The sequence below is a fragment of the Streptosporangium nanhuense genome (genome assembly GCF_059358815.1).
In genome coordinates, this window is sequence record NZ_JCADBG010000010.1 from 229,738 (window position 1) to 286,446 (window position 56,709).

The 56,709-nt window shown below is 72.1% G+C and carries 49 protein-coding genes (2 of these 49 cut by a window edge); 23 read left to right on the forward strand and 26 right to left on the reverse strand.

The annotated features are described in order from the left end of the window. Window positions 1-161, reverse strand: partial view of a hypothetical protein gene (locus AC5L38_RS20915; protein ID WP_495244489.1) — the 5' portion only. It extends 1,021 nt beyond the left edge of the window; the window shows 161 of its 1,182 coding nt (coding positions 1-161); its start codon is at window positions 159-161; its stop codon lies off the left edge, out of view. A gap of 55 nt (window positions 162-216) precedes the next feature. After that, window positions 217-693: an RrF2 family transcriptional regulator gene (locus tag AC5L38_RS20920; RefSeq protein WP_495244568.1), complete on the reverse strand. Its 477-nt coding sequence runs from the start codon at window positions 691-693 to the stop codon at window positions 217-219. Window positions 694-812: 119 nt separating this feature from the next. Between AC5L38_RS20920 and AC5L38_RS20925 the strand changes: the two genes are divergently transcribed. After that, window positions 813-1,541: an SDR family oxidoreductase gene (locus tag AC5L38_RS20925; protein ID WP_495244490.1), complete on the forward strand. Its 729-nt coding sequence runs from the start codon at window positions 813-815 to the stop codon at window positions 1,539-1,541. Between the two features lie 163 nt (window positions 1,542-1,704). Here the strand turns inward: AC5L38_RS20925 and AC5L38_RS20930 are convergent, their stop codons facing one another. Beyond that, complete coding sequence (locus AC5L38_RS20930; protein ID WP_495244491.1) at window positions 1,705-2,469, reverse strand: SDR family NAD(P)-dependent oxidoreductase; 765 nt, start codon at window positions 2,467-2,469, stop codon at window positions 1,705-1,707. 56 nt (window positions 2,470-2,525) lie between these two features. Here AC5L38_RS20930 and AC5L38_RS20935 point away from each other — a divergent pair, with 56 nt between their 5' ends. The 3 genes from AC5L38_RS20935 (at window position 2,526) to AC5L38_RS20945 (ending at window position 4,831) form a co-directional block, all read left to right on the forward strand. Next, entirely contained in the window at window positions 2,526-2,879 is a 354-nt protein-coding gene (locus AC5L38_RS20935; RefSeq protein WP_495244492.1) for an ArsR/SmtB family transcription factor, read from the forward strand. Between the two features lie 290 nt (window positions 2,880-3,169). Continuing rightward, window positions 3,170-4,213 (forward strand): trypsin-like serine peptidase, encoded by a 1,044-nt coding sequence (locus tag AC5L38_RS20940; protein ID WP_495244493.1) that lies wholly within the window; start codon window positions 3,170-3,172, stop codon window positions 4,211-4,213. Between the two features lie 159 nt (window positions 4,214-4,372). Further along, complete coding sequence (locus AC5L38_RS20945) at window positions 4,373-4,831, forward strand: MarR family winged helix-turn-helix transcriptional regulator (protein WP_495244494.1); 459 nt, start codon at window positions 4,373-4,375, stop codon at window positions 4,829-4,831. Between the two features lie 22 nt (window positions 4,832-4,853). Here the strand turns inward: AC5L38_RS20945 and AC5L38_RS20950 are convergent, their stop codons facing one another. Then, on the reverse strand, window positions 4,854-6,017 hold the full coding sequence (locus AC5L38_RS20950) for a ThuA domain-containing protein (protein ID WP_495244495.1): 1,164 nt from the start codon (window positions 6,015-6,017) through the stop codon (window positions 4,854-4,856). Window positions 6,018-6,142: 125 nt separating this feature from the next. Beyond that, complete coding sequence (locus AC5L38_RS20955; RefSeq protein WP_495244496.1) at window positions 6,143-9,025, reverse strand: carbohydrate-binding protein; 2,883 nt, start codon at window positions 9,023-9,025, stop codon at window positions 6,143-6,145. Between the two features lie 434 nt (window positions 9,026-9,459). On the opposite strand from AC5L38_RS20955, the gene AC5L38_RS20960 reads away from it, so the two are divergent. After that, on the forward strand, window positions 9,460-11,082 hold the full coding sequence (locus tag AC5L38_RS20960; protein WP_495244497.1) for a phospholipase D family protein: 1,623 nt from the start codon (window positions 9,460-9,462) through the stop codon (window positions 11,080-11,082). A gap of 204 nt (window positions 11,083-11,286) precedes the next feature. On the opposite strand, the gene AC5L38_RS20965 is transcribed toward AC5L38_RS20960, so the two are convergent. Together AC5L38_RS20965 and AC5L38_RS20970 are read right to left on the reverse strand one after the other, a co-directional pair. Beyond that, complete coding sequence (locus AC5L38_RS20965) at window positions 11,287-12,339, reverse strand: hypothetical protein (RefSeq protein ID WP_495244498.1); 1,053 nt, start codon at window positions 12,337-12,339, stop codon at window positions 11,287-11,289. Between the two features lie 545 nt (window positions 12,340-12,884). After that, window positions 12,885-13,556 (reverse strand): TetR/AcrR family transcriptional regulator, encoded by a 672-nt coding sequence (locus AC5L38_RS20970; protein ID WP_495244499.1) that lies wholly within the window; start codon window positions 13,554-13,556, stop codon window positions 12,885-12,887. A 96-nt stretch (window positions 13,557-13,652) separates the two neighbouring features. On the opposite strand from AC5L38_RS20970, the gene AC5L38_RS20975 reads away from it, so the two are divergent. The 3 genes from AC5L38_RS20975 to AC5L38_RS20985 all read left to right on the forward strand — a co-directional run bounded on the left by AC5L38_RS20975 (window position 13,653) and on the right by AC5L38_RS20985 (window position 16,401). Further along, window positions 13,653-14,015, forward strand: coding sequence for a hypothetical protein (locus AC5L38_RS20975; protein WP_495244500.1), 363 nt, complete (start codon window positions 13,653-13,655; stop codon window positions 14,013-14,015). A 384-nt stretch (window positions 14,016-14,399) separates the two neighbouring features. Continuing rightward, window positions 14,400-14,960, forward strand: a complete 561-nt coding sequence (locus AC5L38_RS20980) for a hypothetical protein (RefSeq protein WP_495244501.1) — start codon at window positions 14,400-14,402, stop codon at window positions 14,958-14,960. Window position 14,961: 1 nt separating this feature from the next. Further along, window positions 14,962-16,401, forward strand: coding sequence for a dihydrolipoyl dehydrogenase family protein (locus AC5L38_RS20985; protein WP_495244502.1), 1,440 nt, complete (start codon window positions 14,962-14,964; stop codon window positions 16,399-16,401). A 143-nt stretch (window positions 16,402-16,544) separates the two neighbouring features. On the opposite strand, the gene AC5L38_RS20990 is transcribed toward AC5L38_RS20985, so the two are convergent. Next, window positions 16,545-17,519 (reverse strand): aldo/keto reductase, encoded by a 975-nt coding sequence (locus AC5L38_RS20990; protein WP_495244503.1) that lies wholly within the window; start codon window positions 17,517-17,519, stop codon window positions 16,545-16,547. Window positions 17,520-17,650: 131 nt separating this feature from the next. Between AC5L38_RS20990 and AC5L38_RS20995 the strand changes: the two genes are divergently transcribed. After that, window positions 17,651-18,295: a TetR/AcrR family transcriptional regulator gene (locus AC5L38_RS20995; RefSeq protein ID WP_495244504.1), complete on the forward strand. Its 645-nt coding sequence runs from the start codon at window positions 17,651-17,653 to the stop codon at window positions 18,293-18,295. A 92-nt stretch (window positions 18,296-18,387) separates the two neighbouring features. Here AC5L38_RS20995 and AC5L38_RS21000 read toward each other — a convergent pair whose 3' ends face one another. Further along, the gene (locus AC5L38_RS21000) at window positions 18,388-19,491 is read right to left on the reverse strand and encodes a hypothetical protein (protein ID WP_495244505.1); all 1,104 of its coding nucleotides are present in this window, start codon (window positions 19,489-19,491) and stop codon (window positions 18,388-18,390) included. 119 nt (window positions 19,492-19,610) lie between these two features. Between AC5L38_RS21000 and AC5L38_RS21005 the strand changes: the two genes are divergently transcribed. The 3 genes from AC5L38_RS21005 (at window position 19,611) to AC5L38_RS21015 (ending at window position 22,651) form a co-directional block, all read left to right on the forward strand. Beyond that, window positions 19,611-20,387: an IclR family transcriptional regulator gene (locus AC5L38_RS21005; protein ID WP_495244506.1), complete on the forward strand. Its 777-nt coding sequence runs from the start codon at window positions 19,611-19,613 to the stop codon at window positions 20,385-20,387. 1 nt (window position 20,388) lies between these two features. Continuing rightward, complete coding sequence (locus AC5L38_RS21010) at window positions 20,389-21,174, forward strand: NAD-dependent epimerase/dehydratase family protein (RefSeq protein WP_495244507.1); 786 nt, start codon at window positions 20,389-20,391, stop codon at window positions 21,172-21,174. 232 nt (window positions 21,175-21,406) lie between these two features. Next, window positions 21,407-22,651 carry an ROK family transcriptional regulator gene (locus AC5L38_RS21015; protein WP_495244508.1) on the forward strand — a complete coding sequence of 415 codons (1,245 nt, stop codon included), beginning with the start codon at window positions 21,407-21,409 and terminating at the stop codon, window positions 22,649-22,651. A gap of 7 nt (window positions 22,652-22,658) precedes the next feature. Here AC5L38_RS21015 and AC5L38_RS21020 read toward each other — a convergent pair whose 3' ends face one another. Then, entirely contained in the window at window positions 22,659-23,288 is a 630-nt protein-coding gene (locus AC5L38_RS21020) for a TetR/AcrR family transcriptional regulator (protein ID WP_495244509.1), read from the reverse strand. 45 nt (window positions 23,289-23,333) lie between these two features. On the opposite strand from AC5L38_RS21020, the gene AC5L38_RS21025 reads away from it, so the two are divergent. Next, a complete protein-coding gene (locus AC5L38_RS21025) occupies window positions 23,334-24,245 on the forward strand; it encodes a CPBP family intramembrane glutamic endopeptidase (RefSeq protein WP_495244510.1) in 912 nt (303 codons plus the stop codon). 89 nt (window positions 24,246-24,334) lie between these two features. On the opposite strand, the gene AC5L38_RS21030 is transcribed toward AC5L38_RS21025, so the two are convergent. The 5 genes from AC5L38_RS21030 to AC5L38_RS21050 form a co-directional block, all read right to left on the reverse strand. Then, window positions 24,335-24,949 (reverse strand): nucleotidyltransferase domain-containing protein, encoded by a 615-nt coding sequence (locus tag AC5L38_RS21030; RefSeq protein ID WP_495244511.1) that lies wholly within the window; start codon window positions 24,947-24,949, stop codon window positions 24,335-24,337. A 44-nt stretch (window positions 24,950-24,993) separates the two neighbouring features. Beyond that, window positions 24,994-27,198: a S9 family peptidase gene (locus tag AC5L38_RS21035; protein ID WP_495244512.1), complete on the reverse strand. Its 2,205-nt coding sequence runs from the start codon at window positions 27,196-27,198 to the stop codon at window positions 24,994-24,996. Then, entirely contained in the window at window positions 27,198-28,985 is a 1,788-nt protein-coding gene (locus tag AC5L38_RS21040; protein ID WP_495244513.1) for an N-acetylglutaminylglutamine amidotransferase, read from the reverse strand. Before AC5L38_RS21040 ends, AC5L38_RS21035 begins: the two co-directional genes overlap by 1 nt. 103 nt (window positions 28,986-29,088) lie before the next feature. Continuing rightward, window positions 29,089-31,626, reverse strand: a complete 2,538-nt coding sequence (locus tag AC5L38_RS21045; protein WP_495244514.1) for a glutamate--cysteine ligase — start codon at window positions 31,624-31,626, stop codon at window positions 29,089-29,091. A 338-nt stretch (window positions 31,627-31,964) separates the two neighbouring features. Further along, window positions 31,965-32,534, reverse strand: coding sequence for a hypothetical protein (locus AC5L38_RS21050; protein ID WP_495244515.1), 570 nt, complete (start codon window positions 32,532-32,534; stop codon window positions 31,965-31,967). Between the two features lie 296 nt (window positions 32,535-32,830). Here AC5L38_RS21050 and AC5L38_RS21055 point away from each other — a divergent pair, with 296 nt between their 5' ends. Beyond that, a complete protein-coding gene (locus AC5L38_RS21055; protein ID WP_495244516.1) occupies window positions 32,831-33,454 on the forward strand; it encodes a class I SAM-dependent methyltransferase in 624 nt (207 codons plus the stop codon). Window positions 33,455-33,653: 199 nt separating this feature from the next. On the opposite strand, the gene AC5L38_RS21060 is transcribed toward AC5L38_RS21055, so the two are convergent. Then, the gene (locus AC5L38_RS21060) at window positions 33,654-34,115 is read right to left on the reverse strand and encodes a cupin domain-containing protein (protein ID WP_495244517.1); all 462 of its coding nucleotides are present in this window, start codon (window positions 34,113-34,115) and stop codon (window positions 33,654-33,656) included. A 211-nt stretch (window positions 34,116-34,326) separates the two neighbouring features. On the opposite strand from AC5L38_RS21060, the gene AC5L38_RS21065 reads away from it, so the two are divergent. Together AC5L38_RS21065 and AC5L38_RS21070 are read left to right on the forward strand one after the other, a co-directional pair. Further along, window positions 34,327-35,382, forward strand: a complete 1,056-nt coding sequence (locus AC5L38_RS21065) for an LLM class flavin-dependent oxidoreductase (protein WP_495244518.1) — start codon at window positions 34,327-34,329, stop codon at window positions 35,380-35,382. A 96-nt stretch (window positions 35,383-35,478) separates the two neighbouring features. After that, window positions 35,479-36,441, forward strand: a complete 963-nt coding sequence (locus AC5L38_RS21070; RefSeq protein ID WP_495244519.1) for an endonuclease/exonuclease/phosphatase family protein — start codon at window positions 35,479-35,481, stop codon at window positions 36,439-36,441. Window positions 36,442-36,456: 15 nt separating this feature from the next. On the opposite strand, the gene AC5L38_RS21075 is transcribed toward AC5L38_RS21070, so the two are convergent. Further along, the gene (locus AC5L38_RS21075) at window positions 36,457-37,683 is read right to left on the reverse strand and encodes an MFS transporter (RefSeq protein WP_495244520.1); all 1,227 of its coding nucleotides are present in this window, start codon (window positions 37,681-37,683) and stop codon (window positions 36,457-36,459) included. A gap of 342 nt (window positions 37,684-38,025) precedes the next feature. Further along, window positions 38,026-38,880, reverse strand: a complete 855-nt coding sequence (locus tag AC5L38_RS21080) for a UTRA domain-containing protein (RefSeq protein ID WP_495244521.1) — start codon at window positions 38,878-38,880, stop codon at window positions 38,026-38,028. 367 nt (window positions 38,881-39,247) lie between these two features. Here AC5L38_RS21080 and AC5L38_RS21085 point away from each other — a divergent pair, with 367 nt between their 5' ends. Further along, window positions 39,248-41,098 carry an ABC transporter ATP-binding protein gene (locus AC5L38_RS21085; protein WP_495244522.1) on the forward strand — a complete coding sequence of 617 codons (1,851 nt, stop codon included), beginning with the start codon at window positions 39,248-39,250 and terminating at the stop codon, window positions 41,096-41,098. A gap of 2 nt (window positions 41,099-41,100) precedes the next feature. After that, window positions 41,101-43,056 carry an ABC transporter ATP-binding protein gene (locus AC5L38_RS21090; RefSeq protein ID WP_495244523.1) on the forward strand — a complete coding sequence of 652 codons (1,956 nt, stop codon included), beginning with the start codon at window positions 41,101-41,103 and terminating at the stop codon, window positions 43,054-43,056. A gap of 170 nt (window positions 43,057-43,226) precedes the next feature. Here the strand turns inward: AC5L38_RS21090 and AC5L38_RS21095 are convergent, their stop codons facing one another. After that, window positions 43,227-43,991, reverse strand: coding sequence for an SDR family NAD(P)-dependent oxidoreductase (locus tag AC5L38_RS21095; protein ID WP_495244524.1), 765 nt, complete (start codon window positions 43,989-43,991; stop codon window positions 43,227-43,229). Between the two features lie 62 nt (window positions 43,992-44,053). Further along, entirely contained in the window at window positions 44,054-44,614 is a 561-nt protein-coding gene (locus AC5L38_RS21100) for an NADPH-dependent FMN reductase (protein WP_495244525.1), read from the reverse strand. 91 nt (window positions 44,615-44,705) lie between these two features. On the opposite strand from AC5L38_RS21100, the gene AC5L38_RS21105 reads away from it, so the two are divergent. Then, a complete protein-coding gene (locus tag AC5L38_RS21105) occupies window positions 44,706-45,164 on the forward strand; it encodes a MarR family winged helix-turn-helix transcriptional regulator (RefSeq protein WP_495244526.1) in 459 nt (152 codons plus the stop codon). Between the two features lie 110 nt (window positions 45,165-45,274). On the opposite strand, the gene AC5L38_RS21110 is transcribed toward AC5L38_RS21105, so the two are convergent. Beyond that, complete coding sequence (locus AC5L38_RS21110) at window positions 45,275-45,403, reverse strand: hypothetical protein (RefSeq protein ID WP_495244527.1); 129 nt, start codon at window positions 45,401-45,403, stop codon at window positions 45,275-45,277. Here AC5L38_RS21110 and AC5L38_RS21115 point away from each other — a divergent pair. Further along, on the forward strand, window positions 45,393-45,917 hold the full coding sequence (locus tag AC5L38_RS21115) for a DUF305 domain-containing protein (RefSeq protein WP_495244528.1): 525 nt from the start codon (window positions 45,393-45,395) through the stop codon (window positions 45,915-45,917). The two genes, AC5L38_RS21110 and AC5L38_RS21115, sit on opposite strands and share 11 nt — an antisense overlap. Before the next feature lie 165 nt (window positions 45,918-46,082). After that, complete coding sequence (locus AC5L38_RS21120) at window positions 46,083-47,153, forward strand: translation initiation factor eIF-2B alpha/beta/delta subunit family protein (protein ID WP_495244529.1); 1,071 nt, start codon at window positions 46,083-46,085, stop codon at window positions 47,151-47,153. A 170-nt stretch (window positions 47,154-47,323) separates the two neighbouring features. Here AC5L38_RS21120 and AC5L38_RS21125 read toward each other — a convergent pair whose 3' ends face one another. The 5 genes from AC5L38_RS21125 to AC5L38_RS21145 all read right to left on the reverse strand — a co-directional run bounded on the left by AC5L38_RS21125 (window position 47,324) and on the right by AC5L38_RS21145 (window position 55,606). Further along, a complete protein-coding gene (locus AC5L38_RS21125; RefSeq protein ID WP_495244569.1) occupies window positions 47,324-51,055 on the reverse strand; it encodes a S8 family serine peptidase in 3,732 nt (1,243 codons plus the stop codon). 573 nt (window positions 51,056-51,628) lie between these two features. Then, on the reverse strand, window positions 51,629-52,573 hold the full coding sequence (locus tag AC5L38_RS21130; RefSeq protein WP_495244530.1) for a sulfite exporter TauE/SafE family protein: 945 nt from the start codon (window positions 52,571-52,573) through the stop codon (window positions 51,629-51,631). A gap of 127 nt (window positions 52,574-52,700) precedes the next feature. Then, a complete protein-coding gene (locus AC5L38_RS21135) occupies window positions 52,701-53,129 on the reverse strand; it encodes an RrF2 family transcriptional regulator (RefSeq protein ID WP_495244531.1) in 429 nt (142 codons plus the stop codon). Between the two features lie 367 nt (window positions 53,130-53,496). Next, on the reverse strand, window positions 53,497-54,333 hold the full coding sequence (locus tag AC5L38_RS21140; protein ID WP_495244532.1) for an aldo/keto reductase: 837 nt from the start codon (window positions 54,331-54,333) through the stop codon (window positions 53,497-53,499). Between the two features lie 49 nt (window positions 54,334-54,382). After that, window positions 54,383-55,606 (reverse strand): MFS transporter, encoded by a 1,224-nt coding sequence (locus AC5L38_RS21145; RefSeq protein WP_495244533.1) that lies wholly within the window; start codon window positions 55,604-55,606, stop codon window positions 54,383-54,385. A 95-nt stretch (window positions 55,607-55,701) separates the two neighbouring features. Here AC5L38_RS21145 and AC5L38_RS21150 point away from each other — a divergent pair, with 95 nt between their 5' ends. Continuing rightward, window positions 55,702-56,268, forward strand: a complete 567-nt coding sequence (locus AC5L38_RS21150) for a TetR/AcrR family transcriptional regulator (RefSeq protein ID WP_495244534.1) — start codon at window positions 55,702-55,704, stop codon at window positions 56,266-56,268. Between the two features lie 383 nt (window positions 56,269-56,651). Further along, window positions 56,652-56,709, forward strand: the 5' portion of a protein-coding gene (locus tag AC5L38_RS21155) for a cation:proton antiporter (protein ID WP_495244535.1). Its footprint extends 1,295 nt past the window's final position; only the first 58 of its 1,353 coding nucleotides appear in the window; its start codon is at window positions 56,652-56,654; its stop codon lies beyond the right edge, outside the window.

Sequence of the window (56,709 nt, forward strand, 5' to 3'; positions counted from 1 at the left end):
CAGTAGTACCAGGAGGCACCCTGGTCGGGCAGCAGCCGGATGCCCTGCAGCCGCTGGCCGAGCAGCCAGACCAACCCGGTGAGAACCGCGCTGGCCACGATCCCCAGCGCGAGGGTACGACCGGCACTCGGGCGGCGAATATCGTTCAGCACACTGAGCATTATGCATTTACTCAGCTTGCTGAACAAACAGGTGTTCCGGCCCGCCGGGAGAGGTCTAGGGCTCGCCCGCTCCCAGCCACGCGCTGATCCCGGCCAGCACGCCGGAGCCGTAATCGGAGGTGACGTCGCGGGCCAGGTCGGCCACCGAGACGGCCCGCAGGGCGTCCCGCCAGACCGCCTCGGCGGTGGCCATGGCGCGCCTGATGGCGCAGGGGGCGGTGCAGGACTCCGGCGAGGCGGCCATCGGGCCGCGCTGACGGATCTCGGTGCAGACGAAGGCCGGGCCGGGACCGTCGACGGCCTCGACGACGTCGAGCACGGTGATCAGCTCCGGAGAGCGGGTGAGGACGTAGCCGCCCGCCTTGCCCTGGACCGACTGGACGAGCCCGGCGCGCGAGAGGGCCTGGAGCTGTTTGGCCAGGTAGCTGGGCGAGACGTCGTGCAGCTGCGCCAGCCTCGCGGCCGGCGCCGGCTCCTTCACCGAGGTCAGCACGACACAGCAGTGCAGAGCCCACTCGACCCCACCGGACATCTTCACCTCTTCACCCTAACCTCCTCCCGTTTACTCGGATAAAAAATGTCCGTGTAGCATCCCGGATAGCAAATGTCCGAGTTAGCGGGCATGGCTCATCAAGGGAAGCAGGACGTGTCATGAAGTTCGCAGTCATCGGCGGAACCGGGCTGATCGGATCCAAGGTCGTGAAGATCCTGAACGAGGCCGGGCACGAGGCGGTGCCGCACTCGCTGTCCACCGGGGTCGACGTGCTCACCGGCCAGGGGGTGGACGCGGCACTGGCCGGCGCCGACGTGGTCGTCAACCTGACCAACTCCCCGACCTTCGACGAGGCCTCCCCCGCGTTCTTCCAGACCTCGATGGACACCCTGCTGGCCGCGGCCGGGCGGGCGGGCGCCGGGCACTTCGTCATCCTGTCCATCATCGGCGTCGACCAGGTCCCCACCGACTACTACCGCGCCAAGACCCTCCAGGAGGACCTGCTCAAGGCCGGTCCCATCCCCTACTCCATCGTGCGCGCCGCACAGTTCATGGAGTTCGTCGACGCCATCCTGTCCTGGACCGCCGACGAGGAGACCATCCGCCTGCCCCGCACCCCCCTCCAGCCGGTCGCCGCGGCGGACGTCGCCGCCACCGTCGCCGACGTCGCGGCCGGGGCGCCCCTGAACGGCGTCCTCGACCTGGCCGGCCCCGACGTGTACCCGCTGGACGAGCTGGGCCGGATCACCCTCGCCGCCAAGGACGACAAGCGCTCGGTGACCACCGACGACAACGGCGGCATGTTCGCCGTCGTCCCCGGCGACGTCCTCACCGCCAAGGACGGCGCCCGCATCGCCCCCACCCACTACGCCGACTGGCTGAAGTAGGCCGCGCGCCGCGTACGCGACGCTCGACGAGAACCGGCGAGGACCGGCAAGGACCGGCGAGGACCGGCGAGGACCGGCGAGGACCGGCGAGGACCGGCGAGGAGCCGCGCGGGAGCGGCCCCCGCACGGCGGGCGCCTGGAACGCGCCATCCCGCGTGCGGCCTCAGGCGAGTTCCAGGCCGCCGTCGACGGTGAGGACCTGGCCGGTGATCCAGGTGGCCGCGGGGTCGGCCAGGTGCACGATCCAGGCGGCCACCTCCTCGGGGGTCCCACGGCGGCCGAGCGGGATGCTCGCGGCCTCGTCCCGCTTGATCTGCTCGACCGCCACCTCGGACAACCCGGCGGCGGCCAGGGCCTCGCTCTCCGTGGGGCCGGGGGCCAGCGCGTTGACCCGGACGCCGTCGGCGGCCAGCTCCAGCGCCCAGCTGCGGGTCAGCTGCTCCAGGGCCGCCTTGGACGCGGCGTAGTGGGCCGCGCCGGGCAGCGGCCGGTGGCCGTAGGTGGAGGAGACGTTGACGATCGCGCCGCGACCGGCGCGAAGGTGCGGCAGCGCGGCGTGGGCGAGCACGCTGGGCGCGGTGACGTTGAGGGCGAACAGGTCGTTGACACGCTGGGCGTCGGTGTCGGCGAGCGGCATCATCGCGGTGGCCCCGGCGTTGTTCACCAGGACGTCCAGACGCCCCCACCGCTCGATCACCTCGTCGACGATCGTTCGAGCGGCCCCGTCTGCGCGGATGTCGACGGCCAGGAAGGCGATGCCGGGGTGCTGCTCCGCCGTGGCCCGCAGGGGTTCCTCGCGGCGCCCCACTCCGAGGACGTGCGCTCCGGCGCGGGCGAAGGCGAGCGCGGTGGCGCGGCCGATCCCGGATCCGGCGCCGGTCACGATCACGGCACCGCCTCGCATCCGGCCGGTGAGCTGGTCTGTCACGAAGTCCCCCAATGTTCGATGTTTATGAAACATCGAACAACGTATAACATCGCAGGATGAGACAGGCACACCACCCCGAGACGGGCGAGATCGCGCTGACCAGGGTGATGGCCGCCCTCAGCGACCCGATCCGGGTCGGGCTGGTGCGCGTGCTGGCCGACGGGCGCGAGCGCGGCTGGGGAGAGCTGCGGGCACCGGTGGCCAAGTCGACGCTCAGCCACCACCTGCGAGTCCTGCGCGACGCCGGGCTGACCCGCACCCGCCAGGAGGGCACCCGCTGCTACGTGGTCCTGCGCCGGGAGGATCTGCAGGCCCGCTTCCCCGAGCTGCTGCCGACGGTGCTGGCCGCGGCCGAGACCGACGACGTCGGCCGGCACGTCACCGTGCAGAGAGACCCCGACGCCGCCTGAACGAGCGGGTTCGGCGGCGACGGGCACCGAAGATCACCCGGCCGGACGGCTCCGGCCCCGGACGGACGCCGGGCCGGGCCACCGCGCCCGCCCACGGCCTTCCGTCACCCCCGGCCCCCGGAGCCTGTCGGCGACGACCCACCCTCTCCGTATCGAACATGTGATCTAAAACTTCTGGAAACATGATCTCTCCCAAAGTTACGATCTTGCTGTTCGCCGGCCGGGTCGATCGGCCGGCTCTCCACGCCCACAGGGCGTGGAGAGGCCCGTGACTGGATGGGAGATCAAGCTTGAGACGTGCACTGATCGCGTTGGGTACCGGTCTGATCGTGTTGTGCTCCACCGTCGTCGCCGGGCCGGCACAGGCCGCGAGTCCGGTGATGGTCCCGCTGGCCACCACCGCGACGGCGGCCCAGCAGGTCGCGGGTTTCTGGCTCGCCGACGAGGGCGCCAACCTGAGGAACGCCACGCCGTACGCCGTGCGGACGGTGGTCGGCGGGGAGCGCCTGACCACGGACATCGTCCCGGCCGGTCCCCAGTACTCCATACCGCCGATGGAGTGGCCGGCCTCGCCTGAAGGGGACACACCCACGACCTGGGGCAAGGTGTTCTTCGTCGGCAGCGACCTCCAGCCGCACTGGTGCACCGGCACGGTCGTGCACTCGAAGTACCGGAACGTCGTCGCGACGGCGGGTCACTGCCTTCTCGACGTCGAGGCCCCGGCCGGTCCGCTCGACAAGTGGGTCTTCGTCCCCGCCTACTCCGAGGGCACGGCCCCGTTCGGGCTGTATGTCGGGAAGGCTAGCTTCGTGCACCGCGACTTCGACGACATCCGGGACTACGACCGCGACATCGCCTTCGTCAACGTGTACCGCGGTGTCACCTCCTCCTCCCCTGGCGTGCTGGCCGACACCGGAAGGCTGGCCGAGAACGTCGGCGCCCAGGGGATCGTGTTCAACCAGCCGCTCGCGCCCACGGTCGACGTCTTCGGCTACCCGGCCGGCCCCAACCCCGACGGCGGCGCGCCCTACACGGGCCAGACCCTCGAACACTCGACCGGGCCGACGTTCACGATGAACGTCACCGGTCTCCCCATGGACCGGCCCGTCGGCGCGGACTCCCCCTTCACCGGTGAGGGCTCTCTGGGCTCCTCGTGGCTGACCGGCTACACGAGCGACAGCGGTACCGGCTATCTCAACGGCCTCACGATCGGCGTCTCCGACACCGACGGCGACAACCGGTACGACACCGGAGTCTCACCGTACTTCGACACCGAGTTGTGCCTGGTCTACCAGAAAGCCGTCAACCTCTGGACCGGCGTGGTCGTCCTCTAGACAACCTCATGCCCGCCGCGTCCGCCCGGAGGGGCGGGCGCGGTGTCATGGTCGGGGGTGTCGCGGCACTCCGGGCCATGACACCGCGCCCGGACCGGCATCAGCGGTTCCCCCGGTGGCGCGGGGGCCCACGGCTCTCGCGTCTGTGACAATTGGCGGGTGGCCAAGGAAGATGAGCAGCGAGCCGCTCCGGATCCGCAGGCGATGCGCGCGGACATCCGCTCGTGGCCCACGGGCCGCCTGCTGTCGGTGGCCGCCCGGATGGTCGAGGGCCGCTTCCACGACTTCCTCGCCGCGCACGACCTCACCCACGCGGGCATGATCGCCCTGCACCACGTCGTCGACGGCCGGCTGTCGCAGCGGGAGCTCGCGACGCTGTGCCGGGTGACCGACCAGACGATGAGCCGGACGATCGAGGGCCTGCGCCGGGCCGGTTACGTGGTGCGCGGGACCGACGAGCGCGACCGGAGGCGCACGCTCGTCGAGATCACCCCCGCGGGGCGGGAGGTGCTGGAGACCGCGCGCCGCGAGGAGCGCGACTCCGACGTCCTGCTGGGCGCGGTCGACGAGTACGACCACTTCCGCGAGCAACTGATCAAGTTGATCACGATCGTGTGAGGCACCCGCCGACCGCCGGGCACTACCTGGTGATGGTGAAGGTGTCCACGTCGAACAGCGAGCCGGAGCCGCCGCTGAAGGTGAGGAAGATCGGCCCCGAACCCGTCGCGGTGAGGGTGGTGGAGACGGTCCTGAAGGTGTCCCAGCTGCCGGTATTGGTCACGGTCACCGTGCCGAGCACCGTCCCGGTCTGCGAACCGGCGCGGACCCGGATGGTGCCGCCGGCACCCGCCGAGGAGACGCGGGCGCTGAAGGTCTTCGCCCCGGAGGCGTTCACCGACGAGTAACCGGCCCAGTCGCCGTTGTCGATGTAGCCCACCGTCTTGCCGCCGCTGGCCGGGCCGTGGTTCGCCTGCTGCACGCCGAAGTTGGAGGTGTAGGCCTCGCCCTCGACCGTGGTGGAGCCGCCGGTCCTCGGGCTGCAGTCGGCCGCGACCTGTCCGGCCGCGTACCTGATGCCGCCGAGCAGCAGGCTGCGGAAGGCCGTCTCGGCGTAGGACTGGATGGTGTGGCCCAGGCCCGTGTAGAAGGAGCGGCCCGACCCCTGCGGGTGGCACCAGGTGATGGGGTGGTCACCGTTCATGGTGCCGCCGCTGTAGCTGCCCTCGTCGAGGGACTGCAGGACGCGCGCGGTGGAGCGGGGGTTGGTGCCGTAGTTGTACCACTCGTCGCTGCGGCTCCAGGTGGCGCCGAGGTGGGAGGTGGCCGGGTGGGTGTTGTCCTCGGTCCTCACGGTGGCCTGCTGGATCGCGGGGTGACCGTTGAACCAGGCGCCGACGAGCTGGCCGTAGTAGGCCCAGCCGTACTCGGTGTCGGCCGCCGCGTGGATGCCGAGGTAGCCGCCGCCGCCGTTGACGTAGTTCTGGAACGCGGTCTGCTGGGTGTCGTTGAGCACGTCACCGGTGGTGCTGAGGAAGATCACGGCCTCGTACGTGGCCAGGTTGGACGCGTTGAAGGCGTTCGCGTCCTCGGTCGCGGTGACGCTGAAGCCGTTGGCGGTGCCCAGGTCCCTGATGGTCTGGATGCCGGTCGGGATGGAGTCGTGGCGGAATCCGGCCGTCTTGGAGAAGACCAGTACCTCGAACGGGGCCGCGGCGGCCTGGGCCGCTGCCGGGACGAGCACGGTCGCGGCCGCCATGGTGGCCGCCGCGACTGTCGCCAGCCCGCGTGCGATGAGACTGCGCATCGCTGTCCTTTCGTATACGGAAAGTCTTGTGCGGAAAATCGTGCGTGTGAGACGTCGTACGCGGAGATGTCGTGTGCGGACGGATCCCCGGCGTGGCGGGAGGGCGCCGCGCCGGGGATCCGTCGCTACTTGGTGATGGTGAGGGTGTCGACGTCCAGCAGCGCGCCGGAGCCGCCGGTGAAGGTGAGGAAGATCGATCCCGAGCCCGTCCCGGTGAGGTTGGCGGAGACGTTCTGGAAGGTGTCCCAGCTGCCGGTGTTGGGCACGGCCACCGAGCCGAGCACCGTCCCGGTCTGCGAGCCCGCGCGGATCTGGATGGTGCCGCCGGGACCGCCCGAGGAGACGCGCGCGCTGAAGGTCTTCGCCCCCGACGCGGTCAGAGTGGAATACCCGGCCCAGTCGCCGTTGTCGATGTAGCCCATGGTGGTACCGCCGCTGGCCCCGGCGTGGGCGGCCGGCTGCACGCCGGAGTTGGAGGTGTAGGCCTCCCCCTCGACCGTCGTGCTTGTGCCGCTCCCGCTGGTGTTCAGGGTGAAGGCGTCCAGGTCGAAGAGGTTGCCCTGACCCGTGACCCCCTTGAACACCAGGAACAGCGTGGTGGTGCCCGAGGGCGCGTTGCTCAGGTTGGCCGAGACGTTCTGGAAGTTCTCCCAGCCGCCGGTGACCGGCACGGTGACCGTGCCCAGGAGCGTGCCGGTGGCCGACCCCGCCCTCACCTCCAGCGTTCCGCCGACACCGCCGGAGGAGACGCGGGCGGTGATGGAGGTGGCGTTGCCGAGCGCGTAAGGCGTGAAGGAGATCCAGTCGCCGTTGTCGATGAACCCGGCCGTCTTGGCGCCCTCGGCGGGACCGTGCTCGGCGATCTGGACGCCGGACTGGGCGCCGAAGTGCTCGGCCTGGCGGTGGCGAGGCTGCAGGGTGCGGGTGTTCTGGCTGGTCAGGCCACCCTTGTCGGTGTAGCTGGCGACGAAGACACCGTAGATGTTCGCGGCGCTGTCGTGCTCACCGTCGGTCGGGACCGTGATGCTTCCCGAGCAGCCGTTCTTGCTGGTGATCTCGTGCGCGTGGCTGTCGTGGCCGAGGAGGTAGGTGACCTTGACCTTGGTGCAGTCGATGGTCCCGTCCTCGGGGTCGCTCACGTTGACCTGGTAGGGCACCGTGTCGCCGAAGGAGAACAGCTGCCCGTTGACGGGCTGGGCGAAGTTCACCGTGGGCGCTGTGTTGCCGACCGTGACGGTCACGTTGGCGGTGCCGGTCAGCCCGGCGGAGTCCCTGACGGTCAGCGTGGCGGTGTAGGTGCCGTTGGCCGTGTAGGTGTAGGTGGGGTTGGCCGCGGTGGAGGTCGCGCCGTTGCCGAAGTTCCAGGAGTAGGTCAGCGCGCCGCCCTCGGGGTCGGAGCTGCCGGCCGAGGAGAAGGTGACGGCCAGCGGGGCGGGCCCGGAGGTCTTGTTCGCGGCGGCCTTGGCGATCGGGTTGCGGTTGGTCCCGGCGATGTACTCGACCCGGTAGAGGGCCTGGTTGCCGGAGCCGGTGCCGTAGTCGAGCACGTACAGGGCGCCGTCGGGGCCGAAGGTCAGGTCCATGACCTGGGTGCCGGTCCACGGGAAGGCCTCGATCACGCCGGGCGCGCCGGAGGAGGTGACCTCGATGGCCTTGATCCAGCGGCGGCCGTACTCGGCGGCGAAGTAGCGGCCGTTGAGCGAGGCGGGGAACTTGATGGACGAGTTCAGGTTCGCGTCGTAGCGGTAGACCGGGCCGCCCATCGGCGACTCGGAGCCGCCGCCGAACTCCGGCGGGGAACCGGCCTCGCCGCCGTAGCGGATCCAGCTCGGCTTGGCCGCGGGCAGCGTGGTCAGGCCCGTGTTGCGGAACGAGTTGTTCGTCGGGCCGCCGGCGCAGTTGTACTTCGCCGAGGACGGGCCGGACGGGAACGTGTACTCGTTGTAGGTCTCGGCCGTGGTGTTGGTGCCGGTGCAGTACGGCCAGCCGTAGTTGCCCGGGGCCGTGATGCGGTTGAACTCCACCTGGCCGCCGGGGCCGCGGTTGGAGTCGGCGCCGCCGGCGTCCGGGCCGTAGTCACCCAGGTAGACGATGCCGGTGGCCTTGTCGACCGACATCCGGAACGGGTTGCGGAAGCCCATCGCGTAGATCTCGGGACGGGTCTTGGCCGTGCCCGGGGCGAACATGTTCCCGCTGGGGATGGTGTAGGTGCCGTCGGCCTGCGGCTTGATGCGCAGCACCTTGCCGCGCAGGTCGTTGGTGTTGCCCGAGGAGCGCTGCGCGTCGAACTGCGGGTTGCGGTCGGTGCGCTCGTCGATGGGGGTGTAGGAGTTCGACTCGAACGGGTTGGTGTCGTCACCCGTGGTCAGGTAGAGGTTCCCGGCCGCGTCGAAGTCGATGTCACCGCCCACGTGGCAGCACTGGCCGCGGTCGTTGGCGACCTGCAGGACGACCTTCTCGCTGGAGACGTCGATCGTGTTGTCGGACTTGAGGGTGAAGCGGGACAGGTTCAGGTGTCCCTTCCACGCGTCGAAGGTCGACGAGCTGCCGCTGGTGGGCGCGTCACCGTCGGGGGTGGAGAGCCTCGGCGAGTAGTACACGTACACGTAGCGGTTGGTGGCGAAGTTCGGGTCGGCGGCGATGCCCTGCAGACCCTCCTCGTCGTGTGTGTAGACGTTCAGCTTGACGACGTTCGCGGTGTCTCCGGCGGCGGTCGTACGGCGGATCGTGCCGTCGCGCGCCGTGTGCAGGATCGACCTGTCGGGCAGCACCGTCAGCGACATGGCCTCGCCGAGCTCGCTCGGGCCGGTGGCCAGGGAGACCTGCTGGTAGTCGGAGGCCGGGATGTCGGCCATCGCGCGGGCCGCCGCGCCGGTGGCCGATCCGGCGGCCGCGGAGGCCGTCGATCCGGTGGCCGCGGAGGCTGCCGGGCCGGTGGCCACGGCGCCGGTGGTGATGAGCAGGGCTGCGGTCAGCAGCCTGGCCCACGGCCGAGGGCGTGGGGACATTGAGGGTCCTTTCCTGACTTGGGAGGATCAGTCAGGCAAGGCGCGCGCCGCCGCGCTTATGCCTCCGGAGGCGCTGTCACGCGCTACCGGATGATGCCGGGTTCGTTCGTGCGGTGGTGCGGATGGTGCGCGCGGTCCCGGAGGGTGCCGTCTCCGGGACAGACCGATGAAAGCCAACAGTCTGTTTTTTTCGCGACTCGATGTGCGAGTTACAGATTTTTAACACGCAGGCAACTTCGTGTAAACCCCCTGTCAGGGCTTCCCAGGTCAGTCCCCTGATGCGGGAGCGCCGCAGGCGCCGGGAGTTCCGCGCTCGCGTTCCCGGGGCCCGTGGGGCGGCGGCCGGAGCGACGGGCCGAGCGGCGAGTCAGGGACGAGGGGACGAGCGGAGGCAGAGGGGTGATCGTTCCACCTCGACGAGTGAAAACAGGCAAATGCTGGGTAGATCGGGCATGGTGACCGAAGACAACTGGTTTCTCGACCGCGAGGAGCGCGGCAACCCGGCGTCCCGGATCGACACCCGGCACGAAGACGGGACCGCCTGGTCGCACGGCAACACCGTGCGACCCATCCCGCACGGCGCGCCCTACTTCACCGAGCTGCTCGCCCGCGTCCGCGAGCTGCGCTCGGGGGACCTGCTGATGTTCACCGACTGGCGCGGCGACCCCGGGGAGAGGCTGGACGGCCCCGGTACGGAGGTCGCCGACGTGTTCGCCGAGGCCGCCAGGCGCGGCGTCGTGGTCAAGGGTCTCCTGTGGCGCTCGCACTGGGACAAACTCTTCTTCAGCGCGGAGGAGAACCGCCACCTCGGCGACGCCATCGAGGAGGCGGGCGGGGAGTGCCTGCGCGACATGCGCGTCCCCATGGGCGGCTCGCACCACCAGAAGCTCGTGGTGCTGCGCCACCGCGACGACCCCCGGCGCGACATCGCGTTCGTCGGCGGCATCGACCTGTGCTGGAGCCGCCGCGACGACTCCTCCCACGAGGGCGACGCGCAGGCCATGTCCATGGCCAAGGTGTACGGCAGCCGCCCGCCCTGGCACGACGTGCAGGCCGCGATCCAGGGACCGGCCGTCGGCGACGTCGAGACCGTCTTCAGGGAGCGCTGGGAGGACCCCCAGCCGCTGACCCGCAACCCCGTGCACCGCGTCGCCGACCTGGTCCGGCGCGAGGACACCCAGCCGGACCCGCTGCCCCCGCAGCCGCCAGACCCGCCGCCCTGCGGCCCGCACGCCGTACAGCTCCTGCGCACCTACGCCCACCGCAGGACCAGCTACTCCTTCGCGCCGCGCGGGGAGCGCAGCGTGGCCCGCGGCTACCTCAAGGCCCTGCGCCGCGCCCGCAGCCTGATCTACATCGAGGACCAGTACCTGTGGTCGCCCCAGGTCGCCGAGTCCTTCGCCGAGGCGCTGAAGGCCAACCCGGAGCTGAGGATGATCAGTGTCCTGCCGCTCCACCCCGACCAGGACGGCCTGATCGGCGGCGTCCCGCAGATCCTGGGCCGCAACCAGGCGCTGGACGTCCTGAAGCGCGCGGGCGGCGACCGCGTCGCGGTCTACGGGGTCGAGAACCGGGAGGGCACCCCGGTGTACGTCCACGCCAAGGTCTGCGTCATCGACGACGTGTGGTCGACCATCGGCTCCGACAACTTCAACCGGCGCTCCTGGACCTACGACTCCGAGCTGACCTGCGCGGTGCTCGACGAGACCCCCGACGGCCGCGAGCCCCTCGACCCCGGAGGGCTCGGCGACGGCGCCCGCCGCCTGCCCAGGGACCTGCGCCTCACCCTCGCCCGCGAGCACCTCGACCGGCACGACGGCTCCGACGCGGACCTGCTCGACCCCGCCTCCTTCTTCGACGCCTTCGCCTCCTCGGCGGCGGAACTGGAACGCTGGTACGCCGAGGGCCGCCGGGGCCCCCGCCCGCCCGGACGGCTCCGCACCTACGAGGTGTCGCGGATGTCCCCGTTGGCCACCGCCTGGGCCACCCCGTTCTACCGCTTCCTCTGCGACCCCGACGGCCGCCCCTGCGCCATGCGCCGCGCCGGAAGATACTGATCTCGTACGGCCCTCGGACGGCGGATTCACAGCCGGAGTCGTCTCCACCGGGCTCACGGAGGCACCGGCCCCGTACGGCCGGGATCACGGCCGGGGTCGCTCGCGCCCGGCTCGCACGACGGTGGGGCGGGCTCCGGCTCCTGCCTGCCGTCCCCGGGTCGGCGGCCCGTGGTCACCGCGCCCAGGACTGCCTGGGACCAGGGCCTAGGGCAGGCCGTTCCTGGTCTTGTAGTCGTTCCAGACCCTTACGCAGTAGGCGTAACGCCAGTCACCGGAGGGCAGGTGGCGGCAGGCGTAGGCGGCGCTGATGCCCGTGGCGCTCCCGGTGGCCGGTGGCCTGTTCCTGGAGGCCGAGGGCGTGCCCTTCCTCTCCGCCCGGGACCGCGCCCCTCCCTCCTGTGCTCCGGAACCCTGCGCCCCGGAACCCTGCGCCCCGGAACCCTGCGCCCCGGAGCCCTGCGTCCCGGAGCGGGACCGTCCCGACGTCCTGGCGCTCCCCCCACCTCGCCCGGCCCCGCCGGTCCCCCGCGCGTTCTCGTGTCCGGAGCCGTTCGCCCGCCCGGCACCGGTCTCCGGCGTGGCGGCTCCCGTGCGCGACCCGGTGCCCGCCGTCCCCCCGGCCCCGGCCTTCCCGGCACCGGCCCGGGTGGAGCCTCCGCCCTCGCGGTGCCGTCCGGACCGCTCGACCGGCTTCTTGACGGGTTCGGCGCGCTCCACCCGCTCGACCCACTCGTCCCGGATGTCTCCGGCGCCGGACAGGGCCCGTTCCGCCGGGAGCACCCGCACCGGATCACGCCCGGGGACCCTCCCCTTCCCGCCCTTCTCGTCCCCGGGCTTCCCCTTGCCCGCCGGGGTCTTCGCGTCCGCCCCGGCCACCACGGGGGCCCGCGAGGGTGCGATCACCATGTCGCGCCCCGCGAGGAGGCGTCCCCCCGGAGACGCGGGCGACGTGTCGGCGACGGGCACCCGATCCCACGGGGACCAGCCGGACGACCAGACGCCGACCCCCGCGGCGGCGAGGAAGCCCGCGATCAGGGCAGGCCTGACGAGCTGGTCGCGCGAGAGGCGCGACCACGGCCGCCGCCACGGACTGGGGGGCGGCGGCATGGAGAACGGCCTGCTGTCGAGGTAGGTCCAGGAGCGCCGGACCATCGGACGGGTGACCGCGCCGTCCATGTCATTCGCGTCGTCCGCGCCGTACGCGCCGTACGCGCCGACCGCGCCGTACGAGTCTTCCATGTCGACCGCGCCGTCCATGTCGTGCGCGTCGCCCGCTCCCTCGCCCCTCCGATGCCTCGCGGGCCCGCGAGGCGCCGGCACCCCCTCGCCCTCCCCCTCGCCCTCGCCGGGCACCGGGGGCAGCGCCGGCCTCGTGGGCGTCCGGGACTCCGGGGACGGTCCGGGTCGCGAAGGCTCCGGGCGCTCCGGGTGCCCTGGGTACTCCGGGTGCCCCGAAGACCCCGAGGGCTCGGGAAGGCGTACGGGTCGCGGTGGTCCGGCCGGCTCCGGAGGTGCGGCGGGGCCGGGGGATCCGGCGGGTCGCGGGAGCGGCGGGTCGCCGTACGGCATGCGCCCCCGGGGTCTCGCCTTGAGGCCGTGGCCGTGAGTCCGATCGTGCTCACCGTGCATCTCGCCTCCCGTGTCGCGTCTGGCCTCCCCACCCTGGCAAAATCACACACTGTATGCGGCCCATGACAGTACGGTCTTACCGATCCGTTATCAGCAGCAGGCCGCAAAGATAAATAAATACGGCGAAAAATCGGCCTGACCGGTAAGGGGCGGACACCGCGTACGGACCGGAGTCAGGACTCGCGGGGGCGGGGAGAGCGACGCCTGGCGGGGGCGGCGAAGGCGCGCAGGAAGGTGTTCACGCCGTCGCGGACCGCGGCGGCGAGGACGTCGGGACCGACCGGGCGGGTGCCCAGCGCGGACAGCGCGGGAAGGTTGCCCGCGACGAGGGCCATGAACTGGCCCGCCGCGACCCGCGGGTCGTCGATCTCCAGGTGACCCCGGTTGGCCAGGCCCGCCAACCGGCCGGCGAGGACGTTCAGCGCGGGCGTGCCGGCTCGGGCGACCACCTCGTCGTAGAGGTCGGGCAGGCGCGCGGCCTCGGCGTACAGCAGCCGCTGCAGCGCCCAGCCCTCCTCGCTGAGCTGGCACTCGACCATGAGGTGGCCCACCCTCTCCAGCTCGCCGGCGAGGTCGGCGCCGTCGTCGGGGAGGGTGGCGAACGCGGCGGTGATCCTGGCCGTCGACCGGTCGGCGCTGTCGCGCATGACCGTGCGGAACAGGGTCTCCTTGTCGTGGAAGTGGTTGTAGACGGTGGGCTTGGCGACCCCCGCGAGGCTCGCGATCGCGTCGATGTTCGTCTGGGCGTAGCCCTCCTGGGAGAAGACCTTCACGGCGGCGTCCAGGATAGCCGTGCGCTTGTCGATCCGCCCCCTGCCCGGCATCGCGCGTTCGGTGGTGGTCACGGTCTGAGATTACCGCAGCGGTCGCCGCATTCCGCTTGCCAACCTGAGCTCATGAGTTCAAAACAATGGCCACCTGAGTAACGAACGGAGGAGCGCATGGCCACCAATGTCAACACCGGCGACTCCCCGGGCGGGGTCTCGCCCGCCAGGGCTCCGGGCCTGCCGCTCGCCGCGATCGTCGGCTGCGAGTTCATGCTGCAGCTCGACGGCACCATCGTGACGGTCGCCCTGCCGGACCCGCAGAACGACCTCGGCCTGCCGGCGGCCGCCCTGGGCGGCTCGCTCGTGCCGGCGGTGCCGCTGACCGCGTTCGCCGGCGGCGGGCAGGACGTCGCCGCCGGGGTGTCGCGGGCCTTCACCGCCTCCGCCTTCACCGCCTCCGCCGTCATCGCCGGGCCGGCGATCGCCGTCGGGATCGCGGCCTGGTTCCTCCCCTCCCGACGCGAAGCCACCCACTGAAAATGAACGCATGAGTTCAATCATCGGACAACGTATGCGCTCGGCCTCGGCAGTGTCGTGAGTCGCCGCCCTCGCCGGGCGCGTGTTCCACGGTGGCGCGACGGCTCCACGTCCGGCCTTCGGCCGGCCACACACCTCCATGTCAGTGAGTAGAACGTTCGGTCTTGACAGACCGTGGCACAGGTTGCCATGCTGTGTCGCGATAGAACGTTCGGTCTTGCGAGAGAGCCGTTCCGGTGGCCCGTGGATGCACGTACGCACCGCGCCGCCGCCCATCAGTACAGCCGCGTTCACTCGCGGCCGGCCTGTCGGCGGCGGTCCCGGCGTCCGCGGCACCGGCCCCGGCCTTCCCGGTCCTCGCTCGGCTCCACTGAAAGGAACATCATGAGCACCATCGCCGCCTCACCTGATATCTCCGGGACCGCGTCCGCACTGCGGCGGCTGTACTTCGTCCGGTTCGTGTTCGCCATCGTCTGGGCCCTCGTGATGCTCACGACCGCCTCGACGCTGGGTCCGGTCGCGGTCACCCTGCTCGTGCTCTACCCGCTGTTCGACGTGGCCGCCGCCATCGTCGACGCCCGAGCGACACGCGGCACCGGATCACCCGCCCTGCTGTACGTGAACGTCGCGGTCAGTCTGATCACCGCCGTCGGCGTGGGCATCGCCTGCGCGTCCGGTATCCCGGCGGTGCTGCGCGTGTGGGGCGCCTGGGCGGTCGTGGCCGGACTGGTCCAGCTGATCGTGGGTGTCACCCGCCGCAAGATGGGCGGCCAGTGGCCGATGATCATCAGCGGCGGCATCTCCGTGCTCGCCGGTTCGTCGTTCATCCTCGGCGCCTCCGCGCCCGACCCGACGCTGACCAACGCGGCCGGCTACGCCATCCCCGGCGGCATCTTCTTCCTCATCTCGGCCCTCCGTCTCGGCCGCGCCGCGAAGGGGAAGTGACATGGGCGGCCACACCTACGACGTCGTCGTCCTCGGGGCCGGACCGGTCGGGGAGAACATCGCCGACCGGGTGGTGCGGGGCGGGCTGAGCGCCGCCGTCGTCGAGCGCGAGCTCGTCGGCGGGGAGTGCTCCTACTGGGCCTGCATGCCGACCAAGGCGTTGCTGCGCAGCGCGGCGGCGTTGCGGGCGGCGCGCATGTTGCCGGGAGCGCGCGAGGCGGTGACCGGCGGTCTCGACGCGGCCGCGGTGCTGGGCCGCAGGGACTCCTTCGCCTCGCACTGGAAGGACGACGGTCAGGCCGCCTGGCTCGATTCGGCCGGGATCGCCCTGCACCGTGGTCAGGGCCGGATCGTGTCCGCGAACGTGGTCGAGGTGACCGGCGACGACGGCGTCCCGGTCACGTTGACGGCCCGGCACGCGGTGGTCGTCGCGACCGGGAGCGGCGCGCTGCTGCCGGACGTTCCCGGCCTGCGCGAGGCCACGCCGTGGACCAGCCGGGAGGCGGCCGCCGCGAGCGCGGTCCCCGGCCGGCTCGCGGTCATCGGCGGTGGCGTGGTGGCGTCGGAGATGGCGACCGCCTTCGCCGCCCTGGGGTCCTCGGTGACGATGCTGGTCCGTGACGGCGTGCTGCCGTCGGCCGAGCCGTTCGCCGGCGAGCGGGTCACCGAGTCGTTGCGGGAGGCCGGTGTGTCGGTACGCCTCGGCGCGGAGGCCGCGTCGGTGCACCGCGACGAGGCCGGAACGGTGCGCATCACGACGACCGACGGCGAGCGGGTCGAGGCCGACGAGGTTCTGGTGGCGGTCGGCCGGACACCGAACACCCAGGACATCGGCCTCGGCGCCGTCGGCCTGACGCCGGGCGCCTGGCTCACGGTGGACGACACGCTGCGCGTGCTCGGGGAGGACGGGACGCCGATCGGTGGCGGGTGGCTGTACGCCGCCGGCGACGTCAACCGGCGGGTGCTGCTGACCCATCAGGGCAAGTACCAGGCCCGCGCGGTCGGCGACGTCATCGTGGCGCGGGCGCGGGGCGAGGTGGTCGAGGACGGCCGCTGGGGCCGGCACGCGGCCACGGCCGACGAGCGCGCGGTGCCCCAGGTGGTCTTCACCGAACCGGAGATCGCGTCGGTGGGGCTGACCGCGGCCGCGGCCGAAGCCGCGGGGACACGGATCCGCGTCGTCGACTACGACCTGGGCGCCGTCGCCGGGTCCGCCCTGCACGCCGACGGCTACCGGGGGCACGCCCGCATGGTCGTCGACGAGGACCGGAAAGTGATCGTCGGTTTCACGCTCGTCGGCCCGGACGTCGCGGAACTGCTGCACGCCGCGACGATCGCGGTCGTCGGCGAGGTCCCGCTGGACCGGCTGTGGCACGCGGTTCCGGCGTTCCCCACGGTCAGCGAGGTGTGGCTGCGGCTGCTGGAGGCGTACGGCCGCTGACCGCCCGGTAAGGCGCCGGTGCCGCCTCCCCGGCGGGGACGGCCCGCCGGGCGCGGCGTGCGCCGGCGGCCACCCCCGCCGGCGTCCGGCTGGAGAACACGAGCCGGTTCCGCACCCTTCGCGACGTGGACGTCCGAGACGCGTCAGTCCCAGGTGGGGAGCATGCCCTCGGGGTAGCGGGCGCCGAAGCCGCCGTCCGGGAGGATCTCGGCGACGCGCTTGAGATCGGTGTCGTCGAGGGTGAGATCGACGGCCGCGACGTTCTCCTCCAGGCGCCGGGGGCTGCGGGTGCCGGGGATGGGGACGATGTCGTCGCCCTGGGCGAGAAGCCAGGCCAGGGCGAGCTGGGCCACGGTGGCGTCCTTGGTGGCGGCCAGCTCGGCGAGCCCGCGGGTGGCCTCGACGTTCTTCTCGTAGTTGCCTGGCTGGAAGCGGGCGTCCCAGCTGCGCATGTCGCCGGGGTCGTACTCGGCGCCGGGCTTGGCCTGGCCGGTGAGGAAACCCCTGCCGAGCGGCGAGTAGGGGACGAACCCGATCCCGAGCTCGCGCAGGACGGGGAAGAGCGTCTCGACGTCGCGTTCGAACAGGGAGTACTCGGTCTGCAGGACCGAGACGGGCCGGACGGCGTGCGCGCGGCGGATGGTGTTCTCCCCCGCCTCGCTCAGGCCGAAGTAGCGGACCTTGCCGGCGTCGATGAACTCCCCGACCGTCCCGGCCACGTCCTCGATCGGCACGTCGGGGTCGACGCGGTGCTGGTAGAGCACGTCGATGACGTCGACGCCGAGGTGGCGCAGGCTGTTGTCGACGACCTCGCGGATGTGCTCGGGACGGCTGTCGACACCGCTCTTCCGGGTGCCGGTGAAGTCGAACCCGAACTTGGTGGCGATGACGACCTCGTCCCGGACCGGCGCGAGCGCGGCCCCGACGATCCGCTCGTTCTCGCCCTGCCCGTACAACTCGGCCGTGTCGAAGAACGTCACCCCCAGGTCGTGGGCCCGGCGGATCGTCGCGGCCCCCTCCTTCTCGTCGGAGGGCCCGTACGCCAGGGAGATCCCCATCGCGCCGTAACCCAGTGCCGACACCGTCAGGCCCTGCTGTCCGAGGTTTCGCTGCCGCATGATGCCCTCTCCCCGCGGCCGGGCCCCTTCTCGCGAAACGGGCTCCGGCCTGCGTTCATGGTCGATGTTAGAGTGCTCTTACATCAATGTAAGACTACTCTAACATCAGGAAGGGGGGAGAATCGTTCGCCGTGAGCAGTCCCACGACACCGCGACGCGGTTACCACCACGGCGACCTGCGGGCCAGGTTGATCAGCGAGGGCATCGCGCTCCTGGCCGAGACGGGCGTCGCGGGCTTCTCCGTGGCCAAGGTCGCCGTTCGCGCGGGCGTGTCGTCGGCCGCGCCCTACCGCCACTTCCCCGATCGCGAGGCCCTGCTGGCCGCCTGCGCGGCGGCCCTCACCTCCGCGCTCACCGACGTCCTCGTTCAGGCGGCCGAGCTGGCGGGGCCCGACCCGGTCGACCGGCTCGCCGCCACCGCGGGGGCCTACACCCGCTACGCGCTGGAGCGGCGCGCCGGTCTGGACCTCATCCACTCCCATGACTTCGCCGCCGCCCACCGCCCGGTCGTCCAGGAGCAGAGCCGTCGCCTCACGGACGTCCTGATGGCCCTGACCTCGGCGGTCCTGCCCGAGGACGCCTCCTGGGCCGACACCGCCGACCTCGCCTACGTCCACCTGTCCACCGCGCACGGCTACGCCACCCTGCTCCCGAGGGACTCCCGCCCGCCCCAGGACGTCGACGGCATCGCCGCCCGCGCCGTCACCGTCGCCCGCGACCACCTCACCGGCCACCTCCTGCGCCTGCGGGGCTCGCGGGACCACGACTCTCCCTGACACGGCGAGCCCCGAGGCGTCGGCGGCTCCGGGAGGAACGGCGAGGCCGCCCCCGACGGCCGGAGGCGGCCCGCGGTGCGGCCGGCCCCGGATCAGAAAGAGCGCAGGGCGTCGGCGATCGCGGCCAGACGGGATCGGGAGGCCAGGCCCGCGTGGTAGACGTGGATCTCGTCGGCTCCGGCCGAGCGGTAGGCGGCCAGGGTCTCCGGAGTCAGGGTGGCAGGCGGCAGGGCGAGGACGGACGCGCCGACGCGAGTGCCCGGGGCGGCCAGGGCGCGAAGCCTTCGGAGGCGGTCGGCGCCGGAGGCGGGGTCGTCCCAGCAGCCGGCGACGAGGACGTCGGCGGCCGGGGCCGCGGAGACCTGGCTGAAGGCGCCCGCGGCCCAGTGGTCGGGGCTGGCGTGCAGGGTGACCGGCAGGCCGGCCGCCTCCGGCCGCAACGCGCCCCGCAGTTCCCTGCCGAGGCCCTCGCGCAGCTCCCGGACGGCGGGGGCGAGGTCGCCGAGGGCGGCCTCGACCGACGGGGAGGCCGTGTCGACTCCGGCCCGGACCCGCTCGCGGGTTCCCGCCGGGTAGCGCGGGGCACAGGCCGCGCAGAAGCACAGGGACAGAAGGTCGAGCTGGGCCGCGGTCCAGTCGGCCCCCTCGGTCTTCTCGTGCGTGCCGGCGTGGCGGACGCCGAGCGGGCCGCAGGCCTCGAGGACGAACCCGTCGGGGGCGCCGAGTTCGGCGATCTCCCGGACCAGGGTCCGGCAGTAGTCGACGACGTCGGGATGGGACGGGCACAGGGCGTAGGGGTAACGGTCGCCGAAGGCGTTCCGGACGGCCAGGGACGGGTGGGCCGTCCCGAGGTGGGAGTTGTGGGTGAGTATGGTCCAGGCGTGGACGGCGAGCCCCGCCGCGCGCAGCGCGTCCGCGGCCCGGACGAACGCGTCGGGGGCCGTCCAGGTGGGGGCGGCGGGGACGAGCCTGCCCCAGGAGCCCGTACGGACGGGGACGTAGAGGGCGGGCCGGGCCTCGACGAGCCGGTGGGCGGGGTGGAACGGGGTGACCGCCCGCACCGAGTGGTACGAGGCGGCCAGCGCCACCGTGTCCGCGCCGAGCCGGGCGAGGCGTTCGGCGGCGGCGGGGTCCCCGACGACGTCCCAGGGGTAGGCGTAGATCACTTTTGTGGTCACCGGCGGGACCTCATGCATCCACCATTCCATTCACATATGTAAACCCTGGTCCAGGTTGTGAACAGCGTGTCGCAACTGTAAAAATCACTCACAACGCTGTCAACAGATCTGACAGCCGGGCCGGTGAGGGGTGTGATTTGTCAGCAGGTGAGAATCCGCCCGAAAGACCTCCCGTCAAATCGGCCGACCGGACGATCGAGTTGCTCGAGGCACTGGCCCGCGCCGAACGGCCGGTCACGCTCACCGAGCTCCAACGGGATCTCAACTACCCGAAGTCGAGTCTCTACATGCTGCTGCGGACCCTGATCGGCAGGGGCTGGGCGGAGACCGACCGGCGCGGCGTGACGTACTCCATCGGCGTGCGGGCCCTGCTGGTCGGCACCTCCTACCTGGACCGCGACCCCGTCGTCCGGGCGGCGGCGGTGGTGCTGGAGCAGGTCCGCGCCGAGATCAACGAGACCGTCCACCTGGCCCGCCTCGACGGGTCCGACGTGGTGTACCTCGCCAGCCGCGAGTCCCTGCACCACCTGCGCTTCACCTCCCGCGTGGGCCGCAGGCAGCCCGCCTGGGCGACCGCGCTGGGCCGCGCGGTCCTGTCCAGGCGCGACGACGGTGAGAGTCACATCCCCGACGTCCTCGCACCGCTGACCAAGCACACCGTGACCAGCCGCCAGGACCTGCTGCGGGAACTGGAGGACGCCCGGCTGCGCGGCTACGCGGACGAGAAGGAGCAGAACACCCCCGGCCTGGGCTGCGTCGCGGTGCCGCTCCCCCACGCCTCGCCGGTGACCGACGCGATCAGCGCGTCCGTCCCGCTGGTCCGGCTCGACGAGGCGCACCACGCGCAGATCGTGACGGTGCTCGGCGAAGCGGCTCGCCAGATCGGCCGGCTCTTCCGGCAGGAGGCGGTCTGACGTGCGGATCCTTCTCACCGGCGCGGCCGGCGCGGTGGCGACCGCGCTCCGGCCGCGGCTCGCCCGGCCCGGCCGGGTGCTGCGGCTCGCCGACGTCGTCCCGACCGCGGACCCTCGGGCCGGCGAGGAGACGATCCTCGCCGACCTGACCGACGAGAGCGCGATGGCCGCGGCGATGGACGGCGTCGACGCGGTCGTCCACCTGGGCGGGCTGAGCCGCGAGCATCCGTGGGCCGACATCCTGCGTGTCAACGTCCACGGCACGCAGGTGCTCCTGGAGGCGGCCCGCCGGGCGGACGTCCGGCAGGTCGTGCTCGTCGGCAGCCACCACGCGGCCGGGTTCCACCCCCGCCCGGACGCCCCCGACGGCCTCTCCCCCAGGCCGGACAGCTACTACGGCTTCAGCAAGGCCGCGATGGAGGCGCTCGGCAGTCTGTACCACGACCGGTTCGCGATGGACGTCGTGGTGATCCGGCTGGGCTCGTGCGCCGAGCGGCCCCGCGACCTCCGGGCACTGTCGACCTGGCTGTCGTACGACGACTGCGCCCGGCTGGTCGAGGCCTCCCTCACCGCCCGGGGCTTCCACCTCGTGTGGGGCGTCTCGGCGAACACCCGCCGCTGGTGGTCGCTCGACGCGGCTCGCGCCCTCGGGTACGCCCCGCGCGACGACGCCGAGGTCCACGCCCCTCGGCTGCTGGCCGAGTCCGGCGAGCCCGACCTCGCCGATCCGGTCCACAACTTGGTGGGGGGCGTGTTCTGCGAACGTGAACTCGGTGTCTTCTGGTGACGCCCGCTTCTCACCGCGCACTCCCCGCGGACGGCCGGGCCCGCGACGGTGGGCGGCCTCCGTCGCGGGAGGGCGCATCCGCCGGGGCGACGGAGAAATACTCCCGCGGCCACCGGCCGGTGTTCCCACGGTGTGACAGGATCGGTTCCAGTGCCGCCGGTCGGCGTGGCCGCCCGTCCCCGCCGTCGCGGCGCGCAACGATGGCAAGCCCCGAGTCGTCAGGATCCTCACGATGCTGAAAGCCGGTCGGTCCCAGGAGGAGATCCGCCAGCGCAACCTTGGCGCTCTGCTCCGGCACGTGCACCTGGCCGGCCCGCTCTCCCGTACGGAACTGGCCGGCCGGATGGGCCTGAACCGCAGCACGATCATGGGGCTGACCGGGGAGCTCGCCTCGGCGGGGCTGGTCCGCGAGGAGCTTCCCGGGGACACCGGCAGGGCGGGCCGGCCGTCGCTGGTGGTCCGGCCGGAGTCCGACCGGGTCTACGCGATCGCCTTCGACGTCCGGGTGGACCGGCTGGTCGCCGCCAGGGTCGGGCTGGGCGGGGCGGTCCTGGACCGCAGGGAGGCGGTCAGGCCGCGCGCCGGGGCCGACCTCGACGACGTGGTCGGGACCCTCGCCGGATTCGCCCGCGAGATGTACCTCGAGGCACCCCCGGACGCGGTGTGCGTCGGGGTCGGCGCGGCCTACTGCGGCATGATCCGGCCCGGTGACGGGATGGTGCGCTTCGGGCCGAACATGGGCTGGGTGGACCAGGCCTTCGGCACCGAGCTCGGCCACCGGCTGGGGCTCGGGCTCCCGGTGGCGGTGGGCAACGAGGCGCATCTGGGCGCGCTGGCCGAGCACGAGCGCGGGGTGGGCGTCGGCTTCCAGAACCTGGTCTACCTGCACGGGGACGTCGGCGTGGGCGGCGGGATCATCGTCGGCGGCAAGCTGCTCGACGGCGACGGCGGGTACGGCTGCGAGCTCGGGCACATGATGGTGAACCCGTACAACGGGCGGCCCTGCGGGTGCGGCTCGCGCGGCTGCCTGGAGGCGGAGGTCGGCGAGCAGGCGCTGATCGACGCCGCAGGCCGCTCCGCCGAGCTGTCGGGGCGCGAGGGTGTGCGGGCCGTGGTGGACGCCGCCGGGCGCGGGGACGTCGCGGCCGTGGACGCGCTGCGCCGGATCGGCGACTGGCTCGGCATCGGGGTGGCGAACCTGATCAACCTCTTCAACCCCGGCCTGGTGATCTTCGGCGGGATGCTGCGCGAGGTCTACCAGGGCTCGGCGGCCCAGGTCCACAGCCGGGTCGAGGCCAACGTGCTGGTGATCTCCCGGGAGCGGGTACGGCTGCGCACCTCGGCCCTCGGCGACGACGCCACCCTGACCGGCGCGGCCGAACTCGCCTTCTCCGAGGTGCTGGCCAACCCCCTGGAGGTCCTCGCCCAAGGCGTCGGCCGGGCCGGGGCCGGGAGGGCACACCCCGCTCCGCGGTGACCGGCCCTTACCTCCGCTGGGATCCCCGTGCCTCGGTCAGCAGACGCAGCTCTTCGCGGACGATCGCGCGAATGCTCTGCGGGGTGAAGTTGTACGGGTAGGTCGCCGTCTGCAGCGTGAGGCCGTCCATGAACACGTGAAGCCGCACGGCCTGGCGTTCCACGTCGGCGTCGGCGAACTCCTGTCCGGCCTCCGGCAGCGGCATGTCGTGGCAGAAAGCGACCGCGAGGCGGCAGATGTGGCGCTCGCCCGCCCACGCGGAGCCGCGCAGCTCCGCCATCGACTCGTCGACGTGCGAGCGCACCAGACACGCCAGCCACACATCCACCTCGACGCGGCGGTTGTCGTCCAGCGGAAGGAATTCCTCGAGCATGAGCTGGGCACGCTCCAGGCCCGGCAGGACCGCGTTCAGGTGCCCGGCGACGCGTGCGGCGACGGCTCTGCCGATCGCGTGCGCTGCGAAGACGAGCAGGCCGCGCTGGTTGTCGAAGTAGTGGCGCAGCCCGCTGGCCGAGACCTCCGCCGCCTCGGCGACCTTGCGGACCGTGGCGCCCTCGATGCCCTCCCGGCTGATGACCTCCCACACGGCGCGGACGAGCTCGTCGCGCCGCTGCTCGTGGTCGACGATCTTCGGCATGTCCCTATCATCGCACGCTCGTACTATCTCTTATAAAGTACAAGTGTGCTGAAAAAAACGCTGGGGCGAACGCCCCACCACCCGACGCTGGGCGTGGGCGTGCTGATCGCCGGCCTGGCCATGATCTTGGGGTCGGCGCTGTGGCTGGCGCTGAACACCGCCGGCGAGATCCGCTACACGGCCGACCATGCCGGCACCAGGCCCATGTGGCACATCTGGATCCCCGTCCTCGCCGGACTGGTCCTCACACGGCTGATGCCGTCGCCACCGCGGGCGACCCCTGTGAACGACGCACCGGCGACGCGAGAACTTCGCTGGCAGGCGGGTGTCCTGCTGGCCTCGGCCGTGCTGTTCGCGGTGGCGCTGCGGCTGGTGACGGGCAGCGGCCACGACGCCGAGCCGGCACACACCATGTTGAAACTCGTCCTGCTGCTGGCCGTACCGGCACTGTTGTTCCGCCTGTCACGCCACGGCACCGCTCCTCGGGAACACGGCGCCGCTCCCCGGGAAGCGGTGCGCGAGCGGCCCACGGCCTGGCGCCGTTACGGGCCGGTGGTGCCGGTCGCGGCCTGGCTCGTCCTGGCCCACATCGGCCCGCTCGCCCGGCCCGCCGGCGGAGGCGACTGGACGGCCGGCTTCGACCCCGTCACGCTGCTGATCGCCGTGATCGTGGTCTTCGCCGTCAACGCCCTGCTCGAAGAGGTCTTCTACCGACGCTGGCTCCAGAGCCGGTGGGAGCACCTCATCGGCCGCTGGCCGGCCATCGTGCTGGCCAGTGTGCTCTTCGCGGCCTGGCACATCGGCATCCACGGCACCGGCCACCTTCTCACCGATCTCGCCTCGGTCCTCGTCCACCAGGGGGTGCAGGGCCTGTTCCTCGGCTACCTGTGGAGCCGGTACCGGATGATGTGGCCCATCCTCATCATCCACGGCGCGATCAACGCCGTCCCGTTCTGATGAACCCGCCGTAGCGGCCGCCACCTCCCGGCACGGACTCACAACCGATCACCCAATGGCCCATGCCGCCGTCGTCACCGAGATCGCCCTCATCCCCGGGGGCGGAGCCGCTCGCGCCAGGGGTGGGGGCCGTGCTCGACGGCCAGGGCCTCGTCCAGCCAGGCCCTCCGCGCCCCGTCCAGCCGGGGCAGGACCTCGGTGAAGTCGCGCTCGTCCTTGGGGCGCCGCCCCTTGGCCTTGTACAGGAGCTGGATCTCCGGCGCGATCCGCGAGAAGCCGTCCTCGGCGACCGTGAACGACGCCAGCGGGCGGCGGATCCGCGCATCTCGCCGGTAGACCCAGTCGTCACCGTCGGCCTCGTCGAGCATCAGCTGGATCCGCCACGGCCCCTCGGGGTCCTCGCGGACCCAGATGTCGTGGACGCGGGCGGGAAGGATCTCGTCCGGCGGCCACGGGCGCAGCGTGCCCGCCGGGTCGGCGGCCCAGCAGTCCCATCCCGCGAGCAGAGCGCGCGCGGCGGCCTGGTCACGGCGCAGGAGACCCACGTCGATGTCCGCGTGCTCGCGGTAGGCGTGGCCGACCTCCAGCTGGATCGCGTACCCGCCACCGATCCACCAGGGGGTCTGCAGCCCGCCGAACAGCTCGACGACCTCGGCGAGCGAAGCCGGTTCCCACGGTCCCCACGGTGTCTCCGTACGCGGCATGACCGCCATTGTCGCCGAGCCGAGCCGGGCGGGGAAGCGAGGCGTCACGCCGGGTCGGGGACCGCCAGGTGCCATCTGAGCCATTCGACGACGTTCTTGACGAAGGTCACCCGGTTGGCGATCTGCCGGATCTCGTGCCCCTCGTCCTCGAACAGCAGGAGCTCGCAGGGCACCTCGCGGGCCCGCGCGGCCTGGAGCACCTGCTCGGCCTCGTACAGGGGGACGTTGGTGTCGCGGGCGCCGTGCACGACCAGCAGCGGGGCGGCGAGCCGGTCGAAGGAGTGCAGGGGCGACAGGGCCCGCAGCAGGTCGCGGTCGGCGACGGGGTGGCCGTACTCGCTGACGGCCGCCGCGGCGATCCACGGCTCGGTCCGCTCGTAGAAGGTCTCGAAGTCGGCCATGCCGCAGACGTCGACCCCGGCGCGGAACAGGCGCGGGTGGGTGACGAGGGCGGCCAGCGTCATGTAGCCGCCGTACGAGCGTCCCATGCAGGCGATCCTGGCCGGGTCGGCGATGCCCGCCCGCGCCAGCTCCAGGGCGCAGTCGGCGACGTCGTTGATCGCGTCGAAGCGGAGGGCGTGGTTGTCGGCGTTGCGGAAGGCCCGCCCGAATCCCGACGAGCCGCGGATGTTGGGCGCGAGCACCCCGATCCCGGCGGCCAGCAGGTTCTGGAACAGCGGGTTGAAGGTGGGCCTCTCCTGGCTCTCGGGGCCGCCGTGCAGGTAGACGACGAAGGGCGCCGGGCCGCGGGCGCCGGGGACGCGGTAGAGCCAGCCGGTCAGCTCCATGCCGTCGCCCGCCTGGAAGCGCACCAGCTCCGCGCCGGCCGCGCCGGGGATCGGCCCCGAGCCCGCGATCCGCCGGTAGCCGCCGGTCGCCAGGTCGCAGAGCAGCACGTGGGAGGGGTGGCCGGGCGCCTCGGCCGCCAGGACGGCGAGGCTGCCGTCCAGGGACACCCTGATCGAGGACACCACCTCGGCGGGCAGGGGCGGGAGCGGGCGCGTCCGGCCGGTGGCCGTCTCGACCACCTCCAGCTCCGAGCGGCCGGAGTCGTTCCACACCAGGACGGCGAGACTGCCGTCGGCGCTCAGCGCGAACTGGTCCAGCTCGGCGTCGGCGCGCTCGGCCAGCACGGTCGCCGCCCCGTCCTCGCCCACCGCGACCAGCGCCGCCCGGTCGCGGCCGACGTCGGACAGCAGGTAGGCGGTCGTCCCGTCGGGAGAGAGGATCCCGTAGTCGGTCGTGCCGGTCAGCCCGGCCAGCAGCGGCCGCTCCCCGTGGCCCGGAAGGTCGCCCGCCGCCTCGTCGGGAAGGCTCGCGGGCAGGCCCGGCGGGACGTCGGAGAGATCGCCCGCGGGAAGGTCGAAGCGGATCCCGGCGGGAGCGTCGGCGGGGAGGCCGGGCGAGAGGTCATGGGGATCGCCGGGCGGCAGATCGAAGCGGACCACGACGGGAAGGTCGGCGGGGAGGTTCGCGGGGAGCCCGCCGGGCGGCTCCGGGGCGAGATCTCCGGGATGGGACAGGCCGGGGACGAGAGCGCCCGGATGGGAGAGACCGGTGACGAGGCCATCCGGATGGGACAGGCCGGGAACCGGGTCGCCGGGCAGGGCCGGGAGATCGGCCACGTACATCCGGCGCACGCCGCGCGGGCCGCGGCGCAGCAGCATCCGCCGGTGGTCGCGGCTGACCGAGGCCGGGTGCAGGAGCGCCCCGCCCGCGATGACCTCCCGGCTTCCCGAGGCCGCGTCGATCAGCACCGCCTCCGTACGGCCCGACGAGGAGACCTCCGCGACGAGGAGGATCTCCCCCTGGCCGGTCCAGCGCACGAACGACGCCGATCCGCCCTCGGGCGCGGCCAGCGGGCGCAGGTCGCCGCCGTCGGGCCGCACCGTCCAGACCTGCGTGTGCTCCCCGCCGCCCGGTACGACGAGGACGGCGAGCCGGCGGGCGTCGGGGGACCAGCTCACGTCGGCGGCGGGCTCGGGGCCCGTGTCGACCGGCCAGGCCTCCGGCCCCCCACCCCGAGGATCTTCCTGGGGATCCTCCTGGAGGGCCCGCGGGGTCCGCCCCGGGTGCCAGGCCTCCAGCTCCGCGCCGAGGGGCTGGATCCAGACGCGCGGCGAGCCGTCCCGGTCGCCGATGAAGGCGACGGCGCTCAGGTCGGGCGCCAGCGCGGGCGCCCGGCAGCTCCAGGCGGTCAGGCCCGTACCCATCGACGGACGAGAACGGGCGCCAAGAATCTCGGTCATCAAACTCCTTGTGCCTGCAACCACAGCTCCAGGAGTCCGAGTTGCCACAACGCGTTGGCACCCAGGGTAGTGCGATGCTCGTCCGGTGCCGCGAGCAGCTTGTCGACGTACGTCTGGTCGAACAGGCCCCGCGACCTGGCCGCCCGCCCGGTCAGCGCGTCCCTGACGAGCTCCAGGAACGGGCCGTGGATGTGCTTGATCGCCGGGACCGGGAAGTATCCCTTGGGCCGGTCGATGATCTCGGCGGGCAGCAGCTTGCGGGCGGCGTCCTTCAGGATCCCCTTGCCGCCGGAGGCGAGCTTGAGCTCGGGCGGGCAGGCCGCCGCCAGCTCGACCAGCTCATGGTCGAGGAACGGGGTCCTGGCCTCCAGCCCGAAGGCCATGGTCATGTTGTCCACGCGCTTGACCGGGTCGTCGACGAGCATGACGCCCGTGTCCAGGCGCAGCGCCGCGTCGAGCGCGGTGTCGGCGCCGGGCCGCGCGAGGTGGCGCCGGACGAAGTCGCCGCTGACGTCCTCGTCCGGCATGTACTCCGGCGACAGGATCGCGCCCAGCGTCCCGTGCGAGCGGTCGAAGAACTCCCTCTCGTACGCGGCGGCGACGTCCTCGCGCGACACGCCGGCCAGCGGCGGGTACCAGCTGTACCCGGCGAACACCTCGTCGGCGCCCTGGCCGGACTGGACGACCTTGACGCGCTTGGAGACCTCCTCCGACAGCAGGTAGAAGGCGACGCAGTCGTGGCTGACCATCGGCTCGCTCATGGCCCGCACCGCGTGCTCCAGGGCGGGCAGCAGGCGGGCGTCGTCGATGAGGATGCGCTGGTGGTCGGTGCCGAACTCCCCGGCGACCAGGTCGGAGTAGGCGAACTCGTCCCCCCGCTCCCCGCCCGCCGGGGAGAACCCGATGCTGAAGGTCGACAGGCCCTTCTGCCCCTCCTCGGCCAGCAGCGCGACGATCAGGCTGGAGTCCAGGCCCCCCGACAGCAGCACGCCCACGGGCACGTCCGCGACCATGCGCCTGCGCACGGCCGCCCGCAGCCGGTCGAGCACGACCTCGACCCACTCGTCCGGGGTCAGCCCGGCGTACTCGGGCAGGGCCGAGCGGGTGTGGGGCGGCTGCCAGTAGAGGTGGTCGGTGACGGTCCCGTCGGGCTCGACGGTGCGTACGGTGGCCGGGGGAAGCTTGCGCACCCCGGCCAGGACGGTGCGCTCGGCGGGCACCACCGAGTGGAACGTCATGTAGTGGTGCAGGGCCACCCGGTCGATGCCGGTGTCCACCCCGCCCCCGGCGAGCAGCGCGGGCAGCGAGGAGGCGAAGCGCAGCCGCGCGGCGTCCTGGGTGACGTACAGCGGCTTGATCCCCAGCCGGTCGCGGCCGAGCGTGAGCCGGCCGGTGTCGCGCTCGGCGACCGCGAAGGCGAACATGCCCTTGAAATGGTCGACGCAGCCGGTCCCCCAGCGGTGGAAGGACTTGACCAGCACCTCGGTGTCGGAGGTGGAGAAGAAGCGGTAGCCCAGGCCCTCCAGTTCCCCGCGCAGCTCGCGGTAGTTGTACAGGCATCCGTTGAAGACCCCCGCCAGGCCGAGGTCGCTGTCCACCATCGGCTGGGCGCCCCGGTCGGACAGGTCGATGATCCTCAGGCGCCGGTGGCCGAGGGCGACCGGTCCCAGCGACCACAGGCCCGTCCCGTCCGGTCCCCTGTCGTGCATCACGTCGTTCATCCGGGCCACGGCGGCGACGTCCGCCGGGCGGCCGTCGAACCGGAGCTCACCGCTCAGACCACACATCGAAACCCCCCGGTGACCGGCTCGGGCCGGAGCCCTTCGCCCGGGTCACACGTCTCGCACGTCCTGCTCGTCGAACCTCTCGCCGACCGCTCCACGCCCGGGCTCATCGCCCGGGCCGCGCGTCGGAGGTCCCTTTCAACAGCCAGGTGTCCTTGGAACCGCCTCCCTGGGAGGAGTTGACGATCATGCTTCCGGCCGGGGCGACGCGGGTCAGCGCCGTCGACGGCACCGTCGCCGTCTCGCCGAAGCAGACGAAGGCCCGCAGGTCGACCACGCGCGGGCTCAACCGGTCCCCGTCGATGGTCGGGTGCGTCGACAGCCGGATCGTCTCCTGGGCGACCCAGCCCTCGGGCGCGGCGAGGATCGTCTTCCTGACCTGTTCGAGCTCCTCGGCGGAGGCGTCGGGGCCGACGACCACGCCCTGCCCGCCGAAGCCGTCCACCGGCTTGACGACCAGCTCGGCGAGCCGGTCGAGCACCTGCTCCCGGTCCTCGGCGTCCCGGCACAGGTAGGTGGTGACGTTGTCGATGAGGGGCCGCTCGTTCAGGTAGTACTTGATGAGGCGCGGCACGTACCGGTACACGCACTTGTCGTCGGCGACGCCGTTGCCCGGCGCGTTGGCCAGGACGAGCGCGGAACGCTCGACGGCGTCCATGATCTCCAGCCCGAGGTGGCCTTCGAGCAGGTCGCTCTCGTCGATCCTGCGGTAGAGCACCTCGATCCTGCGCCCGTCGATCTCCAGGTGGCCGTTCCTGAAGGACAGGTCGGACGGCACGGACAGGGGCACCCCCAGCTCCTCGGCGAGCATCCTGTGCTCGTAGAAGGCGGAGTCCTGGGGCCCCGACGAGACCACGGCGAGGGCCGACGGATCGCCGGAGCCCGCCGCGAGCAGTGCCTCCCGCAGCATCCGCAGGCCCTCCCCAGGGTCGGCGACCTCGGCTCCCGGGGCGAGTTCCGGCATCAGCTCGTCGATCAGCCGCCTGTTGGTCATGGCGTACCCGAGGCCCGAGGGCACCCTCAGGTTGTCCTCCAGCACCGCCCAGCGGCCGACGTTGTCGCGGACCAGGTCCAGCCCGGCCACGACACAGCGCACGGTGCCCTGCGGCACCCTGCGGCCGGGCCTGCGGTAACCGGGGGACTCGTCGACCACCCACGCGGGGATCGTGCCGTCCCTGATGATCTCGCGCCCGTCGTAGACGTCGTGCAGGAACGCCTCCAGCGCGCGCACCCGCTGCGGCAGGGCCCGCTGGATCTCGGCCCACTCGCCGGCCTGGACCAGCCGGGGGACCAGGTCGAACGGGTAGATGCGGCTCTCGCCGCCGCCCTCCACCTGGAAGGTCATGCCGTTGCGGCGCTGGTAGGCGTCGCGCTGCTCCTCCCGTTCGCGCAGCCCTTCGACGCCCAGGCGGTCGAGGACCCGCAGCACCGGCTGGTAGGACTCGCGCACCGTGCCCTCGATGATCGCCTCGTCCCCGGGGGCCTCGTAGCCGTCGAGGAGGCTGGTGTGCATCCTCGGCGTCGGGCCGCCGAAGGCCGTCTCCCACTCCTCGGACCTCGTCTCGGCGATGACGAGGTCGACCACGTCCGACAGCCGGCCGCTGCGGGCGTAGGCCTCGCGCTGGCGGGCCGAGGAGCTTCCCCGCGCCAGCGACTCCCTGGCCAGGGACGTGACGAGCTCCCAGTCGCCGCACTGCTCCAGCTGCGGGCGCAGGCCGTTGATCATCCGCCGGATCACCTCGCCGGCCGGGGCCGGGGTGCCCTCGACCGGGTCGACGAGATCGCCCTCCAGCCCGGAGCGCGACGCCCGCCACGAGGCCGCGCGGACCATCTCCAGCCGGACCGTGCGCTCGGGCCCGCTCTGCGCCGCCTCCAGCTCCCTGGCCACCAGCGCCCTGAACAGCCCGGCGATCAGCACGATGTCGCCCACGCGGGGGCAGGCGTCGCACACCCGCAGCTCGATGGTCGGCAGGTGCGCCGAGGGCCGGATGTCGAAGTAGATCATTCCAGGGTCGGTGATCACCCCGGAGGCGACGAGGTCGCGCACCACCTGGTCGTACTCGGCGGCCGACTCGAACCTGGGCACCGGACCGGCGGTGGGCCAGCGCTGCCACAGCAGCGGGCGGTAGCTGGCGTACCCGGTGTCGGATCCCAGCCAGTACGGCGAGCTGGAGCTCAGGGCGAGCAGCGGGGGGATCCAGGGGGCCAGGCGGTGGGCGACGGCCACCGCCAGGTCGCGGTCCTCGACGTCGGCGTGGAACTGCGTCCCGCAGATCAGCTGCTCGCGGGTGAGCAGCTGGTAGTCGGCGAGCATCTGCTCGTAGCGGGGATCCGGGGAGATCTTCAACGCCTCCAGGTCCACCAGCGGCACGCTGCCCGCCGCCACGATTCCCAGGCCGAGGCCGTCCGCCGCCTGGATCACCGTGCGGCGCAGCGCGGTCAGGTCGTGCCCGAGGTCCTCCAGATGCATGAAGGGCCTGCTGTTGGCCTCGACCACCGAACGCTGCAGCTCATGGGTGAAACGCTCGGCCGGCAGCTGCTCCAGCAGGACACCGGCTCGTGGGACGAGGTGCCGGGTCTCGACATCGACGACGTGGAACTCCTCTTCGACGCCGACCGCGATCGGCCCCGCAAGACCCGCCATTTCATCACTCCTGAAGTACGCCGGTTCATGGGGTTTTTTATTCTTTGCCCGAAAAAAGGGGTTCCGCACTTCACGGGCCACTTTGGGAGAAAGTGAGATCGTGCGGGCGCTCCCTGATGCCGGACAGACCCGCTTCCCATCCGGCGCGAGGACTCACCTTTTCCGGCCGGTAGATCTCCTGATAAGTCCTGAAACAGGACATTGACGATCACCGGCGACGGGACTCCACCCGGGAGACGCGACCCCTCGCACCCGGCTCGACACTCGACGTGACCGTCTCCGGGCGGGGCGAGACCTCGGCCGGGTGACGCCTGCACGCCCGGCCCGGCGGCCGGGGTCTACGCGGACGGTCGTCCGGCCGGGGGCTCGTCGCGCCCCGGCGGCCCGGCGTCCGGCCGCTCTTCCTGCGAGGAAACCTCGGGCGGACCAGACGGGCCGAGCGAGTCCGGCGGACCCGGCGGACAGGGCTGACCGGGGAGCGGCTCGGCCTCGTCCGGCCCCGGCTCGATCATGCGCGGCGGCCGGGGCGCGTCCTGCGGAGGCGGCCCGAACGTGTCGGGAAAGGCGTGGATCCCCAGCGCCTCAGGACGATCGCCCGACGGGCCGGGCGGGTCGAGGAGCTGCCGCACGGGCGGGCTGTCGAGGAACGTGGAGACCGCGTCGACCACCCCCTCCCCCAGGGGACGGAACGCGTCGACCACGGCCTGGGCGGGCGGGCCGAGGCGGGTGCCGACCTCCTGGATGAGATCTTCCAGCACCTGCGGCAGCGGCGGCACCGGCAGGCCGAACTGGGGCTTCGGTCGTGCCTTCTCCGGCGGCGTCCAGCGCATCGAGTCGTCGCTCATGGCGAGCCATTCGTCGACGGCGCCGTCGATGGAGTCGAGCACGTGATCGGAATCGTCTGGCATGGCGGCTCCCCTCATGACCGGGATCCGATAAGACGACGGTACCTCGCCCCGCCGCTCCCGGGCAGGGGCGGGTGGGAACCGCCACCCCGGTGTCGTTCCCCGGCCGCCTGACCGGGCGGCCCTACAGTGGTGGTACGGCGGCTGTACGGGAGCTGTACGGCGGCCGTACGGCGACGGGGCCCGATCATCAAAGCCCGTTAAACTGGCATAACCCCCTCAACTGGGGGAATAAGCTGTCGATGCTCTCTCAAACTCGTCCTGCCGGTAGTGACACGCTCACATTCCTTGGCGCGATCATGCGTAATCCCCACCAACTGGGGGCGATCGCTCCCAGCTCGAAGGCCGTCGCCCGCCTGGTGGCCTCGATCGTCCCCACAACCCCCGGAGCCGTGGTCGTCGAGCTCGGCGCCGGCGGCGGAGTGATCAGCGACGCGATCCGCGACCGGCTGCCCCCAGACGGACGGCAGCTCGCCGTGGAGGTCAACGAAGGCATGGTGGAGCACCTGCGGCGCAGCAGACCCTGGCTGGAGGTGATCCCCGGCGACGCGGGCGACCTCGGCAAGCTGCTGCGCGAGGCCGGTCTGTCGCACGCGGACGCGATCGTCTCCTCACTCCCCTGGACCCTGTTCGAGGACGCCCAGCAGAAGCGCGTCCTCGACGAGATCGCGGCCTCGCTCGCCCCCGGTGGCGCCTTCAGCACCATCACGACGCTGACCGTGATGCCGTTCCGGCGCTTCCGGCACTTTCGCGGCCTCATGAACAGCACGTTCGCCACCGTCGACACCCTGGGCCCGATCTGGCGCAACGTACCGCCCGCGCTGGTGTACACCGGGGTCGTGGCGCACGACCGGCTGCCCGGGGAGGCGTCCGGCGGCTGGACGGCCGACGGGCGGCCGTCCGGGGAGACCGGCGGCGAGTGAACGGCCCGCCGGGGGATTCCCCCGGCGGGCGGACGAGCAAAAGAGCGACGACCCGGCGGCCGACGGGCGAGCGAGGGCCTCGCGGTGACCGCGAGGCCCAACATCATCGCGAGGCTCTCCGTCGTCACCGTGAAGCCCGCTGTCACCGCGAAGCTCTTCGTCGTCACCGTGAAGCCCGCTGTCCCCGCGAGGCCCGCCGTCACCGCGAGGTCAGGACCGGCCCCGTCCACGTGAGGTCGTCCAGGTTGACCACGATGGCGTCCTGGGTGCTGCGGGCGATGACCACAATCGCCTCCAGGTCGGGGTCGGGGTTCTCCTCCCTGTGGGGGACGAAGGGCGGCACGAAGATGTAGTCGCCCGGTTCGGTGTCGATGCGCACCTCGACGGGCTCCTCCCCCTCGATGTCGGCGAAGACGAACGAGGGGTTGCCGCTGACGACGTAGATGGCGGTCTCGGAGTCCCCGTGGTGGTGGTTCGCCGAGGCGGTGGCGGGCGCCACGTGGGTCTGGCCCATCCACAGGCGGCCGGCGCCGACGGTGGCGCCGCTGATGGCCGCGCGGCGGCGCATGCCACCGGTCTGGGCGGTCTCGGCGGTGAGACCGCCGGGCGCGATGTGGTGCAGGCGGCGGTGGAACGGGTCCTCGGGAAGGACGATCGGCATCAGTCGCTCCTGGTTCGGTCGGAAGGGTGCGGCGCGAGCGCCCCGAAACCCCCATCGTGGTACAGCGGCGGGGGGATGGGCGGGATCGGTGTGCCCCTCCACGACCCGGCCGGCGGCCGGCCGGTGGTCTCCCGCGACGAACCGCTCCCGGGTGCGGCGGAGCGGCCACGCGGACAGAAATAAACCCCCGCCTCACCTGGTTGCCGCCTATATGGCTGATGACGACATCCGCGGGACGGTCCGCGGCTCTTCCGAGGTGCCCCTGTCGATCCTCGAACTGGCGACCGTCGGTTCCGGGGTGACGCCCACCGAGACCCTGGAGGCGAGCACCGAGCTGGCCAGGCGCGCGGAGGAGTGGGGATACCACCGGATCTGGGTGGCCGAGCACCACGGCATGCCGTCCGTGGCCAGTTCCTCGCCCGCCGTGCTGATCGCCCATCTGGCCGCCGCGACCAGGACCATCCGGCTGGGTTCCGGCGGCGTCATGCTGCCCAACCACGCCCCGCTGGTCATCGCCGAGCAGTTCGGCACCCTTCAGGCGCTGCACCCGGGCCGCATCGACCTCGGGCTCGGCCGGGCCCCCGGCACCGACCCCGCCACGGCGAGGGCGCTGCGCGGGCGCCACGGCCTGGACGCCGACGACTTCCCCGAGCAGCTGGCCGAGCTGACGGCCTTCCTGGACGGCGCGTTCCCGAAGGGCCACCCGCTGGAGCGGGTCGTCGCCGTGCCCCGGTCGGAGTCGGGCCGCCCGCCGATCTGGCTGCTCGGCTCCAGCGGCTTCAGCGCCCAGCTCGCCGGGATGCTCGGCCTGCCGTTCGCCTTCGCGCACCACTTCAGCGGGAACAACACCGTCCCGGCCCTGGAGCTGTACCGGTCGTCCTTCGAGCCCTCCGCCGTCCTCGACCGGCCGTACGCGATGATCGGCGTCTCCGCGATCGCCGCCGACACCCCCGAGCGGGCACTGAGCCTGGCCCGCTCGGGCGGGCTGTCCATGCTGCGGCTGCGGCGCGGGGCCCCGCAGCCGATCCCCACGCCCGAGGAGGCCGAGAGCTACCCCTACAGCCCGATCGAGCGCGACTTCCTCGACGACTACCTGTCCAAGCTGGTGCTGGGGGACGCCCCCGGGGTGCGGCAGGGGCTGGAGGAGCTCCGCAAGCGCACCGAGGCCGACGAGTTGATGATCACCACGATGGTCCACGACCCGGCCGAGCGGATCCGCTCCTACGAGCTCATCGCCCAGGCGTACGACCTCACCCGAGGTCACTGACCCCGGGCTCCAAGTGATCATTGGTGCGTTCAGCTGCGTGAATAAAACCGCTAATCTCCACCGAATCTGCACAGAAGCCCGTTACGCTCCCGGTGCATGATCAGATCGAGATGGGTGAGCCTGCTGGTCTGGCTGGCGGTGCTGCCGTTCGCCGCCTGGGCGGTGCTCAGGGCCGGAGGGTGGACCCCGGTCTGGCAGTGGGTCGCCCTGGTGGCGTTCACGCCGTACGTGGCGGCGGCCTCGGTGATCCCGCTCCTTTTGGCCCTGGGGCTGCGCCGCTGGGCGGCCGCGGCCCTCGCCCTGGTCACGGGCGCGGTGCTCGCGACGGCCGTGCTCCCCCGGCACTTCGGCGACGGCCACCAGCCCGCGGCCGACGGGGGACGGCTGCGGGTGCTCGCCGCGAACCTCGCCGTCGGCGCGGGCGACACCGACGTCCTGATGAGACTCGTGCGCTCCCTCGACCCGGACGTGCTGGCCCTGCAGGAGGTCACCCCGGCCGCCCGCGACCGCCTGGAGGCGGCCGGGTTGCGCGAGCGCATGCCCCACGTCGTCGACCGCGCGGTCGACGGGGTGTGGGGCTCGGGCATCTACTCCAAGCACCCCGTCACCGAGAGGCCGCTGATCGCGCTGGGCAGGTTCCGGCAGGCCCGAGGGGTGATCGAGCACCCGAGCGGCCACGAGATCGAGGTCGTCTCCGTCCACCCCTGCGCGCCCCGGTACGGCGCCAAGGTCCCGTGCTGGGACGGGGGGCTGCGGGCGCTGCCCAGGGCGGGCGGGCAGCTGCGGGTGCTCGCGGGCGACTTCAACGCCACCCTCGACCACCGGCTGGTGCGCGACCTGCTCGACAGCGGCTACCGCGACGCGGCCGACGTCACCGGGCACGGCCTGACGCCCACCTGGCCGCAGCAGGGCTGGGAACCGGTCCCCGGGGTGACGATCGACCACGTGCTCGCCGACTCGCGCATGGCGATCAGGAGCTTCGGCGTCCACCGCCTCCCGGACACCGACCACCGCCCTGTCTTCGCCGAGCTGGGCCTGCCCCGCTTCAGCAAGCGCTGACTCCCGCGCGAGACCTCACGGACCTCCGAGCGAGGTCCCGGCGGTCGCGGGCCTTCGCGGGCGGGACCCGCCGAGGAACAGGACCAGGGCGAGGACGGCGTACGGCACCGCGAAGGCGGTGAAGATCTCGGCGTCGCCGGTCAGCGCCGAGGCCGCGGCGTAGCCGCCGTACACCAGGAGGGCGGCCAGCTCGGTGCCCAGCCCGGCCAGCGAGGTCACGGTGGCGCGGGCCGGGCCCGTGATGCTCTCCTGCAACCGTACGTCGGCCAGCACGGTCGCCAGCTGGAAGACGCAGAAGGCCGCCGCGAGGGCGACGAACCCCGCCGCGACCCCGCTGAGCGCGCCCGCGCCGAGCGTCAGCGCCCCGAACGCGAGGAGCGCGGCGAACTGCCGGTCCGTGAGGCTCCGCCCGGCCGCCGCGAGCACGCCACCGGCCGCGATCCCCACGGAGACCAAAAGCACCAGGAGCGGCACGACGTGCGTGGCGACGCCGGTGCCGATCGCGAGCAGCGGGGTGTACTCCTCCAGCGAGCCCCACACGGCCGTAACCGCCGGTACCAGCAGCAGCGCCCGGCGCGTCGGCCGGTCGGCGCGCGCCGCCCGCAACCCCTCGCGCAGGATCGCGGCATAGCCGCCCACCGGCTCCTCCTCACCTTCCTGCTCTTGTACGGCTTCCTGTCCGGTTTCCTGGCCGGCGGGTGCGCGATGTTCGGGAAAGGCCAGCGCGGCCAACGCGGCGAGCACGCACGCCACGACGCTGCCGGCCGCGATCAGCGGGTAGCCGCCCAGGGCGAACACCGGGGTGGCCAGCGCCATGGACACCACGACGGCGCCCATGCCGACCGCGCGGGCGCGACCCATGACGGCGGCGTAGCGACCGGCCTCGCCCAGGCGGTCGAGTTCGGTGTAGACCAGCGCCTCCAGGGCGCCCGACTGCAGCGCTCCGCTCGCGCCCCACAGGACGAAGCCCGCGGCGAACACCCAGTAGGAGGGGGCCGCGACCCACAGGCCGAAGCCGACGGCGGCGAGCAGCGGCGCCAGGGCGAGCAGCGCGCGCCGCGAGACGGCGTCGGCCCACACCCCGGAGGGAACCTCCAGCACGACGGAGGTGATCGACCAGATCGCCAGGAGCGAGGAGATCTCGGCGGTCGTCAGGCCCGTGTCGACGAACAACAACGCATAGAACGGATAGAACAGGACGAACTCATCGAAGAGGGTGTAGGCGTAGAGCGTCGCGGCCAAGCGCTTCGCACGCCTCTGGGGCGCACGGTGAAAAGAAGTGGTCATGAGGTCCTTCTCGCGGAGGCTGTGCGGACTCGGGATGCTCGGCATCTCCGGGGGTCCACGGCAGCTCGCGCCGGACCGACCGATCGTTGAGGATCAATGTCGCCAGGTCATAGGGCAGACACTACAGCCGCGCCGCCCGCCACGGCCTCCCTTTTTCTCTCGCGCGGGAAACACCTCCCCGCGTGAACGCGGCCCCACGTCAGGCCCCCGCCGAAGCGGCCGACACCGCCGGCACCGCTGACACCGCTGACAGCGCGGACGGCGTGGGTGACCGGATCGGGCAGGCCGGAAAACCGGTCAGAACTCGTCGTGCCCGGAGACCTGGCCGATCGGGAAGATGTGCCTGTTCGCGGCGCAGATGGTCTCCAGGACGTGGACGGGCACGTCCTCGTCGGAGTAGCCCGCGCGAAGGACCTGGACGACCCACTCCCCCGGTTCGAGCTCCAGGGTCTCGTACTCGAAGGGTGTCGGCGGGCGGGCCGTCAGGTTCTCCTCGGCGTGGCCGAAGGTGTGGCCGAGGGCGACCAGTGCCGACTGGAGTGACGGCTTGACGAACCCGGGCTCGGCGAGGCGGGTGCCCCCGAACAGGTCCGCCCGGAAGTAGCTGGTGGCGATGCGCACCGGGACCCCGTTCGCCGTCATCATCTTCCGGCGGGCGATCACCTCGGCGCCGGGTTCGACGCGCAGGCAGGCGGCCACGTGATCATCGGCCGGCTCCGGGCCCACGTAGAGCATCCTGCGGTCCGGCGTGACGCCCTGCCTTTCGGCCTCGGCGAGGAACAGGGAGGCGGAGGCCCGCACGGCGGGATCGGTCGGCAACGCCCGCCGCACCAGAACCCTGGGCGCGCGGGCCGCCGATCCCCCGCCGGCACGGGCCTCGGACTCCTCGGGAATACGGACCGGAGACTCCTCGGGGACGCGTGCCGTCGGCCCCTTTCTCATCTGGGAGACGCGGCCGGGGGACACGCCCAGGCGCGTTCCTATGTCCTCCAGGCTCATCCCGGCGTCACGGGCCTCGGCGATCGCCTGGCGGCGCATCTTCGCCGCCTCCGCGACGAGCCCCTGCTCGTCGGTGATGAGACGGCTCAGAACCCGGGCGCGCTCGACAGGGTCGCTCAGCGCGGAAACGTCGCGCAACGTCTCCAGATCCATCGGGGCCGCCTCCTCGTGCTCAACACCACCGGGGATTTTAGTCCCCCTGTTCCGGTGCCCGGCCGACGCCCGTACCGCCCGGCCGGAAGGTCGCCCGGCGGCGGCGGGGGCGCGAGCCGTTCACCCCGGAAACCGGCATCCTGGCCCGGTGGTTACAGCATGGGGGCCGTCAAATCAGTTGCCGACGCCGTGCCCGGGTGCGGAAATTGAAGGGTCACCCGTGTCACGCGGGTGGTGGTGATCCGACGGGGCGTCCACCGGGAGCGGTGGCACGGGAGACCGGTTGAGAGGGGATGGTGTTCCGGCCTGCCATGCCCCGGACGGCTCTCACCCGGTCAGAACACCGTGAGGAGCGTGCCGCCTGCCGATGCCCCCTGATACCGGAACCACCACAGCCAGCAAGGACAAGAACACGGACGACAACGCGCACACCACCGCCGACACCGACCCCCCGGCCTCGCGGCCCCTTCCCTCTCGCCGCGCCAGAGCGGGCTCCCTGTGGCGGTTGAGGTCCTACCTCCGCCCGTACGTCGTCCCCCTGGTCGCCATCTGGGTGGTGTCCTTCGCCGCGGTCGCGATCGGCATCGCCATCCCGCTGATCGGCAGGGAGATCATCGACGGCCCCGTCGCCCGGGGCGACACCGGGGCCGTGCCTCCCCTCGCGCTGCTCGCCCTGGGACTGGGCGTGGTCGAGGCGCTGATGGTCTTCATGAGGCGGTGGCTGCTGGCCGCCGCCGTCCTGGGCCTGGAGACCAGCATCCGCGACGACCTCTACGCCCACCTGCAGCGGCTGCCGATGGGCTTCCACGCCTCCTGGCAGTCGGGCCAGCTGCTGTCCCGGGCGACGACCGACCTGTCGACGATCCGGCGCTTCCTCGGCTTCGGCCTGCTCTTCCTCGTCCTGACCACCGTCCAGATCGCGACGGTGACCGGGCTGCTGCTCCACATGTACTGGCCGCTCGGGCTGCTGGTCGTCGCCTCGGCGGTGCCGATCATGTTCACCACCCTGCGCTTCGAGCGCACCTACATCACCATCTCCCGGCGGGTCCAGGACGAGCAGGGCGACCTCGCCACGGTCGTCGAGGAGTCGGCGGCGGGCATCCGTACGATCAAGGCGTTCGGCCGGGGCCGGTACGTCTCCGGGATCTTCGAGGAAGGAGCGCTGAAGATATACCGGACCTCGATGGAGAAGGTCCGGCTGTCGGCCAGGTTCTTCACCTTCCTGGAGGTGATCCCGAACATCACCCTCGCGCTCGTGCTGCTGCTCGGCGCCCTGGCGGTCGGCTCCGGCACGCTGACGCTGGGCACGCTGGTGGCCTTCGCCACCCTGATGCTGCAGCTGGTCTGGCCCATCTCCGCGCTCGGTTTCATCCTGACGATGGGACAGGAGGCGATGACCGCGGCGGACCGGGTGATGGAGGTGCTCGACACCGAACCGGAGATCGTCGGGGGCACCGGCGTGATCGAGCGGCCCCGGGGGCACCTGCGTTTCGAGGGGGCGGGGTTCACCTTCCCCGGCGCCGAGGAACCGGTGCTCCACGACGTGTGGCTGGAGGTACGGCCGGGAGAGACCGTGGCGGTCGTGGGCGCGACGGGGTCGGGCAAGACCACGCTGACCTCCCTGGTGCCCCGGCTGTACGACGTCGGCGCCGGCCGGGTCACGATCGACGGGGTCGACGTCCGCGACCTGCCGCTGACCACGCTGCGCTCGACGGTCGCCACGGCCTTCGAGGAGCCGACGCTGTTCTCGATGAGCGTCAGGGAGAACCTCACGCTGGGGCGGCACGACGCGAGCGAGGAGGAGATCGAGCAGGCGCTGCGGATCGCCCAGGCCGGGTTCGTCCACGCGCTGCCGTGGGGGCTGGAGACCAGGATCGGCGAGCAGGGCATGTCCCTGTCCGGCGGCCAGCGCCAGCGGCTCGCGCTGGCCCGCGCGGTTCTCAGCCGTCCCAGGATCCTCGTGCTGGACGACACGCTGTCGGCCCTGGACGTCGAGACCGAGGCCCTGGTGGAGGAGGCGCTGCGGCACGTGCTGCGCGAGGCCACCGGGATCGTCGTCGCCCACCGGGCCTCCACCGTGCTCCTCGCCGACAGGGTGGCCCTGCTGCTGGACGGCACGATCGCCCACGTCGGCGAGCACCACGAACTCATGGCGAGCGTGCCCGAGTACCGCGCGCTGCTGTCGGCCGACCCGGACGCCGAGGAGGCACGGCTGTGAGCGTGACCGAACCTTCCACCGACCCTTCCAAACCCTCCGGGCCCTCCGGACCCTCCGGCGAACCTTCCGACCCCTCCGCCCCCTCCGGTGCCGAGACCGCGAACGACCCGAACGGCTCGAACCGGTCCCGGGAGTGGCGGGGGGTCGCGGCGGAGAACCAGGACGAGCTGTCGGCACGGGTGTCCTTCCTGCTGCGCGACAGGTCCAGGCGGCTGCTCGGCGACCTGCTGCGCCCGTACCGCAGGGAGATCTTCCTGCTCGTCGCGATCATCGTGACCTGCAACGTCGCCTCGCTCGCCATCCCCTACCTGGTCAAGGTGGGCATCGACGCGGGCATCCCGCCGATGGTGGCGGGCGCGGGGCCCCGGACGCTGGTGACGGTCGTCGCGGCGATCCTGGCGGCGGCGGCCGTCCAGCTGGTGACCCGGCGGATATTCCTCAGGATGGCCGGGCGCATCGGCCAGAGCATCCTGCTGGAGCTGCGGCGGCGGGTGTTCGTCCACTTCCAGAGGCTGTCGCTGTCGTTCCACGAGGACTACACCTCGGGCCGGGTCGTCTCCCGGCTCACCTCCGACATCGACGCCATCTCCGAGATGCTGCAGTCGGGGTTCGACGACCTCGTCACCGCCGTGCTGACCCTGGTGGGCACGGCGGTCCTGCTGCTCGTCCTGGACGTCCACCTCGGCGTGGTCGCGCTGCTCCCGCTGCCGGTCCTGATGCTGTTCACCGGCTGGTTCCGGCGCCAGTCGAGCATCATCTACCGCAGGACCCGGGAGACCGTTGCCCTGGTGATCGTCCACTTCGTGGAGTCGATGGCCGGCATGCGCGCGGTCCAGGCGTTCCGCGGGGAGCCGCGCAACCAGGAGATCTTCTCCCAGCTGAACGCCGACTACCGCGACGCCAACCGGCGGAGCATGCACCTGGTCGCGATCTTCTCTCCGGGCGTCAAGCTGATCGGGAACGTGACGATCGCGGCCGTCCTGTTCTACGGAGGCATGCTGGCGATCCAGAAGGAGGTCACGGTGGGCGTGCTGGCCGCCTTCCTGCTCTACCTGCGCCAGTTCTACGAGCCGATGCAGGAGATCAGCCAGTTCTATAACACGTTCCAGTCCGCCGGGGCGGCGCTGGAGAAGCTCTCCGGCGTGCTGCAGGAGCGTCCCGTGGTGGCCGAGCCCGGCGACCCGGTGACGCTGGAGCGGCCACGCGGGAGGATCGAGTTCCAGAGCGTGGAGTTCTCCTACCTGGACGGCACCCCCGTGATCCCCGGGCTGGACCTGACGGTCCCCGCCGGGCAGACCGTCGCACTGGTCGGCACCACCGGGGCGGGCAAGACCACGCTCGCGAAGCTGGTCTCCAGGTTCTACGACCCGGTGGCGGGCCGGGTGCTGCTGGACGGCGTCGACCTGCGCGACCTCGGCGAGGAGTCCCGGCACGCGGCGGTGGTCCTGGTCACCCAGGAGAACTTCCTGTTCAGCGGGTCGGTGGCGGACAACATCAGGTTCGGCCGGCCGGACGCGAGCATGGCCGACGTGGTGGCGGCGGCCCGCTCGATCGGCGCCGACGCGTTCGTCTCCGCGCTTCCCGAGGGGTACGACACCCAGGTCGGCAAGCACGGCGGCCGGCTGTCGGCCGGGCAGCGGCAGCTGGTGGCGTTCGCCAGGGCGTTCCTGGCCGACCCGGCGGTGCTGATCCTCGACGAGGCGACGTCCAGCCTGGACGTCTCCAGCGAGCGGCTGGTGCAGCGGGCGATGCGGACGGTCCTGGCGGACCGGACGGCCCTCATCATCGCGCACCGCCTGTCGACCGTCGAGATCGCCGACCGGGTGCTGGTGATGGACGGCGGCAGGATCATGGAGGACGGGCCGCCCGGCGAGCTCATCGGGCGGGCGGGCCGCTACGCCGACCTGCACCGCGCCTGGCTCGACAGCATCTCCGACCACCGCGACGTCCCCGGCTGACGGCGAGGATGCGGACGAACGCCTCCCGCCGAGGTCCGGCTCGTCGCCTGACCGGCCGCGGCGTCCCCGACGGGACGTGCCGGCCTCGGCGGGAGGCGTTCGTCCGGGAGGTGTTCGTCCGGGAGGTGTTCGTCCGTGCTCACCGGACGCGGCGCGAGCCCCCGGTCGCGCTACCAGGCGGTCGCGCCGCCGTCGACCGGGTAGTTGGCGCCGGTGATGTACGACGCCCGGTCGGAGGCGAGGAAGGCCGCCAGCTCGACGATCTCCTCGGGCCGGGCGAAACGCTTGAGGAGCGTCTTGCGGGTTATCGCGTCCCGGGCCGCCTGGTCGTCCCCGAGGTCGCGGTCGCTGGCCGGGGTCAGGGTGGGCCCGGGACTGATCGCCACCGCGCGGATCCCGTGGCGCGCGCCCTCGAGCGCGAGTTGCCGTGTCATGCCGATGACGCCGGCGTTCGCCGCGCTGTGCGCGATCATCGGGGGGACCTCGCCGGCGATCATGCCGGCCATGGACGCGATGTTGATGATGACGCCGCCACCGCGCCGGACCAGGTGCGGCCAGGCGAACTTCGACACGAAGAAGGGGATGTCGAGTTCACCGGCCATGGTCACCCGCCAGTCGCCGACCGGGAAGCCGGGCATCGGGCCGAAGCGTTGTATGGCCGCGTTGTTGTAGATCACGTCGAGGCCGCCGTGGACGGCCGCGGCGTCCTCGACGAGCTGCCGCGCCTGCTCAGGGTCGGTGAGATCGACCGGCGCGATGCCCGTCATCTCACCGCCGGCGCGACGCACGAGTTCGACCGTCTCGTCGTTGGCGTCGGCCTGGATGTCGCACCCGACGACCTTCGCGCCCTCCCTCGCGAAGATCAGCGACGCGACGCGGCCCTGACCTCCCGCGGTGCCGGTGATCAGCACTACCTTCCCGTCCAGCGTTCCCATGGGAAGTCCTCCTTGTCCGTGGTGTGTCCGCCCTCGCCGGATCGGTCCGGGGGGCGTTGCGTTCAGCGGGTGCGCATCGGTGCGAGCGCCGTGCTCCACGCCACGACCTGGCCCAGCATCGCGGTGAGCGACTCGAGCTGGAAGTCGCTGGGCCTGAACACGCTGAAGTTCTCGAAGTCGGTGAAGAGCGACAGCGCCACCTGGTTTCGCACGTCGGCCATCTGGAGCTCGCCGGCGATCAGGCGCAGATGTTCCACGGCGCGGGTGCCCCCGGCCGAGCCGTAGCTGACGAACCCGACGGCCTTGTTGTTCCACTCGCCGTACAGGAAGTCGATGGCGTTCTTCAGCGCCCCCGACGTCGAGTGGTTGTACTCAGGCGTCACCATGACGAATCCGTCGAACGAGGCGATCTTGTTCGCCCACGTCAGGGTGTGCGGCCGGGTGTACTGGCCCATCGACGCCGGCAGCGCCTCGTCGAGGTGCGGGAGCCGGTAGTCGAGCAGGTCGACGAGTTCGAACTCCGCGTCGGTCCGCTGGGCGGCGACCTGCTGCACCCAGCGGGCGACGGCCTCCCCGTTACGTCCGGGGCGGGTGCTGCCGAGGATGATCCCGATTCTGGTCATGGTGGACTCCGCTTCCTTTGACGGTAGGTACTTGCTTCGTCAAGAAAGGAACGTACTAGTACTTGCTGCGTGAAGCAAGTAGCATGTGCTCATGACCGCAACGCAGCCATCGCGACCCCTCACCCCTGACGAGGACAGACTGATCCGGGCCCTACCCCGCCTGATGTACGCGCTGCCCCGCGCGATCGACGCCGACATGATCCGTGAGCAGCAACTGCCGCTCGTCGAGTGGACGGCCCTCATGCGGTTGTCGGAGGCGCCGCGGCAGCGGATGCGGATGGGCGAGCTCGCGGCCGCCTGCGAACTCTCGCTGAGCGGGATGACCCGCGTCGTCACGCGCCTGGCGGGCCAAGGCCTGATCGAACGGGTCAGGTGCGACGACGACGCCCGCGGGTGGAGCGCCGTCCTCACCGACGCCGGTCTCGCCCGCCTGGAACGGGCGTGGCCGAGCAACCTGGCCAGCGTGCGCCGGCACCTCCTCGACCACCTGGAAGGCGTCGACCTCGCCCTGCTCGCCCGCGCGCTTCACCACGTCCCGATCAACGACTGACCGGAGGGAGTGCGCCCGGGAGGCGGGGCGCGGGCCGGAACGGGGTGCCCGAAATTTTGGGCACCCGATTTCCGGCGGCCCCTGAACCCCCGGAGCGGGGTCCGCGTATCTCAGGGCGGAACGGCACGAATGATCCTTCCCACCCGCAGGAAAGGGGCAGTGATCTCGATGAGCACCCGGCGATCGCGCAAACGACGGTCTTTGGCCGCCACCTTGCTGGTCTCCGCCATGTTGGTCACCGGGTGCTCATCAGCGGCCGCGACGAACGCCACCTCCGTCCAGGCGGCGGGACTGGCCGGAGACCGGGCGGACGCGGATGTCCGTTTCTCCCAGGAGATGATCCCCCACCACCGACAGACGATCCAGCTCGCCGGCCTGGTCGAGGGCCGGAGCGACAACCCGTACGTGCGCGACCTGGCCGCGAAGGTCAAGGAAGAGGAGTCGCACGACATCGACCTGATGTCCGGCTGGCTGCAGTCGTGGAACGTCGAGGTACCGGCGGAGAACGACAAGGCCGTGCACGACATGCCGGGCATGCTGTCCGCCACCCAGATCTCCTCCCTGGAGAGGCGGTCGGGTGCCGCCTTCGACAAGCTGTGGCTGAGCGTGCTGGGCAAGCACCTCAACAGCGGTGTCCAGATGGCCCAGGTCGCGATCGCGCTGGGCAGGCACCGGCCCACCACCCAGCTGGCGGAGAAGATGATCGCCGGACAGCGCGCCCAGATCGCCGAGATCGCCGAGAGACTCGCCTGATCCCTCGTACCTCCGGAGGGCGGGCTTCCCAGGAGCGGCCCGCCACCCGGAGGTACGAGTATCTTCAAAGGGGCACAAGCGCGAGGCACCGCCGGGTCGCGGTGCCGACGGCGACGCCGGAGGGTAACCGGCGTGTCCGGCCATCCGTTCCCCGCTGGAGATCTCATGAGCATGACCGGCAGGCGCCCCGTCCTCGCGGACTCCGTACGGATCACCGAGGACGCCGTGGAGATCCTCGACCGCCGGGTGTACCCCTTCGAGCACCGCTGGGTGCGCTGTGTCACCAGCGAGGACGTCGCGGTGGCCATCGAGCGGATGGTCACGCAGAGCACGGGCCCCTCGTTCGCGGCGACCGCCGGGATGACACTGGCCGCCCGCGAGGCGCGGGGCGAGCCGCCGGGCCGGGCGGCGGCGCGGCTGCGCGGGGCGGGCGACCGGCTGATCGCGACCCGGCCCACGAACAACCACATCCGCGACGCCGTGGAGGCCGTCCTGGCCGCCACGGTGGACGGGCCGCTGCCCGAGGCGCACGGGGACGAGCTGGTGGAGGCCGTGACCCGGGCGGCGGCCGGGCACGACGCCGCCTACCTCGCCGGCAGCGCGGCCATGGGCAGGCACGCGGCGGCGCTGCTCGACGACGGCGCCCGCGTCCTCACCCACTGCTGGGCGGACGCCTACCTGATCGCGACCGTCGAGGCCGCGCAGGAGGCGGGCAAGCGGCTGGAGTTCGTCTGCACCGAGACCCGGCCCTATCTGCAGGGAGCGCGGCTGACCGCGCCGACGCTGGTGGAGATGGGCTACCGGCCCACCCTGATCACCGACGGGATGGTGGCCTCGGTGCTGTCCGACGGGCTCGCCGACGTGGCGCTGACCGCGGCGGACCGGGTGACGATGGACGGGCACGTGGTGAACAAGGTCGGCACGCTCGGGGTGGCGCTGGCCGCCCGCGCCTTCGACGTCCCGTACTACGTGATAATCCCGGCGCCCGACCCGCGGGCTCCGGGGATCGACGACGTCGTCATCGAGCGGCGGGACGGCGACGAGGTCCTGCACGTCCTGGGGACGCGCACCGCGGGCGAGGGCGTGACCGGCCACTACCCGGCCTTCGACGCCACCCCGCCGCACCTGGTGACGAGGATCGTGACCGAGCGCGGCGCCTACCCCGCCGAGCGCGTGTCGGAGCACTTCGGACCCGCGGAGGGCTCGGGACCGCCGAACGGCGCCGCCCGTACCTGACGGGAGGCGCCGCCCGCCCGCGACGAACGGCACCGCCCACCCGAGGAGCGGTGCGCTCGCCCATGACGAACGGCACCGCCCGCCCGGCGAGCGGTGTGCTCGCCCGTGACGGACGGTGCCGTTCGCGTCTGTCTCGCGGCCTGTCTCGGTTCGGCCTGTCTCGGTTCGGCCTACCTCAGCTCGAAGGCGCGGACGATCGTCTGCTCGACGGCGTTGCCCCTCTCGTCACCGGCGCCGGCCCGCAGGCTGACGTACCGGGCGCGGGCCGGGGCGTTCAGCCTGGCCCTCCACCCGTCGCCGGCGCGGGTCAGGCGCTCGGTGCGCCAGGTGGCGCCGTCGTCGTAGGAGACCTGGAGCTTGCCCGAACGGATCGTGGACGACTTCGGCCCGCCCGGCAGGTGCGAGGGGAGCAGGGTGAGGGCGGCCGAGCGGGAGGCCCTGCCGTCCGCGCCGGTGTCCACGGCGTAGTCGAGCTGCACCAGCGGCAGCCGGACCGGCTCGGCGGAGCCGGAGGGCGCCGAGGTGAAGTCCCACACGGTCCGCGTGGTGGTGGAGGTCGGGTGGACCGTGGCGTCGCGTTCCGTCGTGGTGACGAGGCGGTAGGGAAGCCTGGCCTGGCCGACCTCTGCGTCCAGGACGTAGCCGGGCGTCTCGGCGACGAGGGTGTCCCCCTGGTGGAGCGACGTCAGCTGGTCGATCTGGCCGATGCCGGAGAGACCGACGTGGTCGGCGCCGGAGTCACCCCAGCCGGGCACCTGGACGCGGAGGGTGTCGCCCTCGCGGACCGGGAGCGCGATGGAGTCGTTCACCCTCGGGCGCTGGATCGGGCCGAACCACTGCTCGCCGGTGGTGCTCCCCGCCCGGTAGGACCTCTCCCCCGAGAACTGCCACGTCGCCCGCGGGACCTCCGCCTCGGACGTCCAGCGCACGGAGTCTCCCGGGGTGACCCAGTCGGTGCGCTCGCGCTTCGACCTGCTCAGCAGCGTGTAGCCCACCTTGGTGTTCAGGCCGGGGACGACGTCGAAGCGGTACTCGAACACCTCGGCCGCCGGGTCGTTGCGGAAGTCGACGTCGACCCGCGCCAGGTCGTGGTGCGCGGGACGGTAGGTCAGGTCGCCGGGCACGGACTGCTCCCAGCGCCGGACCAGGTCGTAGAGGTAGGCGGTGTCGGGCTTGGAGACCGTGCGCAGCCGGACGGATCCCTTCCCGAGGCGGGAGATGAGCTGCTCGCCCTCGTCCCTGGTCAGTGACGCCACGGTCAGGGGCGTCCTCCTGATCGGCTCGCGGAGCCGTCCCACCTCGTCGTTGACGACCAGCAGCAGCTTCGCCCCGGCGGCCACGGCGGCGGGCACCTGGTCGTCCAGGTCGCCGTAGCGCACGACCGCGATCTTCCCCTTGACGTCCAGCCCGGCGTAGTCGGCCGTGCGGCCCCCGCCGGCGAAGACGGCGGGCAGGTCCTGCGAGCCCTCGGGCAGGAGCCCCGCCCCCGGCAGGATCCACAGGTCGTCGTACGTCTGCCCGCCCGAGCGCACGGTCAGCAGCGGCTGGATCTTGCGCCAGCGCGTGCCGATGGACAGCCGTCCCTCGCGCACCCGCTTCGTGGGCTGGATCCAGACGCTGTCGTACCCGGTGCCGAGCGTGTAGGAGTCGGCTACGGAGGCCGTGTCGCCCAGCGTGCGGTGGTAGTCGATCCGGGTCTCGGCGTCGGCGCTCTCCTGGGGCGTGACGGCCTTCGCCTCGCGCACGCCGGCGGCGTCCAGGGTCACGACGGTGTCGTCCTTGACGGTGACCAGGGGTTCGTTGAGCAGCGCGAAACCGAGCGAGGAGGGACCGTGCGTGCCTCGCACCTCGCCCCACATCCACACCGAGTACCTGCCCTGGGGCACCAGGACGTCCACCTCTCCGGTGTAGGTGAGGAAGCTGTAGTAGCCGCCAGCCGGGTCGCCCTCCCGCAGGAGGCTGATCTGGCCGCTCATCGGGGCGCCGTCGCGGTCCTTGGCCTTGATGACGAGGTGGCGGGGCCGGTCCTCGGTGCTGACGCCGACGACGGTGCGGGCGAGCACCGGGCCGCCGCCCGCGGACGCCTCGATCCACCCGGTGTAGCCGTTCTTCTCCGACACGCGGTCCAGGTCGGCGGTGACGGTGACGGTGCCGCTGCCGCCCGCCGGGACGACGACCCGGGAGGCGGACAGGGCGAACAGGCCGTCGGGGGCACCGGCGACCTTGAGCGCCAGGTCGAGGGTGACCTCGGTGCCGGAGGTGTTGGTGTAGGTGACCTGCCGCTCGGCCTCGCCGCCCTGCTCATCCTCCAGCGGGTGGATGCCCAGGTAGGCGCTGCCGGTGGCGAACAGGGTGGCGGTGGTGGCGGCCCGCGCGTCCAGGCGGCCGGTGCCGGCCTGGTAGGCGGTGTAGTCCGGGGTGGCCTTGGACGTGCTCATCAGGGCGTCCTTGAGCTGCCCGCCGGTCCAGCCGGGGTGCGCGGCGGCCAGGAGGGCGGCGGCGCCCGCGACGTGCGGGGTGGCCATCGAGGTGCCGCTCATGGTCGTGTACGGGCCCTCGCCCGTCTGCGCGTACTGGGACCTGGCCGCCAGCACGCCGACGCCGGGAGCGCTGAGCTCCGGCTTGAGCGCGCCGTCGACCAGCCTCGGGCCCCGGCTGGAGAAGTCGGCGAGGTGGTCGGAGGTGTCCACCGCCGCGATGGTGAGGGCCGCGTCGGCGGCGCCCGGGGCGCCCACCGTGCGCTCGGAGGGCCCGGCGTTGCCCGCCGCGATGGTGAACAGGGCGCCGGTCTCGGCGCTGAGCGCGTTGACGGCCTGGCTCATCGGGTCGGTGCCGTCGGTGGGCGCGTCGGTGCCGAGGCTCATGCTGATGACCTTGGCCTTCCGGTCCCTGGCGGCCCACTCCATGCCGGCCACGATCCAGGAGTCCTGCCCCTGGCCCTGGTCGCTGAGGACCTTGCCGACGTGCAGCTCCGCTCCGGGGGCGACGCCCTTCTCCTTGCCGCCCGAGGCGGCGCCGGTGCCGGCGATCGTGGAGGCGACGTGGGTGCCGTGGCCGTGCCGGTCGGTGACCTCCTCGCCGGGCACGAAGCTGGCGGAGGACTCGATCCGGCCGCTCAGGTCGGGGTGGCCCGCGTCGACGCCGGTGTCCAGGACGGCGACGTCGACGCCCTCGCCGGTGTTGCCCGCCGCCCAGACCTCGGGGGCGCCGATCTGCGCCACGGTGTCGGCCAGGTCGACCTTGACCTTGCCGTCCAGCCAGACCTTCGCGACACCGCCCGTGAAGGCGGGCGCGGCGTTCCCGCGCCCGCCTTCACGGGCACCGGGCGCCGTGGCCCGGCCGCCGGTGAGCGCGGACCAGAAGCTCGCGGCCCTGTCGCGGTCCTCGGTGACGGCCGCGCCCTTGATGCTGCTGAGGGTACGGACCTTCGTGGCACCCTCGGGCAGCGACTTCGCGGCGCGGGCCGCGGAGGCGTCCGCGTAGGTGACGATCAGCGGGAGGTGGTCGACGTGAGCGTCGTCGTAGCCGTCGGCCAGCAGGAGGGTGACGTTGAACAGCCGCCTGTCGAGCAGCCCCGCGGAGAGGTAGGGCATCGCGCTGTCGGGATAGACGTAGGTGTCGGTGCCCACCGTGGTGACGCGGGCGCCGACGGGTTCGCCGTCGGGGCCCCGCACCACCGTGGTGCCGGTCCCGGTGCCGCCGGAGCGGACCGTGACCTTGTCACCGGTGATCAGGGTGATGGTACGGGTGACCGCCGCGGCGCCGTGGGCGGATGTTCCCGCGGCCGGTACGGGGTCGAGCCGGATGGTGTCAAGCCTGGTGGTGGCGTACGTCGGCGGGGTCACCGCGAGTACCGCCAGGGCGACCGCGGCGGCGAGCAGCCGCGATCCGCCGTAGGGCATGAGTGCCAAGTGGGTTCCTTGACTCGAACGGTTCAGGGGGACGCGACAGCGATGGCGGCGGTTTTTGTCCTCTAGCAAGGAGAGAAACGGACGACCGTATCTGCCAAAGGACAATGTGGTGATTCCTGACCGCCCGCGTCAACAGGAGTCGCGTTACGCGTTCGATTCATAAGTTCACTTTTCTGGACATGTGTTATGAAAAGCACCCATATTTCGACAAAGTAGTTAATCGGTTACAGGCAGCCCTGCAACGAGGAGAAGCCCGGCGCCAACGGAAGGTGACCACCGGCGAACGCGTGGATGACACGCCGTCACGACAACGGTGAGCCCGCGCGGAAGCGGCGCCGCCCACGGGAACCGGCACCGCTCGCGGGAACGGCACCGCCCACGGGAACCGGCACCGCTCGCGGGAACGGCACCGCTCGCGGGAACGGCACCGCTCGCGGGAACGGCGCGACGCCCCCGCGCGGGAACGAACCCTCGCGAAGGGCGGCACAGCACGAAGGCCCCTCTCGCGGCGGCGAGAGGGGCCTTCGGGTACGGAACCGGACGAGCCGGAGAGCGCGGCCAGGATCAGCTGGCGGTGCCGGCGGTCTCCTGCTCCGCGGCGCGACGCCTCTCCTCCTCCTCGATCGCCTCGACCGTCTCGTTGTCGCGGTCACGGCGGTACTCGCGGACCGAGTAGGCGATGGCGGCGGCCCAGATGATCGCGATGGTGATGTAGGCGACGGTCTGCACGCCGCTGGAGGCGTCGATCCAGTCGCTGCGCAGCAGGGTCCGGATGTTGGTCAGGACGATGACACCGCCGACGGCGGAGCCCAGGATGCGCGGCGGGATGTGCCGGACCAGCCAGGCGGCGATGGGGGCCGCGATGACGCCGCCGATCAGCAGCACGGCGACCCAGGAGAAGTTGATGTTCTCGGAGCCGATGCCGTAGAAGAAGCCGATGCTGGCGGCGACGGCGACCAGGAACTCGCTGGCGTCGATGGAACCGATCACCTTGCGCGGCGCCAGACGGCCGCTGGCCAGGATCGCCGGGGTGCCGACCGGGCCCCAGCCGCCGCCACCGGTGGCGTCGACGAATCCGCCGACCAGGCCGAGGGGCGCGAGGAAGCGCTTGCGCAGCGGCTTGCCCAGGTTGCCGCGCGGGAGGCCGAAGGCCGTGAAGCGGACCAGGACGTAGAGGCCCAGCGCGAGCAGGATGATCGACATGACCGGTGCCGCGACCTCGGTGGAGAGGCCGGACAGGAAGGTGGCTCCCGCGAACGCGCCGACGGCGCCGGGGATACCGATCTTGGCGACGACCTTCCAGTCGATGTTGTTGAAGCGCCAGTGGGATATGCCCGAGGCGAGGGTCGTGCCGATCTCGGCGAGGTGGACGGTGGCCGAGGCGGCGGCGGGGTTGGTGCCGATGGCCAGGAGCAGCGTCGTCGATGTGACACCGTAGGCCATGCCGAGGCTTCCGTCGACGAGCTGTGCCGCGAAGCCGACCAGGCCTAAGAGGATGAGCGCACGCACAACGCCCCCCTTCCTGTTTTTCCTACTCTGTTGATAGGAATTATCGTGATTGAATGCCAACGCGGCGTCAAGTCACGTTTCGAGCAAGGCGTCTCAAGGTATGGGAATCTTCATCCCACGCACGGTTTCAGGCCCTGCGCCGCCTGCCCGCCTCGGCCACCGGCGAAAGGAGCGCCGCCAGGCTGACGGTGTCGACGATGGCGTTTATGGAGGTCTCGATGTTCCGCCACACCGTGCGCAATCGCACCGCCTCCCCGAAGTAGGCCACCTCGCCGGTCGGCAGCCCCCGTACCGAGGTCAGCTCGCCGGCGACGGCGCGCAGGACGTCGCCGACCGAGATGTCGACGGGCGGCCGGGTGAGCGTGAAGCCGCCCTCGTGGCCCCGCTGGGCGAAGACGAGGTCGGCGCGGCGCAGGTCGGTCAGGATGCCGCGCAGGAAACTCGCCGGGATCTCCTGCGCCTGGGCCATCGTCTCCGACTTGACCGGGGCGGGATCGCTCAGCGCGATGACCAGCATCGCCCTTATGGCGTAGTCGCTCCGGGCCGTGATGTGCATCCGAAAGTCCCCCCGACGGTGCGCCTCTGCCGCTGGCCGATGACCTCATGTGGGCTGGTCTCGCTTAAATCTACTATCTCTATAGGTTAACTGTGAATTATTCTCGTGGTCAGGTGCCCCCGCGAGGGCCCCGCGCACCCCCGCCGCCACGCACCCGCCGCCGTCCGAGCAGGCCGCACGGGCCGCACGGGCCAGACGGGCCAGACGGGCCGGACGAGGCTGGGACGACCGGTCAGATCAAGGTGGCCGGACACGCCAGGACGGCCGGGCGGCCGGGCGGCCGGCGCGCGGGAGCGGGCGGTCGCACCGGCCGACGGCCGGGAAGGCCTTCGGGTGAGAAGGCCGGAGGGCGGGAAACCCCGTGGGGTCAGTGGCCGACGGAGTCGGAGTCGGTCGCGGCGGCCTCGCCCCGGTCGAGGGCGGACAGCTCGGAGACCTCCTCGGGGGTCAGGGTGAAGCCGAAGATGTCGGCGTTGGCCCTCATCCGCTCGGGGCTGGACGACTTCGGCACGGTGATCAGGCCGAGTTCGATGTGCCAGCGCAGCACGATCTGGGCGGGGGTCCTGCCGTGCCGCTCGGCGGCGGCCGTGACGACCGGCTGTTCCAGCAGGTCCCCGCCCTGCCCGATGGGGCCCCAGGACTGGGTGGCGATCCCGTGCCCGGCGTCGTAGGCGCGGGTCTCGTCACGGGTGAAGAACGGGTTGAGCTGGATCTGGTTCACGTCGGGCACCACACCGGTCTCGGCCAGCAGCCGGTCGATGTGGGCCGGCTTGAAGTTCGACACGCCGATCGCCCGCACGCGGCCGTCCTTCAGCAGCTTGACCATGCCCTTCCACGCCTCCACGTAGCGGTCCTTGCGCGGCAGCGGCCAGTGGATCAGGTAGAGGTCGGCGTAGTCGAGCCCGAGCCGGTCCAGGCTGGCCTGGTAGGCCTCCTGCGCGGCGTCGTAGCCGTGCCACTCGCCGTTCAGCTTGGTGGTGACGAACAGCTCCTCCCTCGGCACGCCGCTCGCCCGCAGCCCGCGCCCCACCCCGACCTCGTTGCGGTACGCGTAGGCGGTGTCCACCAGCCGGTAGCCCATCTCGACGGCGCCGGCGACCGCGACCTCCGCCTCCTCGTCCGACATGGGCCAGGTGCCCAGGCCGATCTGCGGGATGTCCGCGCCGTTGACCAGCTTCACCGTTGGGATGTCCAGATTAGTCATGATTGACAGCCTTCCACGCCGGGTTCGCCGGGCCCCCGCCGGGGAGCGGTCACGCCGTGCGCGCCGCCTCGGGAAGCCTCTCGCGGAGCATGAACGTCCCGGCCAGGGCGGCCATGGCCAGGAGGGCGAGGACGATCCCGTAGTACGTGGTGAGCTCGGCGAGCGGCAGGAGGCCCGCGACGATCCCGGCGACGGTGGCGGGGATGCCCATGGCGAGGTAGCTGACGATGTAGAAGGCGGCCATCAGCCCGGCCCGCTCGTGCGGGGCCGCGGCCGGCAGCAGGGTGCGCGCGGCCCCCTGGAAGCCCGCGCCGAAGCCCAGCCCGGCGACGACCGTACCGCCGAAGAACAGCGCCACCGAGCCGGTGTTCACGCCGAGCAGGGTCACGCCGACGCCGAGGGCCAGGAGCACGGAGGCCACCCTCATGGCGCGCGGGGCGGGGAACGAGCGCAGGGCGAGGATCGCGACGGTGCCGCTGATGGTCAGCGCGAAGACCAGCAGGCCGCCCACCACGATCGACGCCGAGCCGGTGACCTCGCGGGCCAGGGACGGCCCCAGGGACAGGTAGAACCCGCCGAGCGCCCATCCGGCCACGGTGATCGGGGTGACCAGCAGCAGGACCCGGCGCGCCCCGGCGGGCACGCTGACGTGCGGGCGCAGCGAGGCCAGCGCGCCCGCCCGGCGGCTGACGGACTCGGGCAGCAGGAGGATCGCGGCGCCCTGCAGCACGAACGCGACGATCAGGACGACGAACACCGTCCGCGTCGGCGCGGGCAGGTACTGCACGAGCAGGCTCGATCCCAGGCCGCCCGCCGCCAGGCCCAGGGCGGGCGTCACGCTGTTGACCAGCGGGCCGCGCGTCCGATCCGTGTCCAGCAGGCCCGCGCCCAGCGCCCCGGTCGCGGCGCCGGTGGCGAAGCCCTGCACGACGCGCGCGACCACCAGGGCGGTCACCCCGTCGGCGGAGGCGAAGACCACCATCGCGACCGTCTCGAGCGCCACCGCCCCGAGGATCACCGGGCGGCGCCCGATGTGGTCCGACAGGGAGCCCACGGTGAGCAGCGCCACCAGCAGGCTCACGGCGTAGATGGCGTAGATGGCGGTCAGGACGCTGGAGGAGAAGCCCCAGTGGCCCTGGTACACGGCGTACAGCGGGGTGGGCGCGCTGGCGGCGGCCATGAAGGTGGTCAGGGTCGTCGCCAGGAGCACCGTGGCCGCGCCCGTCCCCAGGCGGATCCGGTGGTCGGGCAACGTCGAGGTCACGGAGGACATGGGGGAACTCCCGAAGCTTTAAAGCAAAGGATTTGCGTTTAGCAACGTACACACCGAGGCCCACTGAAGCAAATATTTTGCGTTAAGCTCGGCGCATGGCTACGAGGCAGGCGGTACGCACCGGGGGCCGGAGCGCGCGGGTGCAGCAGGCCGTCCACGAGGCGGTCAGGGCCCTCCTGGCCGAGCGCGACCGCGCCGACCTGACCGTGCCGCTGGTGGCCGCCCGCGCGGGCGTGACCCCCTCGACCGTCTACCGCAGGTGGGGTGACCTGCAGGAACTGCTGGCCGACGTCGCCCTTGAGCATATGCGGCCCGACGGCCCCCCCGCCGACCTCGGCAGCCTGCGGGACGACCTCGCGGTTTGGGCCGAGGAGTGGCTGGAGGAGATGTCCTCCCCCACCGGCCGCGCGGTCGCCCGCGACATCGTCGCCGGCGACGACGACGGCCGGAGCACCGGGCAGTGCTGCGCGTACATCAGCGACCGCATCCAGGTCATCCTCACCCGCGCCGTCGAGCGCGGCGAGGACGTGCCCGCGCTGGACGCGGTGCTGGACCACGTGCTGGCGCCGATGATGTACCGCGTCCTCTTCGCGAGCGACTCCCTCTCCCCCGGATACGGCCGCGCCCTGGTCGACACCCTGCTGGGTCCCGCCGCCGGTTGATCCGGGGCCCGCGGGCCTCATCTGCGGCGCCGCGGCGCTCACGCCGGGAACGAGACGGCCCTTCCCGGCCGGCGGGTGAACCGGCTCGTTCGCGGTGCCACCGGCGTTCACGACGGAGGCGAAGCGGCCCCCTCCGGGTGGTGGGACGAATGGCGGGCGAGACGATTTCCCGCCTCCGGACCTCTCACCTCCACCGGCTCTCGCGAGTGGAACGCGATCGGTCGTGTGATGCCTCCCACAGAACATACAGCGCACGCGCGAAAGCACATTTCGGGCAATTCTTCAAGAATTGATGGCCGATCTTCGTTTTGTCAGGCTGAACGCCGTGCCGTCCTGACTGGGGAGACAGTGCGGTGCCTTGTGAGAGACCGGAGGGGTCTGTCGTGCACGTCTCGCTCGCGGCGCCGGTGGCGCCGATCGCCGCGCACCAACTGTTGATCT

What these genes read in the sequence shown, in the direction of transcription:
- AC5L38_RS21105 (WP_495244526.1), top strand. Translation starts at nt 44,706, where the DNA reads ATGACCGCAACGCAGCCATCGCGACCCCTCACCCCTGACGAGGACAGA.
- AC5L38_RS21135 (WP_495244531.1), bottom strand. Translation starts at nt 53,129, where the DNA reads ATGCACATCACGGCCCGGAGCGACTACGCCATAAGGGCGATGCTGGTC.
- AC5L38_RS20965 (WP_495244498.1), bottom strand. Translation starts at nt 12,339, where the DNA reads ATGGACGGCGCGGTCGACATGGAAGACTCGTACGGCGCGGTCGGCGCG.
- AC5L38_RS21045 (WP_495244514.1), bottom strand. Translation starts at nt 31,626, where the DNA reads ATGGCGGGTCTTGCGGGGCCGATCGCGGTCGGCGTCGAAGAGGAGTTC.
- AC5L38_RS21120 (WP_495244529.1), top strand. Translation starts at nt 46,083, where the DNA reads ATGAGCATGACCGGCAGGCGCCCCGTCCTCGCGGACTCCGTACGGATC.
- AC5L38_RS21095 (WP_495244524.1), bottom strand. Translation starts at nt 43,991, where the DNA reads ATGGGAACGCTGGACGGGAAGGTAGTGCTGATCACCGGCACCGCGGGA.
- AC5L38_RS21065 (WP_495244518.1), top strand. Translation starts at nt 34,327, where the DNA reads ATGGCTGATGACGACATCCGCGGGACGGTCCGCGGCTCTTCCGAGGTG.
- AC5L38_RS21030 (WP_495244511.1), bottom strand. Translation starts at nt 24,949, where the DNA reads ATGCCGCGTACGGAGACACCGTGGGGACCGTGGGAACCGGCTTCGCTC.
- AC5L38_RS20950 (WP_495244495.1), bottom strand. Translation starts at nt 6,017, where the DNA reads ATGCGCAGTCTCATCGCACGCGGGCTGGCGACAGTCGCGGCGGCCACC.
- AC5L38_RS21070 (WP_495244519.1), top strand. Translation starts at nt 35,479, where the DNA reads ATGATCAGATCGAGATGGGTGAGCCTGCTGGTCTGGCTGGCGGTGCTG.
- AC5L38_RS21035 (WP_495244512.1), bottom strand. Translation starts at nt 27,198, where the DNA reads ATGACCGAGATTCTTGGCGCCCGTTCTCGTCCGTCGATGGGTACGGGC.
- AC5L38_RS20975 (WP_495244500.1), top strand. Translation starts at nt 13,653, where the DNA reads ATGGCCACCAATGTCAACACCGGCGACTCCCCGGGCGGGGTCTCGCCC.
- AC5L38_RS21020 (WP_495244509.1), bottom strand. Translation starts at nt 23,288, where the DNA reads ATGCCGAAGATCGTCGACCACGAGCAGCGGCGCGACGAGCTCGTCCGC.
- AC5L38_RS21125 (WP_495244569.1), bottom strand. Translation starts at nt 51,055, where the DNA reads ATGCCCTACGGCGGATCGCGGCTGCTCGCCGCCGCGGTCGCCCTGGCG.
- AC5L38_RS21150 (WP_495244534.1), top strand. Translation starts at nt 55,702, where the DNA reads ATGGCTACGAGGCAGGCGGTACGCACCGGGGGCCGGAGCGCGCGGGTG.
- AC5L38_RS20960 (WP_495244497.1), top strand. Translation starts at nt 9,460, where the DNA reads ATGCTGGGTAGATCGGGCATGGTGACCGAAGACAACTGGTTTCTCGAC.
- AC5L38_RS21080 (WP_495244521.1), bottom strand. Translation starts at nt 38,880, where the DNA reads ATGGATCTGGAGACGTTGCGCGACGTTTCCGCGCTGAGCGACCCTGTC.
- AC5L38_RS21140 (WP_495244532.1), bottom strand. Translation starts at nt 54,333, where the DNA reads ATGACTAATCTGGACATCCCAACGGTGAAGCTGGTCAACGGCGCGGAC.
- AC5L38_RS20980 (WP_495244501.1), top strand. Translation starts at nt 14,400, where the DNA reads ATGAGCACCATCGCCGCCTCACCTGATATCTCCGGGACCGCGTCCGCA.
- AC5L38_RS21055 (WP_495244516.1), top strand. Translation starts at nt 32,831, where the DNA reads ATGCGTAATCCCCACCAACTGGGGGCGATCGCTCCCAGCTCGAAGGCC.
- AC5L38_RS21085 (WP_495244522.1), top strand. Translation starts at nt 39,248, where the DNA reads ATGCCCCCTGATACCGGAACCACCACAGCCAGCAAGGACAAGAACACG.
- AC5L38_RS20925 (WP_495244490.1), top strand. Translation starts at nt 813, where the DNA reads ATGAAGTTCGCAGTCATCGGCGGAACCGGGCTGATCGGATCCAAGGTC.
- AC5L38_RS21100 (WP_495244525.1), bottom strand. Translation starts at nt 44,614, where the DNA reads ATGACCAGAATCGGGATCATCCTCGGCAGCACCCGCCCCGGACGTAAC.
- AC5L38_RS21115 (WP_495244528.1), top strand. Translation starts at nt 45,393, where the DNA reads ATGTTGGTCACCGGGTGCTCATCAGCGGCCGCGACGAACGCCACCTCC.
- AC5L38_RS20990 (WP_495244503.1), bottom strand. Translation starts at nt 17,519, where the DNA reads ATGCGGCAGCGAAACCTCGGACAGCAGGGCCTGACGGTGTCGGCACTG.
- AC5L38_RS20935 (WP_495244492.1), top strand. Translation starts at nt 2,526, where the DNA reads ATGAGACAGGCACACCACCCCGAGACGGGCGAGATCGCGCTGACCAGG.
- AC5L38_RS21145 (WP_495244533.1), bottom strand. Translation starts at nt 55,606, where the DNA reads ATGTCCTCCGTGACCTCGACGTTGCCCGACCACCGGATCCGCCTGGGG.
- AC5L38_RS21060 (WP_495244517.1), bottom strand. Translation starts at nt 34,115, where the DNA reads ATGCCGATCGTCCTTCCCGAGGACCCGTTCCACCGCCGCCTGCACCAC.
- AC5L38_RS21000 (WP_495244505.1), bottom strand. Translation starts at nt 19,491, where the DNA reads ATGCATGAGGTCCCGCCGGTGACCACAAAAGTGATCTACGCCTACCCC.
- AC5L38_RS21050 (WP_495244515.1), bottom strand. Translation starts at nt 32,534, where the DNA reads ATGCCAGACGATTCCGATCACGTGCTCGACTCCATCGACGGCGCCGTC.
- AC5L38_RS20985 (WP_495244502.1), top strand. Translation starts at nt 14,962, where the DNA reads ATGGGCGGCCACACCTACGACGTCGTCGTCCTCGGGGCCGGACCGGTC.
- AC5L38_RS20955 (WP_495244496.1), bottom strand. Translation starts at nt 9,025, where the DNA reads ATGTCCCCACGCCCTCGGCCGTGGGCCAGGCTGCTGACCGCAGCCCTG.
- AC5L38_RS21015 (WP_495244508.1), top strand. Translation starts at nt 21,407, where the DNA reads ATGCTGAAAGCCGGTCGGTCCCAGGAGGAGATCCGCCAGCGCAACCTT.
- AC5L38_RS20920 (WP_495244568.1), bottom strand. Translation starts at nt 693, where the DNA reads ATGTCCGGTGGGGTCGAGTGGGCTCTGCACTGCTGTGTCGTGCTGACC.
- AC5L38_RS21040 (WP_495244513.1), bottom strand. Translation starts at nt 28,985, where the DNA reads ATGTGTGGTCTGAGCGGTGAGCTCCGGTTCGACGGCCGCCCGGCGGAC.